At 56.5% G+C, this 56,580-nt stretch carries 52 protein-coding genes and 1 pseudogene (1 of these 53 only partly in view); 25 read left to right on the top strand and 28 right to left on the bottom strand.

Annotation, left to right across the window (positions count from 1 at the left end; genetic code table 11):
• Nucleotides 1-58: 58 nt before the first annotated feature.
• The 6 genes from AAC076_RS08640 (at nucleotide 59) to AAC076_RS08615 (ending at nucleotide 5,176) form a co-directional block, all read left to right on the top strand.
• Entirely contained in the window at nucleotides 59-481 is a 423-nt protein-coding gene (locus AAC076_RS08640; RefSeq protein ID WP_339844486.1) for a DUF1304 family protein, read from the top strand.
• Nucleotides 482-712: 231 nt separating this feature from the next.
• Entirely contained in the window at nucleotides 713-1,390 is a 678-nt protein-coding gene (locus tag AAC076_RS08635) for a glutathione S-transferase family protein (protein ID WP_339844483.1), read from the top strand.
• Nucleotides 1,391-1,395: 5 nt separating this feature from the next.
• Complete coding sequence (locus tag AAC076_RS08630; RefSeq protein WP_339844481.1) at nucleotides 1,396-1,674, top strand: YkgJ family cysteine cluster protein; 279 nt, start codon at nucleotides 1,396-1,398, stop codon at nucleotides 1,672-1,674.
• 218 nt (nucleotides 1,675-1,892) lie between these two features.
• A complete protein-coding gene (locus AAC076_RS08625) occupies nucleotides 1,893-2,294 on the top strand; it encodes a GFA family protein (RefSeq protein WP_339844480.1) in 402 nt (133 codons plus the stop codon).
• A gap of 136 nt (nucleotides 2,295-2,430) precedes the next feature.
• Nucleotides 2,431-3,117 (top strand): nitroreductase, encoded by a 687-nt coding sequence (locus AAC076_RS08620; protein ID WP_339844479.1) that lies wholly within the window; start codon nucleotides 2,431-2,433, stop codon nucleotides 3,115-3,117.
• Nucleotides 3,118-3,289: 172 nt separating this feature from the next.
• Nucleotides 3,290-5,176: an EAL domain-containing protein gene (locus tag AAC076_RS08615; RefSeq protein WP_339844477.1), complete on the top strand. Its 1,887-nt coding sequence runs from the start codon at nucleotides 3,290-3,292 to the stop codon at nucleotides 5,174-5,176.
• Nucleotides 5,177-5,227: 51 nt separating this feature from the next.
• Here AAC076_RS08615 and AAC076_RS08610 read toward each other — a convergent pair whose 3' ends face one another.
• Entirely contained in the window at nucleotides 5,228-6,094 is an 867-nt protein-coding gene (locus AAC076_RS08610; RefSeq protein ID WP_339844475.1) for an MOSC N-terminal beta barrel domain-containing protein, read from the bottom strand.
• Nucleotides 6,095-6,406: 312 nt separating this feature from the next.
• Between AAC076_RS08610 and AAC076_RS08605 the strand changes: the two genes are divergently transcribed.
• Entirely contained in the window at nucleotides 6,407-7,453 is a 1,047-nt protein-coding gene (locus AAC076_RS08605; RefSeq protein WP_339844473.1) for a mechanosensitive ion channel family protein, read from the top strand.
• Nucleotides 7,454-7,461: 8 nt separating this feature from the next.
• On the opposite strand, the gene AAC076_RS08600 is transcribed toward AAC076_RS08605, so the two are convergent.
• The 3 genes and pseudogenes from AAC076_RS08600 to AAC076_RS08590 all read right to left on the bottom strand — a co-directional run.
• Entirely contained in the window at nucleotides 7,462-9,570 is a 2,109-nt protein-coding gene (locus tag AAC076_RS08600) for an EAL domain-containing protein (RefSeq protein ID WP_339844471.1), read from the bottom strand.
• Between the two features lie 170 nt (nucleotides 9,571-9,740).
• The gene (locus AAC076_RS08595) at nucleotides 9,741-11,885 is read right to left on the bottom strand and encodes a molybdopterin oxidoreductase family protein (protein ID WP_339844512.1); all 2,145 of its coding nucleotides are present in this window, start codon (nucleotides 11,883-11,885) and stop codon (nucleotides 9,741-9,743) included.
• Between the two features lie 1,504 nt (nucleotides 11,886-13,389).
• A pseudogene (locus AAC076_RS08590) lies at nucleotides 13,390-13,457 on the bottom strand (4Fe-4S binding protein); the annotation flags it as partial.
• Nucleotides 13,458-13,665: 208 nt separating this feature from the next.
• Here AAC076_RS08590 and AAC076_RS08585 point away from each other — a divergent pair.
• The 3 genes from AAC076_RS08585 (at nucleotide 13,666) to ylqF (ending at nucleotide 16,994) form a co-directional block, all read left to right on the top strand.
• A complete protein-coding gene (locus AAC076_RS08585) occupies nucleotides 13,666-14,685 on the top strand; it encodes an AraC family transcriptional regulator ligand-binding domain-containing protein (protein WP_339844469.1) in 1,020 nt (339 codons plus the stop codon).
• Nucleotides 14,686-14,751: 66 nt separating this feature from the next.
• On the top strand, nucleotides 14,752-15,777 hold the full coding sequence (locus AAC076_RS08580; protein ID WP_339844466.1) for a hypothetical protein: 1,026 nt from the start codon (nucleotides 14,752-14,754) through the stop codon (nucleotides 15,775-15,777).
• Nucleotides 15,778-15,983: 206 nt separating this feature from the next.
• Nucleotides 15,984-16,994: a ribosome biogenesis GTPase YlqF gene (gene ylqF, locus AAC076_RS08575; protein WP_339844464.1), complete on the top strand. Its 1,011-nt coding sequence runs from the start codon at nucleotides 15,984-15,986 to the stop codon at nucleotides 16,992-16,994.
• Between the two features lie 22 nt (nucleotides 16,995-17,016).
• Here ylqF and AAC076_RS08570 read toward each other — a convergent pair whose 3' ends face one another.
• Nucleotides 17,017-17,487 (bottom strand): EVE domain-containing protein, encoded by a 471-nt coding sequence (locus AAC076_RS08570; RefSeq protein ID WP_339844462.1) that lies wholly within the window; start codon nucleotides 17,485-17,487, stop codon nucleotides 17,017-17,019.
• A 100-nt stretch (nucleotides 17,488-17,587) separates the two neighbouring features.
• On the opposite strand from AAC076_RS08570, the gene AAC076_RS08565 reads away from it, so the two are divergent.
• Together AAC076_RS08565 and AAC076_RS08560 are read left to right on the top strand one after the other, a co-directional pair.
• Nucleotides 17,588-18,502, top strand: a complete 915-nt coding sequence (locus AAC076_RS08565) for a DUF1853 family protein (RefSeq protein ID WP_339844460.1) — start codon at nucleotides 17,588-17,590, stop codon at nucleotides 18,500-18,502.
• Nucleotides 18,503-18,530: 28 nt separating this feature from the next.
• Entirely contained in the window at nucleotides 18,531-18,812 is a 282-nt protein-coding gene (locus AAC076_RS08560) for a DUF503 domain-containing protein (protein ID WP_339844458.1), read from the top strand.
• Here the strand turns inward: AAC076_RS08560 and AAC076_RS08555 are convergent.
• Nucleotides 18,809-19,660: an ion transporter gene (locus tag AAC076_RS08555; RefSeq protein WP_339844456.1), complete on the bottom strand. Its 852-nt coding sequence runs from the start codon at nucleotides 19,658-19,660 to the stop codon at nucleotides 18,809-18,811. The genes AAC076_RS08560 and AAC076_RS08555 overlap by 4 nt on opposite strands.
• A 197-nt stretch (nucleotides 19,661-19,857) precedes the next feature.
• On the opposite strand from AAC076_RS08555, the gene AAC076_RS08550 reads away from it, so the two are divergent.
• A complete protein-coding gene (locus AAC076_RS08550; RefSeq protein WP_339844454.1) occupies nucleotides 19,858-21,348 on the top strand; it encodes a YdiU family protein in 1,491 nt (496 codons plus the stop codon).
• Between the two features lie 75 nt (nucleotides 21,349-21,423).
• Here AAC076_RS08550 and gabT read toward each other — a convergent pair whose 3' ends face one another.
• The 3 genes from gabT to AAC076_RS08535 form a co-directional block, all read right to left on the bottom strand.
• A complete protein-coding gene (gene gabT, locus AAC076_RS08545) occupies nucleotides 21,424-22,701 on the bottom strand; it encodes a 4-aminobutyrate--2-oxoglutarate transaminase (protein ID WP_339844452.1) in 1,278 nt (425 codons plus the stop codon).
• A 256-nt stretch (nucleotides 22,702-22,957) separates the two neighbouring features.
• Nucleotides 22,958-23,512, bottom strand: a complete 555-nt coding sequence (locus tag AAC076_RS08540; RefSeq protein ID WP_339844449.1) for a pyridoxamine 5'-phosphate oxidase family protein — start codon at nucleotides 23,510-23,512, stop codon at nucleotides 22,958-22,960.
• 25 nt (nucleotides 23,513-23,537) lie between these two features.
• Nucleotides 23,538-23,996: a M23 family metallopeptidase gene (locus AAC076_RS08535; protein WP_339844447.1), complete on the bottom strand. Its 459-nt coding sequence runs from the start codon at nucleotides 23,994-23,996 to the stop codon at nucleotides 23,538-23,540.
• A gap of 341 nt (nucleotides 23,997-24,337) precedes the next feature.
• Here AAC076_RS08535 and AAC076_RS08530 point away from each other — a divergent pair, with 341 nt between their 5' ends.
• A complete protein-coding gene (locus tag AAC076_RS08530) occupies nucleotides 24,338-24,628 on the top strand; it encodes a hypothetical protein (protein WP_339844444.1) in 291 nt (96 codons plus the stop codon).
• A 63-nt stretch (nucleotides 24,629-24,691) separates the two neighbouring features.
• Here AAC076_RS08530 and AAC076_RS08525 read toward each other — a convergent pair whose 3' ends face one another.
• A complete protein-coding gene (locus tag AAC076_RS08525; RefSeq protein ID WP_339844441.1) occupies nucleotides 24,692-25,345 on the bottom strand; it encodes a DsbA family oxidoreductase in 654 nt (217 codons plus the stop codon).
• 282 nt (nucleotides 25,346-25,627) lie between these two features.
• Here AAC076_RS08525 and AAC076_RS08520 point away from each other — a divergent pair, with 282 nt between their 5' ends.
• On the top strand, nucleotides 25,628-26,143 hold the full coding sequence (locus AAC076_RS08520) for a DNA-deoxyinosine glycosylase (protein WP_339844439.1): 516 nt from the start codon (nucleotides 25,628-25,630) through the stop codon (nucleotides 26,141-26,143).
• Nucleotides 26,144-26,166: 23 nt separating this feature from the next.
• On the opposite strand, the gene AAC076_RS08515 is transcribed toward AAC076_RS08520, so the two are convergent.
• The gene (locus AAC076_RS08515; RefSeq protein WP_339844436.1) at nucleotides 26,167-26,343 is read right to left on the bottom strand and encodes a DUF6435 family protein; all 177 of its coding nucleotides are present in this window, start codon (nucleotides 26,341-26,343) and stop codon (nucleotides 26,167-26,169) included.
• 154 nt (nucleotides 26,344-26,497) lie between these two features.
• On the opposite strand from AAC076_RS08515, the gene AAC076_RS08510 reads away from it, so the two are divergent.
• Both AAC076_RS08510 and AAC076_RS08505 read left to right on the top strand, forming a co-directional pair.
• Entirely contained in the window at nucleotides 26,498-26,857 is a 360-nt protein-coding gene (locus AAC076_RS08510; RefSeq protein WP_339844434.1) for a hypothetical protein, read from the top strand.
• A 133-nt stretch (nucleotides 26,858-26,990) separates the two neighbouring features.
• A complete protein-coding gene (locus AAC076_RS08505; protein WP_339844432.1) occupies nucleotides 26,991-27,404 on the top strand; it encodes a PaaI family thioesterase in 414 nt (137 codons plus the stop codon).
• 17 nt (nucleotides 27,405-27,421) lie between these two features.
• On the opposite strand, the gene AAC076_RS08500 is transcribed toward AAC076_RS08505, so the two are convergent.
• Complete coding sequence (locus AAC076_RS08500; RefSeq protein ID WP_339844429.1) at nucleotides 27,422-28,408, bottom strand: sterol desaturase family protein; 987 nt, start codon at nucleotides 28,406-28,408, stop codon at nucleotides 27,422-27,424.
• Nucleotides 28,409-28,525: 117 nt separating this feature from the next.
• Here AAC076_RS08500 and AAC076_RS08495 point away from each other — a divergent pair, with 117 nt between their 5' ends.
• Entirely contained in the window at nucleotides 28,526-29,536 is a 1,011-nt protein-coding gene (locus tag AAC076_RS08495; protein WP_339844427.1) for an AraC family transcriptional regulator ligand-binding domain-containing protein, read from the top strand.
• A 291-nt stretch (nucleotides 29,537-29,827) separates the two neighbouring features.
• Nucleotides 29,828-31,102 (top strand): MHYT domain-containing protein, encoded by a 1,275-nt coding sequence (locus tag AAC076_RS08490; protein WP_339844424.1) that lies wholly within the window; start codon nucleotides 29,828-29,830, stop codon nucleotides 31,100-31,102.
• On the opposite strand, the gene AAC076_RS08485 is transcribed toward AAC076_RS08490, so the two are convergent.
• Nucleotides 31,078-31,770, bottom strand: a complete 693-nt coding sequence (locus tag AAC076_RS08485) for a pseudouridine synthase (RefSeq protein ID WP_339844422.1) — start codon at nucleotides 31,768-31,770, stop codon at nucleotides 31,078-31,080. The genes AAC076_RS08490 and AAC076_RS08485 overlap by 25 nt on opposite strands.
• Before the next feature lie 66 nt (nucleotides 31,771-31,836).
• On the bottom strand, nucleotides 31,837-32,421 hold the full coding sequence (locus AAC076_RS08480) for a glycine zipper domain-containing protein (protein ID WP_339844420.1): 585 nt from the start codon (nucleotides 32,419-32,421) through the stop codon (nucleotides 31,837-31,839).
• A 542-nt stretch (nucleotides 32,422-32,963) separates the two neighbouring features.
• Between AAC076_RS08480 and thpD the strand changes: the two genes are divergently transcribed.
• Entirely contained in the window at nucleotides 32,964-33,923 is a 960-nt protein-coding gene (gene thpD / locus AAC076_RS08475; protein WP_339844418.1) for an ectoine hydroxylase, read from the top strand.
• Nucleotides 33,924-33,989: 66 nt separating this feature from the next.
• Here thpD and AAC076_RS08470 read toward each other — a convergent pair whose 3' ends face one another.
• On the bottom strand, nucleotides 33,990-35,879 hold the full coding sequence (locus AAC076_RS08470) for an acetyl-CoA hydrolase/transferase C-terminal domain-containing protein (RefSeq protein WP_339844415.1): 1,890 nt from the start codon (nucleotides 35,877-35,879) through the stop codon (nucleotides 33,990-33,992).
• 64 nt (nucleotides 35,880-35,943) lie between these two features.
• Nucleotides 35,944-36,960: a hypothetical protein gene (locus AAC076_RS08465; RefSeq protein WP_339844413.1), complete on the bottom strand. Its 1,017-nt coding sequence runs from the start codon at nucleotides 36,958-36,960 to the stop codon at nucleotides 35,944-35,946.
• A gap of 111 nt (nucleotides 36,961-37,071) precedes the next feature.
• Here AAC076_RS08465 and AAC076_RS08460 point away from each other — a divergent pair, with 111 nt between their 5' ends.
• Together AAC076_RS08460 and AAC076_RS08455 are read left to right on the top strand one after the other, a co-directional pair.
• A complete protein-coding gene (locus AAC076_RS08460) occupies nucleotides 37,072-38,508 on the top strand; it encodes an MFS transporter (protein ID WP_339844411.1) in 1,437 nt (478 codons plus the stop codon).
• A 155-nt stretch (nucleotides 38,509-38,663) separates the two neighbouring features.
• On the top strand, nucleotides 38,664-39,080 hold the full coding sequence (locus AAC076_RS08455; RefSeq protein ID WP_339844409.1) for a DUF2784 domain-containing protein: 417 nt from the start codon (nucleotides 38,664-38,666) through the stop codon (nucleotides 39,078-39,080).
• Nucleotides 39,081-39,097: 17 nt separating this feature from the next.
• Here AAC076_RS08455 and AAC076_RS08450 read toward each other — a convergent pair whose 3' ends face one another.
• From AAC076_RS08450 to dksA, 11 genes are all read right to left on the bottom strand, one after another.
• On the bottom strand, nucleotides 39,098-40,279 hold the full coding sequence (locus AAC076_RS08450) for an acetyl-CoA C-acetyltransferase (protein WP_339844407.1): 1,182 nt from the start codon (nucleotides 40,277-40,279) through the stop codon (nucleotides 39,098-39,100).
• Between the two features lie 73 nt (nucleotides 40,280-40,352).
• On the bottom strand, nucleotides 40,353-42,293 hold the full coding sequence (gene acs / locus AAC076_RS08445; protein WP_339844405.1) for an acetate--CoA ligase: 1,941 nt from the start codon (nucleotides 42,291-42,293) through the stop codon (nucleotides 40,353-40,355).
• Nucleotides 42,294-42,462: 169 nt separating this feature from the next.
• A complete protein-coding gene (panC, locus tag AAC076_RS08440; protein ID WP_339844403.1) occupies nucleotides 42,463-43,314 on the bottom strand; it encodes a pantoate--beta-alanine ligase in 852 nt (283 codons plus the stop codon).
• Nucleotides 43,315-43,319: 5 nt separating this feature from the next.
• Entirely contained in the window at nucleotides 43,320-44,114 is a 795-nt protein-coding gene (panB, locus tag AAC076_RS08435; RefSeq protein ID WP_339844401.1) for a 3-methyl-2-oxobutanoate hydroxymethyltransferase, read from the bottom strand.
• 175 nt (nucleotides 44,115-44,289) lie between these two features.
• Nucleotides 44,290-44,793, bottom strand: coding sequence for a 2-amino-4-hydroxy-6-hydroxymethyldihydropteridine diphosphokinase (gene folK, locus AAC076_RS08430; RefSeq protein ID WP_339844399.1), 504 nt, complete (start codon nucleotides 44,791-44,793; stop codon nucleotides 44,290-44,292).
• Nucleotides 44,790-46,169, bottom strand: coding sequence for a polynucleotide adenylyltransferase PcnB (locus AAC076_RS08425; protein ID WP_339844396.1), 1,380 nt, complete (start codon nucleotides 46,167-46,169; stop codon nucleotides 44,790-44,792). The genes folK and AAC076_RS08425 overlap by 4 nt, the downstream gene beginning before the upstream one ends.
• 824 nt (nucleotides 46,170-46,993) lie before the next feature.
• Nucleotides 46,994-48,430, bottom strand: a complete 1,437-nt coding sequence (locus AAC076_RS08420) for a sigma-54 dependent transcriptional regulator (protein ID WP_339844394.1) — start codon at nucleotides 48,428-48,430, stop codon at nucleotides 46,994-46,996.
• A 35-nt stretch (nucleotides 48,431-48,465) separates the two neighbouring features.
• A complete protein-coding gene (locus AAC076_RS08415) occupies nucleotides 48,466-51,417 on the bottom strand; it encodes an ATP-binding protein (protein ID WP_339844392.1) in 2,952 nt (983 codons plus the stop codon).
• The gene (locus AAC076_RS08410) at nucleotides 51,401-51,577 is read right to left on the bottom strand and encodes a hypothetical protein (RefSeq protein ID WP_150278722.1); all 177 of its coding nucleotides are present in this window, start codon (nucleotides 51,575-51,577) and stop codon (nucleotides 51,401-51,403) included. Before AAC076_RS08410 ends, AAC076_RS08415 begins: the two co-directional genes overlap by 17 nt.
• Before the next feature lie 131 nt (nucleotides 51,578-51,708).
• Nucleotides 51,709-52,605: a tRNA glutamyl-Q(34) synthetase GluQRS gene (gluQRS, locus tag AAC076_RS08405; protein WP_339844389.1), complete on the bottom strand. Its 897-nt coding sequence runs from the start codon at nucleotides 52,603-52,605 to the stop codon at nucleotides 51,709-51,711.
• A gap of 83 nt (nucleotides 52,606-52,688) precedes the next feature.
• Nucleotides 52,689-53,132: an RNA polymerase-binding protein DksA gene (gene dksA, locus AAC076_RS08400; RefSeq protein WP_335607517.1), complete on the bottom strand. Its 444-nt coding sequence runs from the start codon at nucleotides 53,130-53,132 to the stop codon at nucleotides 52,689-52,691.
• A gap of 243 nt (nucleotides 53,133-53,375) precedes the next feature.
• Here dksA and AAC076_RS08395 point away from each other — a divergent pair, with 243 nt between their 5' ends.
• Both AAC076_RS08395 and sfsA read left to right on the top strand, forming a co-directional pair.
• Nucleotides 53,376-54,539 carry a pyridoxal phosphate-dependent aminotransferase gene (locus AAC076_RS08395; protein ID WP_339844385.1) on the top strand — a complete coding sequence of 388 codons (1,164 nt, stop codon included), beginning with the start codon at nucleotides 53,376-53,378 and terminating at the stop codon, nucleotides 54,537-54,539.
• A gap of 14 nt (nucleotides 54,540-54,553) precedes the next feature.
• The gene (sfsA, locus tag AAC076_RS08390) at nucleotides 54,554-55,255 is read left to right on the top strand and encodes a DNA/RNA nuclease SfsA (RefSeq protein WP_339844510.1); all 702 of its coding nucleotides are present in this window, start codon (nucleotides 54,554-54,556) and stop codon (nucleotides 55,253-55,255) included.
• Between the two features lie 23 nt (nucleotides 55,256-55,278).
• Here sfsA and AAC076_RS08385 read toward each other — a convergent pair whose 3' ends face one another.
• Entirely contained in the window at nucleotides 55,279-55,617 is a 339-nt protein-coding gene (locus AAC076_RS08385) for a Rieske 2Fe-2S domain-containing protein (RefSeq protein ID WP_339844384.1), read from the bottom strand.
• Nucleotides 55,618-55,703: 86 nt separating this feature from the next.
• Here AAC076_RS08385 and AAC076_RS08380 point away from each other — a divergent pair, with 86 nt between their 5' ends.
• Nucleotides 55,704-56,580: the 5' portion of an iron ABC transporter permease gene (locus AAC076_RS08380; protein WP_339844508.1), read on the top strand. 161 nt of this gene lie beyond the right edge of the window; only the first 877 of its 1,038 coding nucleotides appear in the window; its start codon is at nucleotides 55,704-55,706; its stop codon lies beyond the right edge, outside the window.

Here is a 56,580-nt window from a genome sequence, read left to right as displayed (position 1 = left end):
TGAAGCTGAGGTTGCGGCTGGGATATTGCCTACGGCGTTATCTGATCAAGAGAACAGAATGTCCAGATTTTTGCGGTTTTTAGTGGTATTCGTGATTTTTTTTCACTTGGTTGCTTTCATAGGGGAGGTATTTCTATGGATGTATCCGTCTGTGCATGAGTTTTCTCTAAAGAGATTGGATGTGCCGGTGGATGTGGGTTTATATGAGCAAGCTCTCATTTTAAAGACGCTATTTGTTAATCAGGGATTTTATAATCTATTCGTTGCGTGCGGCGGCATCTTGGGATTTTGGATGCGAGTAAATGGCTTTAAGCAGAGCGGGGATGTGCTTTTGGCTTATATGTGCTTGTTCGCTGTTGGTGCCGGGGTCGTTTTATTGTTTACAACCAGGGCCTATATACCAGGGGTATTGCAGTCCCTCCCTGCCCTCATTGCCTTGATGTTGATGTACCGAAATTCTTCATCTGAATCCGATGTATAGAATGCTCTGACTCACATTTCGCAGGTCGCCAACCAGCGCATCGTGAAAGTCACCAACGTGCTGACCTAAGGCCAAGACGCCTAAGTACGATCATCACGCGCGGTAACACGAGCCCGGGTAATTCCTGGGCTTTTTTATTGTGTGGGTATTCAAGACTGGGTGGTTGAGACGGTTTGCATTGGATCGCCAAGTACTGGATGCTGAGTTCTGACCTAAACAATGGAAATGGAAATGATCAAACTGCACGGTTTTTCGGCCAGTAATTACTACAATGTTCCAAAGCTCGCCCTTCTGGAAAAAGGCATTGAGTTTGAAGAGGTATTGTCCTACACCGGGGTGGGTCCACAGTATAAACCCGAATATCTCGACAAGAGTCCGCTTGGCAAGGTGCCGGCCCTTGAAACAGCCGAAGGCTACATCAGCGAATCACGTGCGATTTTGGACTATATCGAGAGAGCCTATCCGCAACATCCACTGTTACCCGACACACCCTTCGGTGTTGCTAAAGTGCAGGAGTTGTCGCAGTTCATTGAGCTCTACTTTGAGCTTGTTGCTCGCCGGCTGATTCCGAATCTGTTACTCGGTACCGAGCCTGATCCAGTCGTGTTGAAAGAAGTCGAGAGCAGCTTGAATAAAGCCGTTATAGCGCTGGCAAAGCTGTCGAGCTTTGAACAGTTTGCCTACGGCGACCATTTTACCCTGGCTGATATAGCGGCGATTCTGAACCTGCCGATTGTGCGCAACGTGGGGATAAAGTTTCTGGGCAGAGATCCGCTGTCAGAGGTGCCTGGACTGGATGCCTATTGCGCACGGATGGAGGAGCGTCCTCAGGTCAAGAAGGTTCGCATGGACTCAGCAGCCGATCGGCCAGGTTTCATGCAGCACCTCAAAGCCCTGTATGGTTTTTGATTCCAATGATTGAAGTGACCAATCTGCCTGTCAGTGATGTGACTTGCTCAACCTGCCGGGCGAATTGTTGCCGTTTGGAGGTAATGCTTATTACGGACACAGGGGTGCCGGAAAAGTATGTAGTCTTTGATCAGTGGGGCGGTATGACCTTGGCTCGCTTGGATGACGGATGGTGCGCTGCTTTGGATCGAGACACCATGCTCTGCAGCATTTATGACAAGCGACCCTTAATCTGTCGTGAATTTGAAATGGGTGGTTATGAGTGTCTTGCTGAGCGTGGTTAGCGCTCATGCCCCATGACGACGCCTGGATATTTCCTCCAACGTACTGTTGAACCAGCTTTTGGCTTCTTCTCAGGACTGGGAGACAGTATGTGTTCGATGCAGGATCAACGATCGCCATAATTGATTGATTTACCTGAATGTTCGGCTGTACATTTTTAGCCCGGGTTGAGGGTGCTGCCTTGGTTTGGGTACCCAAGGTTCTACTGAGGAGTTTAGCCATGTCCCATTCAGGACAATGTTTATGCGGTGCAATCCAGTACGTGCTTTCCGGAGCTCCCCATACGGTAGCTCTGTGTCACTGTCGTGATTGCCAGCGGGCTGCGGGTGCGCCGATGGTGGCATGGGCGATGTTTCCGGAGGCTGCTTTGACGGTTACTCTGGGACAGCCGAAGACGATCAACTCATCGGGTTCTGCGATGCGCAGTTTTTGTGGTGATTGCGGTAGTGGCCTGTTCTACCGCAATGAAGAGTTTCTCCCGGGCATCGTGGATGTGCAGACGGCCACCCTGGACAATCCCGACGCCTTGCCCCCTGGCGTGCAAATACAAACCGCCGAACGGATCGGGTGGATGCCGCACATACACGAACTACCCGAGTTCAGCCGATTCCCTGCCGAGTAGTAGCAATATTGCCGAGGCTTGGCACTTGCGCAATAGCGCGCCTGCCTGAGGTTGGATATGCCAAGGTCGGAATTAAGAAGGGTGCTTGCCCTGGAAAAAGCAGCGTACCCCATTCAGTTTTCTTAGGAGATGCAGTTTGAATTACGAAGATGTTGTATTGGGTCGTCGCAGTATTCGCGCCTTCAAACAGGAAGCGGTAGCCCGTGATGTTCTTGAGGATGTGATTGAACTGGCCACACGTGCGCCATCGTCGATGAATACCCAGCCGTGGCACCTGCATGTGCTGACCGGTGAGCCGCTGGATCGTATTCGGGCAGAAAATACCGAGCGGATGCTCAAGGGTGTGCCGCCGTCCAAGGAAAGTCGTGGCGCCGGTGCTTACGAAGGCGAGCATCGGGATCGGCAAGTCGAGATTGCAGTGCAGCTTTTCAAGGCGATGGGGATCGCCCGCGACGACAAGGAAAAACGTCAGGACTGGATCCTTCGTGGCTTCAGGCAGTTCGATGCGCCTGTTTCAATCGTGGTGACGTACGACCGTGTACTGCAGGAGGGAGATATTGCCCAATTCGATTGTGGCGCACTGGTCAACGGTCTGGTCAACGCGGCCTGGTCTCGGGGTCTGGGCTGTGTGGTGAACAGTCAGGGCATCATGCACTCGCCGGTGGTTCGCGAGCATGCGGGTATTCCCGAGGATCAGGTTATTCTGATCTGCGTGGCAATGGGCTATCCGGACGACGCGTTCCCGGCAAATGCCGTAGTATCCAAGCGTCGTACGGTCAGCGAAGTAGCCACCTTTGTGGGTTTTGAGAAGACTGTTGCTTAGACTGGTCAGCAATCGCGGGAAGAGGGGCGGTGATGTGTTTGCATTGCCACCGTCCTGGCATGTCTTCCCCTACCTCAAATCAGTTTGCATGTCGTAAACTATGCAACTGGTTAGCATTCCGATTCACGCGTCCGTATGACGGAGTTGTTACCTCAAGGAAATAGAGGAACCCATGGCTTTAACATCCAAGCAGCCTGCTGAACCCAATGCAGCGACCTTGCCGGCTTCCCCCGGGAAGCGCGCCAATATTCTGATCAGTTCTGTGTGCTTGCTCATGGTATTGCTTGCAGCACGGACGGTTCTCCTGGGCGCATGGCTTGATACCGGCCTGCTTGCTGTCGGGCTGAGCGCCATGCTGGTCTTTCGCCATCTTTACCTTCGCAAGGGTAATTATCAGGCGGTCCCTTTTCTTCTGATTACTCTAACCTTACTGGTCAGTATCTCGCTCTGGTTCAACCAGGGCTTGTTCAGCGGGGCATTGCTCTCATATCCGGTTGTACTGGTGGTGGCGGGCATTGTCGCGACGCGTACCTTGTTCGCCAGTCTGCTGCTTGTCATGCTGGGGACGGTAGCTGCCGTGACCTGGGCCGCCCTGACCGGTCTGCATGACTATCAGGCCGTTCCCCACGGAATAGGTCGTATGGTGGTAGTGAGTAGCTTGCTGCTCATGTGCGCTGCGGTCGTTTGGTGGCTTATCCGCGATCTGGAAGTGACGCGGGTGCACCTGGATGACGAGATGCTGCGAGTACGCAACTCCCAGGCCGATCTTACGCACCTGAGCAAGCACGACGCGCTGACTGATCTACCCAATCGGCTGTTGATGCAAGAACGCTTTGATGAGGCCATTGCGCTGGCCGAAGAGGACGGCACCCGTGTTGCGCTGATGAGCTTCGACCTGGATAACTTCAAGATCATTAACGATTCACTGGGTCATGCAGCCGGCGATGAATTACTGCGGCGTATTGCCGAGCGGCTCAAGGGACTCATCCGCGGTTCTGATACTGTCAGCCGGCAGGGTGGCGATGAATTTCTGGTATTGCTCGGTGATGTGGACACGTCCGAGACGCTGGAGCTGGTAGCGCGACGCTTCCAGGAGCTGGTTGCCCGGCCTCTGGTACTCCACGACATCGAGTTGGTGACCTCCCTGTCGATTGGTATATCGGTGTATCCCGATGATGGAGCTGATTTTGGCACCCTTTTAAAGAAAGCCGAGCTGGCGATGTATCAGGCCAAGGCATCCGGGCGTAATGCTTACTGTCTGTTCAGCGAGGAGATGAGCACCAATACCTACGAGCGGCTGGGTATCGAGCAGGATCTACGTCAGGCATTGAGGCGTGAGGAATTCAAACTGCAATACCAGCCGATTGTCGATCTGCAGAGCAGTGATCGCGTTATCGCTGTGGAAGCTCTTATACGCTGGCATCAACCGGAGCGCGGTCTGGTCGGGCCTACCTTGTTTGTTGGCGTTGCCGAACAAATGGGTCTGATTGTCGAAATCGGTGAATGGGTGCTGCATGAGGCCTGTCACCAGGCGATGGCGTGGCGCGCAGCCGGGATGCCGGATATGGTCATGTCGGTCAATCTTTCTGCGGTCCAGTTGCGCAGGGGTAATCTCGAGGCGGTGGTGCGCGCAGCGCTGAAAAGTTCGGGCTTGCCGCCGCAGTATCTGGAGCTGGAGCTGACCGAATCCATGTTATTACAGGACTCGGATGCGTCGCTGATACTGTTGCAGAACCTCAAGGGCCTGGGAGTGAAGTTATCGATTGATGATTTCGGCACCGGTTATTCGAACTTGTCCTACTTGCAGCGCTTCCAGGTCGATACTCTGAAAATAGATAAATCCTTTGTTCAGAATCTCGGTGAAAACGAACAGCACCGGGCGATTGTGAATGCCATTATCCAGATGGCCCACAGCCTTGATTTGCGAACTATTGCTGAGGGAATAGAGGACATGCCTACGCGACAGCTTCTCGCCGATCTTGGTTGTGATCGAGGTCAGGGGTACCTGTTCGCCAAGCCGCTGACGGCTGAGGATTTTGCTGAACTGGCGGCAGGGTAAACTCAGTCAAAAGGCGTGTCGGGCTTCATGCTGCAAGATGAATGAAGCCGGCTAACTGATCCACACCTCATCTCCCACCTTCAGCAAACTGTCTCCCTCAATTGACCCGTATATGCCGAGATTCTGATCCGCTTTCTGCACGATATTGCGCAGAATAGTCTTGTCACTATGCAGGCTTTCCTGCGCGCGGGTGACGGCGCCACAACGGGGGGCGGTCCCGGTGCAGTGGATGGTGGTGTCGCCCACGTGAATACGTTTACCCAGCCAGGTTTGTTCAACCAGGCCCTCCAGACCAGGCAACGTTTCTATCATGAGGTTGGGCCTGAATCGTTCCACGTTCCAGTCTGCCTTGCTGTTGATTTGCTGCATGTGCCGCAGGCTGGCGCTGGTCAGTATGTGAAAAGGTGAGACAAGGAAAAAAGTACCGGGCAGTGATACAAACTCCTGCATGTCTGGAGGCAGGTTGTCCAGATCAGGTAGCGGTTCGCCGGGTTCGCGCGCAAAGGTGGCTTTCAATTCGTGAAGCCAGGTTGAGGCGTCGGCCTTGTGGCGCTTGTAGAAGGCAGCGTCTTCAGGAAAGGGGCGCAAGGCCTGAAGGGTACTGGCGTGTCCGATGGTGCTGGAAACCTGCTTGTTTACCGATGGGTCATCACTGCCGACAACGGTTCCACCCGGAAAGGTGACATCCACATGGCCACTCAGGTCGCCATGATTATCCAGCCGCTGGCGCGCTCGACACCTCAGCAGGTCCGGTCGAAACTTGCAGCTCTGGATTTCCTGACGCTCCAGATCCTGCACTGCCCAGGTACGATCTCCCAACAGGCCGTTCGCTGAGATATGGCCTTGCTGCAGGATTTCGCCCGCCATGCCCTTGACCGGGTAACGCCAGATTGATTGAACTGTGCCAACTTTCTGCATGGGTCCTCTCCGCGATTCAGCTGTGTCCTGGGCTTATTCTATGGCACGGACTGGCTGACCGACAGGCCACTGAGGCAATTAGTTAGGAGCTTGTTGATCTTGCGCGCGCAGCCTTAAACCTCAGCTCGAAGTCCGCAGATTCCCGTGGACAGTTCGCGCGCGTTTGATTATTCAGACGCATTAAAGTGCGCCGCGAGCTTGGTCTGTACCAGTGGGTACGTTAACGTCTAGGTTGGCGATCCGGAATGTCCGGTCGGTGATGCATGTGCAGTTCGAGCTTGGCGTGCTGGTGGGGGATGGATGCTGGAAGTAATGAACGTTTTGGAAATGCTGTTGAGAACATGGCTTTGGCCCGGAGTTTCAGCCATCTTTGCTGTGCTTGCCACCTTTACGATCTACCGGCTGGCATTGGCAATTTTTCGCCATTTTTCCGAGTCGAGAACGGTACTGAGGCTGTTTCTTGATGCCGCGGCACTGGCCCTGGGCACGGTACTTTGCCTGCTGGCGTTGGCGGGGTCACTGAGGACTGCGCCTGATGACTTGCCTCTGATAGGTGGGATACGGCAGGTCATCACGGTGCTTCTGATTATTGCCGTTACCTGGGCCGCAGTGCGACTGAGTTCGGCTATTGGCGATGTGATAGTCGCGTTAAACCCGGTGCTCGAGGGGCAATGGAAGCGCGCGCGCAGGGTCGAGACGCAAACCCGTTTTCTGGTTCGCGCTCTGAATATCCTCATCGTGATTGTCGGCTTCGGGGCGGCTTTGATGACCTTTGATTCGGTCAAGCACATGGGGGCCAGCTTGCTCGCCTCTGCAGGCGTAGGCGGGCTGATTCTCGGGTTTGCTGCACGGCCAGTACTCAGTAATCTGCTGGCCGGCATGCAAATAGCGCTCACCCAGCCTTTTCGCATTGATGATGTGCTACATGTGCAGGGGGAGTGGTGCTGGGTGGAAGAAGTGACCTCTACCTACGTGGTGTTAAGAGTCTGGGACTTGCGTCGTCTGGTTATTCCCCTGCAGTGGTTTATCGAGAATCCGTTTCAGAACTGGTCAAGAAGCAGTACCGAGCTGCTGGGTAGTGTCTTCATATGGGTGGATTACACAATGCCAGTAGAGCCCCTGCGTCAGGAGTTCAACCGGCTGCTGGCGGAGACAAAACTGTGGGATGGCAAGTTGGCAACGGTACAGGTCACCGACTCCAATGATCAGGCCATGCAGGTTCGCTTTCTGATGAGCGCGGCTAATTCGAGTAACAACTGGGATCTGCGCTGCTTCATACGTGAAGGACTCGTCACTTACATACAAGAATATTATCCCGCGCAGCTGCCGCGCGTCAGAGCACGGCTTATGGAAAGCTGAGGTGTGTCTCAGGCAGTGTCTTTTGCAACCGCGTTGCCATTACGTGGTGGCGGGGCCAGCAGGGTACAGAAGTCCTCACTGGTCACTGCGCGGCTGAAGTAGTAGCCCTGATAGATATGGCAGTCCTGCTGTTGCAGAAATGCCAGTTGCTCGGCGGTTTCTACCCCCTCAGCAATCAGTTCCATATTCAGACTGCGCGCCATGGCGATAATGGCGCGGACGATTTCTGCATCGTTGCTGTCGTGGGTACAGTCGTTGACGAATGACTGATCAATTTTCAGAAGATCAACCGGCAGACGTTTAAGGTAGCTTAGCGAAGAATACCCGGTGCCAAAGTCGTCAATAGCAAAACGGATACCCAGGTCGCGCAATTCGTTCATCTTCTCCACGGTATCGGTAATGTTGTGGATCATGATGCCTTCGGTTATTTCCAGCTTCAGGCACTGGGTAGGGATTTGTTGTTCCTGGATGGCTGCTGCTACCCGAGCTACGAAGTTGGCCTGACGAAATTGCCGCGGGCTGATATTGATACTGAGACTGAACGCGTCTGTGCTGATCAGACCCTGTTTGAGCAGGTCAGCAATAAAAGCGCATGCCTGCAGCAAGACTCCGTGGCCAGCCTCCAGAATCATGCCGCTCTCTTCCAGAACATGCATGAAGGTGGCGGGACTGACCAGGCCTTGCTCGGGGTGCCGCCACCGAATGAGCGCTTCGGCGCCAATGATCTGTTGCGTCCGGGCGTCAACCTGCGGTTGATAGTGCAACTCGAATTCCTGGGCGAGCAGGGCGTTGCGCAGCTCGGTTTCCAGCTGCAGGCGCTGACTGACGACCACCTGCATCTGAGGCTCGAAAAAAGCAATATTGTTGCGTCCGGCTGCCTTGACCCCATAAAGCGCTGTGTCGGCATGCTTGAGCAGATCCTCCGGTGTATTACCATGCTCGGATGATAGTGCGATACCGATACTGCAGCTTAACTGCAACCCGTGACCCTCGATGCGCATGGGGGCAGAAACGGCCTCAAGTAATTCAGCCGCGCTTGTTCTGGCATGCTCGGCAATTTGTTCGGGATCGCCGGAAAGTCCGGTGAGCAAGATGACAAATTCATCGCCGCCCAGCCGTGCAACCGTGTCGGCTTTCCGTACCTTGAGCTGCAGACGCCGACTGACTTCCTGAAGGACGGCATCCCCGCAGCTGTGCCCCAGGGAGTCATTGACGCGCTTGAAGTGGTCCAGATCAAAGAATAGCAAGGCGCAGCCCAGTCCGTGGCGCTCGCCAAGGGCCAGGTGCTGCTGCAACCGGTCCTGAAGGAGCAATCGATTGGGTAAGTCGGTCAGGGCGTCGTGATAGGCCTGGTGTTTAATGCGTGCCTCGATGTTTTTCTGTTCCGTGACGTCTTTAAAACAGGACAAAGTGCAGCGATCTTCGCCAATCAGGATGAAGTTGCTGGAAACTTCGCATTTCAGAACCCGGCCGTCCTTGGCTATAAAGTCGATGGGCTCGTTGCGCAGGCAGCGTTCGCGCAACAGTTTGTTGATGATCGTTGGTCGTTTTTCCGGATAGCGCCAGAGTCCGATATCCGCTGCGGTTTTGCCGATGACATCCTTCGGTTGATAACCGAAGACCTCGGTGAATCGATGGTTGATGTCAGCTATCTTGGCGCTCTTCTTGGCAAAGAGTACGTAGGGTTCAGGCGAGTCTATGAATAGTGCAGAGAACTTGGCTTCACTTTCTTTAAGGACCAGTTCGGCATTACTGCGCTCCGACATGTCGTGGGCAATTGCCAGGCGGCATTTCTGGCCGTCCAGATCTATCTGCTCAACGTAGACCAGGCAGGACTTGGTTAAACCATTCTGGCATTTGAAACGGGCTTCACACTGTTGTAGGCGTCCATTGCGGGTAAAGCGGTCAATGAAGTCGTCACGCTGTTGAACACTGGTCCAAATGGGCAGTTCGGCGGAATGCAGATTGACTATTACCTCGGCATCCCAGCCAAACAGCAGTTCAAAGGCTGAATTTATCGCCAGAACACGGTTGTCTTCAATACGGGTAAGCATGCAGGCAACAGGAAGCCGCTGAAGCAAAACGAGAAAGTTGTCGCCCTCTCCGCGGCCGCTCATCAGAATGTCTGCCAGGGTGGGCAGACAACCAAGCCATGCGTGTTCATCTTCTATCCTTTTTTTGTTATTTGATAAAAGTAGCGTGTTGCCATGCCAGATACAAGTAGGTCGTATATGGGCCGTAATAATGGCGGCTCAGGGCTCAGGGCTCAGGGCTCAGGGCTCAGGGCTCAGGCCGCCACCACCGATACCGGAATCCCGTTAAGCACCGCGTTGCCCGATAACACGTCGACCACCTGATCATCGGTTATATCGTTGACGTTGATGCCCGGGTTGCTCTGTGCGACGCGCAGGCTGACGCCCTCTCGATCGTGACCCCAGCCATGGGGTAAACAGACTACGCCGGGCATGATGTCGTCACTGATTTGTACGCTGACTAGAAGCTCGCCTGTGCGCGACATGATACGTGCCTGTTTGCCGCTGGCCAGACCCAGGCGCTCAGCGTCCGTCGGGTTGATCAGCAGGGCGCAACGGTCATTGCCTTTGACCAGACGCTGGCTGTTGTGCATCCAGGAGTTGTTGGTACGCAGATCACGTCGGCCGATCAGCATGAGCTCGTTGCTCTGGGCTCCGCGCAGCTCTGCCATGGCACGGCCCAGGTCGGCGACCAGTTCGGGCGGCGTGAGGTGCAGTTTTTTGTCCGAGGTAAACAGGTAGCCTGGGAAGGACTCGCGCATCGGTCCGAGATCCAGGCCGTGTGGGTAGCGCTTGAGGACTTCCACGCTTAATGGTTCTTCGCGCTTAACCGGCTGGCCACTGTTGTATTCGTTGAAGCCTTCACCATAAGGGCCGGTCTTCAGGCCGTGATCGAGAATCTGTTCGGGGCTGGGCATTTTGCGCGCCGGCGCTTCTTCCGGATTTTTCAGTGCGGCGATGCGCTCGGCCAGGCCCTGCACAATATCCCAGTCGCAAAGGGCGCCTTCGGCTGGCGCGAATACTGGATCGCTGAAGCGCGCGATATTGCGCACTGCAAGCATATTGAACACGATGTCGTACTGCTCATGTTCCAGTGGGCCGGTGGGCGGCAGGATAATATCGGCATGGCGCGAGGTTTCATTCAGATAGAAGTCGATTGAAACCATGAGCTCGAGCTGGTCCAGCGCCTCGTCCATTTGCCGCCCATTCGGTGTGGACAGCACCGGGTTGCCCGCCACGCAAACAAACCCGCGTACCTGACCTTCGCCAGGGGTGAGCATCTCCTCTGCGATGGTGACGGCTGGAAAGTAGCTATCAAATTCAGGGAGGCCTCGGGCACGGCTCTGGTAGGTATTGAAGCTGCCCATCGGTCGGCTCTGAGCCTTGTTGAAGGCGGGGGTGGTGAACATCATGCCACCGGGGCTATCCAGGTTGCCGGTGAGAATATTCAGTACCAGCATCAGCCAGTGGTTGAGCGCGCCATAGCTCTGGGTAGAAACGCCCATGCGGCCATAGCACACAGCGCATTCTGCGGCGGCAAAGTCTTCGGCAATACGCTTGATCTGGTCGACAGCAATACCGCAACGGGCACTGACCTGCTCAAGCGTGACACCCTCGAACAACGGTGCAAGGGCATCCCAGTTGTCAGCCAGTTCATGCAAGCGTCCAGGTTTGGTCAGGCCTTTGTCGAGCACATGGCGGATCAGGCCAAGCAGGAAGAAAGCATCGGTGCCGGGCTTTATGAACAGGTGCTGGTCTACATAGCGTGCTGACTCTGTACGCCGTGGATCGACCAGAATCACTTTGCCACCGCGTTCACGAATGCGCTCAAGGCGTTTGAGAATATCGCCAGCGGTCATCAGGCTGCCGTTGGAGGCGGCCGGGTTGGCGCCAAGCATAAGCATGTACTGCGTGCGGTCAATGTCCGGAATGGTAAACAGCTGGCTGTGACCGAACATCAGATAGGACACCAACTGATGTGGCATCTGATCCAATGAGGCGGCGGATGAAATATTGCGTGTGCCTATGGCCTTGCGCAATGTACCGGAGGCCATCATCAGCCCCAGGTTGTGCGAGGAGGGGTTACCCCAGTAGCCGGCAATCGAGTCATTGCCATGGCGCTGCTGGATATCCACCAGTTTGGCTGCAACCTTGTCCAGAGCGCTATCCCAGTCAATCGGCAGCCATTCGCCATTGACCTTCTCCAGCGGCGTGCGCAGACGATCCGGGTCGGTATGCAAATCCTGCAAGGCATAACCTTTAGGGCAGATGTGGCCTTCACTGTGGGGGTCATCCGGATCGCCATTGATCGACAGGATCTGCTCGCCCTGGGTCTCGATAACGACGCCACACATGGCTTCACACAGTGTGCAGGCACGGTGATGGGTTTTGACCGGCATTCTGGCCTGCTCTGCCTCATGTGCACGGGCATCGCGAATAACGGCCAGCATTTCCTCGATTTTGACAATCTTGCGCCGGGTTCTGCCCTCAATCCGGCCCCGGGCCTGTTCGTGCTGGTCCAGCAGACGCCAGTCCGCCATGCTGACCGGATTCACATCGCGGGCGTCCAGCAACGTATCAATGGTTCCGCCTGTCAGCTCTGGCAGACTGCTGCCCAGATCGTCCAGCAGGCGCTGAACACTCTCGGTGGCGCACTGACGGTTGCTACCGATCACGCCGCTGGCACCGCGCTTTATCCAGCCAGCCACGTAGTCACGGCTCTCGGCATGGCCGCGGATGCGTCCCTGATCATGTTGCATGACTCCGCGCCCGGTATCAAAGGGCAGCTCATCGATGGCTGAGCCTTGATAGCCAATGGCATGGACGACAAGCGTTGCAGGCATATCCAGGGTCTGTTCGCTTGGTTGAGCAATCAGTTGGCCCTGCTCGTTACGTACCAATTCAGTACGTTGCGCGTGCACGGTACTGACCAGGCCCTGATCGGCGCTGAAGCCAGTCGGGCTGGTATAGAACATAAAACGGATTCGCTTGCCTTCGCCCGCGGGTCTGGCGGCAATGTCGCGCAGTAGGCTGAGGTTCTGGCGTGCCTCGGCAAACTCGGGCTTTTCCAGTTGGCGGGTGGTGGTGTCGTCGAGCTCAAGGTCTGCCGGGTCGACCAGCAACTGTAGGCCTTCAATGGCCATCAATTGCTCCAGTTCCTTGGGAGTGAAGGCAGCTTGTGCCGGGCCGCGTCGGGCGAGCAGCCGCACTTCTTCAATACCGCTTGCGGCCAGCGCTCGCAGTGCATCGTCCGCTATATCAGTTTTAGCTAACTGGTCATTGGGCAATACCAGCAATCGAGCGATATCCAGCGCCACGTTGCCGATACCGATAATCACCGCGGTCGGTCCTGCGAGGGCAGGGGACAACGTTACTTCGTCCGGGTGACCGTTGTACCAGCCAACAAAATTCGACGAGCCGAAAATATTGCCGCTTTCGGCTCCCGGCAAAGACAACGGGCGGCTCTGAGAGCCTCCGGTAGCATAGATGACGCCGTGATAGTGCTGGCGCAGGTCGGCGCTGGTCAGATCGCTACCGATCTGGACGTTGCCGAAAAAGCGAAACTGCGGCGATTCGGCGATGCGTTCGAATCCGGCAGTGACCGATTTGATGCGTGGGTGATCGGGTGCAACACCATAGCGAACCAGACCAAAGGGCGTGGGCAGGCGCTCGAACATATCGATCCGGGCGGCCGGCATCTGTTTCATAAGTGCTTCGGCAGCGTAGAAACCGCTTGGGCCGGAGCCGACAATGGCAAAGCGACCCGGCAGACGAGCCAGTGGGCTGGCAGCGTGGTTGCCCGCCTGGATGCTCTCGCGAATGATCGGATGGGTTTTGGCTCCCTCTGCGTTCAGCGTAATGAAGGATTGCTGATCCTCCGGGACCATGCTGCGCGGAAAAATGGCTCCCTCCGGGCAGGCAGAAACGCAGGCGTTGCAGTCAATGCAGACATCAGGATCGATAAACAGCATCTCGGGCGCTTCCCGGAAGGCCTCTACCGGACAGACGTCGACGCAACTGGTGTGTTTGTTGCCAATACAGCTCTGAGTGACTACGTACGCCATGATCTACTCCACGCAAGGGACTGCAAAACCCGCATATTATGTCGGGACTTGCAGATCCGTATTGGCAGCAAGCGCCTGATTGACATTTTGTGCCAGTATCCCGATAGTGCCAATCATGAGTAAAAACGACTACATACCCTCAGGCTTTATCGAGACGCTGCAAACGTACGTGCGCGAGCGTGATTTGCCTGCGGCGGGCCTGATGGGTGAGCTGAATGCGCAGCTGGAGTCACCCAGCGTGTCCGCGTGGCAGTTCTGCGAGTTGCTGGATGCAGTTTGGCAACTGGACCCGGTGAACGCTCTGGGTGTGCGCCTTGGGCTGTCGGCCCAGCCCAGCCAGTTTGGTGTGGTGGGTTATATGGTGTCGTCCTGCGGTACGCTGGGACAGGCACTGGCTAGATACCACCGCTATCAGGGACTTTTACAGGCCGGACTCACCTCCCGCGCCTGGCTCAAGGACGGTGTGCTGTTTATGCGCTGGACGCAGGCAGTGGCAAACACGCCGCTGGCCAGCGAATTCAGCCTTGCGGTATTTGTCAGCCTTTGCCAGGCATTGATTGGCCGCCCGATCGCGCCGCTGCGTGCCGGTTTGCCTTTTCCCAGGCCTGTCGACTCCGGTGTATACCCGGTGCTTTTAGGGTGCCCGGTCGACTTTGACTGCAACGCGATCGAGCTGGCCCTCCCGGCCCACCTCCTGGCGTTGCCGATTTCCAGCAAAGATCCGTATTTACTTCGTTTGCTCGAGCAGCAGGCTCAGGCATTGCTCAGACAGCAGCCTCGCATCGAAGGCGGGCAGGCGGGGGCATTCTTTAGCCAGGTTCAGGAACAGATTGTCGAGTCGATAAAAAATGGCGACGTCAGCGCTGACGCCGTTGCCCTGGCATTAGGCTGCTCACTCCGAACTTTTTATCGGCAGCTGAGCAGTGCGGGTTATAGCTACCGAGGTTTGCTGGCGCATACCCGCCATACCCTTGCACGGCAGTATTTAGCAGACCCCGCGCTGGCGCAAACGGATGTGGCGCTGCTGCTTGGATATTCTGAGCAAAGCTCGTTTATTCGCGCCTTTCGGAGTTGGACCAGCATGACACCGGGTGAGTATCGCGTCCGTCTGACCCAGGCTTCTGCAACCGGTTGACCCGTAAGCCCGATAACTCTTAACTGATTAGCTATTTGGCTCAGCCTCCCACGCAAAGGACAAATCATGTACACGGACGACGATCTTGACACTGCTATTGGCCAAGGTATTTTCGACGCGGAGTCGGTGACCCGTTTCAAACAGCATATCGCCGGGAAAGCTTCGCCTCGGGCAGTAGATGAGGAAAATTTCCGCCTGATTTCAGGCTTCAACGATATATTTGTGACTATCGCGGCCCTGATTTTGATGATTTCAGCGGCCTGGGTGGTTGGTGGCCTTCACCCAAGCGCTGCCTTTGCAATGCTGGCCGTACTGTCCTGGTTGCTGTCGATATTCTTCATTAGCCACAGGCGTCTGGCTCTGCCCGCCATCCTGTTTCTGATAGCCTTTGTCAGTAGCGTCACCGCGCTGAGCTCCGTTCTCCTGGCCGCGGTATTACCGGAGCATATGGTGCCGCAAATACCCTTGTTGGGTGCATTTGCAGTCGGCACCCTCGCAGCCTGGGTTCACTGGCTCAAATTCAAGGTGCCGATAACGGTTGCGGCAGGCACTGCGAGTCTTATAGCCGGTGTCATTTCAAGCGTGTTGGCCTTCTGGGAATTCGAAGCCTTCGGTACTTCCATTCTGAACCCACTGCTGTTTGTCTGTGGCGTGGCTACCTTTCTACTGGCCATGTGCTGGGATGCCCAGGACCCCACGCGTACCTCACGCAAGTCCGATGTTGCCTTCTGGCTTCACCTGTTGGCGGCGCCCCTTATCGTGCATCCTATCTTCTCCGCTCTGGGTATCCTTGGCGGTGAAAACAGTGTGTTGAGTATCGCGCTGGTGGCTATTTTGTATCTGCTTTTGGGTCTCGTTTCCATTGCGGTGGACCGGCGTGCGCTCATGGTCTCTGCTTTGGTTTACGTGCTCTATGCCTTCAGTGAGTTGCTTGAGGCCTATGGCATGGTCAGCATCAGTCTGGCCGTATCGGGGGTCTTTATCGGCTCCATGCTGTTGCTGCTGTCGGCCTTCTGGCATAAAAGCCGGGAGGTGGTCGTTGGCGTTTTACCCGGCCGCCTTCGCGTTTATCTTCCTGTTTTGGGTGGATAAGAGACGACTCAGTGATGATTATTATGAGTCGGATGCTGCCTTTGACTCTTGAAGGACCTTCTGTTCGCTGACGGGTATGTGTGTCAATACCGTGTTTGACTCACATTGCTCCTGTCCAGATGCCTCCCATTGTAATGGCCGGAAACCGGTAGCAGAGGTGGCGACCTGATAAGATGTCGCATCAGTCAGTCTCAAGGCGTTGCACAATGGCAATTCAGTGGTACCCCGGACACATGCACAAGGCGCAAAAGGCCATCAAGGAGGTTCTGCCCCAGGTAGACCTGCTGATCGAAGTGCTGGACGCGCGCATTCCCTATTCCAGTGAAAATCCGGCCATTGCCCAGCTAAGGGGTGAAAAGCCCTGCATCAAGGTGCTGAGCAAGACCGATCTGGCCGATCCGGAGCTGACCGCCCAGTGGCAGGAGTATCTGGAACGTGAGCGGGGAGTGAAAACCTTTGCCACCACAACAGAACAACCAGGCAGGATCAGGCTGCTGGTTGACCTGTGCCGCAAGATGCTGCCTGAAAAGGATGCCGGAGCTAAAAACATCAACGCGATGATTGTCGGTATTCCCAACGTGGGCAAGTCGACCATTATCAATACACTGGCTGGCCGCATGGTGGCCAAGACCGGTAATGAGCCGGCGGTCACCAAGGACCAACAGCGCATCAATCTGGGCAGTGGTGTCACCCTTCTGGATACGCCGGGCATCCTCTGGCCGAAGATCGAGAATCCTGACAGCAGTTACCGCCTGGCGGCCACAGGCGCGATCAAGAACACGGCGATGGAGTACGACGACGTCAGTTTTTTCCTGGCTGAGTATCTGATCAAGGCCTACCCCGAGCTGATCATGGGGCACTTTCAACTGGAGCGACTGCCGACCAGTGAGTTGGAATTTCTTGAAATGGCCGGCGCCAGGCGCGGGGCATTGCAAACCGGGGGCAGGATTAATCTCCACAAGATTTGCGAGGTGCTGATCAACGAGCTGCGGTCTGGCAAGTTGGGCCGGATAACCCTCGAAACGCCCGCAATGGTTGAACTGGAGAAGCAGGCCATAGCCGAAGCCAAGGCAAAGAAGGAAGCCGAGAACGCCGAGCGCAAGAAGCGTTTCAAGGAAGGTTCACGCAATTCGGATCGGGCTGATCGCAAGGAACAGAAAAATCTGCCCAAGCCGCCCCGTCAGCGTGGCGTAGGAAAACCCAGCAAGAAAAAATAGCGTTCTCTGGCAGCAAGGGCATCTATCTCAGGCTGTTTTTTTCCTGCTGCAAGATGATTTGCCAATGCGCGTCGCTTACCGGCATCACTGACAGACGACTGCCCCGTTTGACCAGTGCCAGGTCCTCGAGGCCGGCAGTGCCTTTGAGCTCATCCAACGGTATCAGGCTATTGAGCTTGCGCTGGAATATCATATCCACTGCCTTCCAGCGGGGCTTTTCCTCGGAACTTTTCACATCGTGATAGGGTGAGCCTGGATCGAACTGGGCGGGGTCCGGGTAAGCGGCGCGAGCGACTTTCACTATACCGGCCACGCCGATGTGCTTGCAGCTGGAGTGATAGATAAACACCTCATCACCTACAGCCATCTCCAGCAGAAAGTTGCGAGCCTGATAATTACGCACGCCGTCCCACGGGATGGGTGTTTCGGGATCACGGGCAAAGTCGTCGATGCCGCATTCCTCAGGTTCCGTTTTGACAAGCCATCTGGCCATGGGTCGGGTTCCAGTGTCGCGTGATGTCGGGAGTGATGGGACAGTCTACTTGAGCGGTTGCAGATGGGGTATCTGCCTGATTTTGCGGTAGTCTACGTGGATGACCACAGATATTTTTTCCACCATCGATCCGACACGCTTTCGCCTTCCGGCGCTCCGTCATCTTGCGTGGATGTGCGGGACTGCGCAGCTGACCGATAGCTCCCTGGCCTTCGATCTGCGTGGGCAGTTGCCGTGCGGCACAATTGAGAGGTTGTTGCGCTGGGAGGCAATGCCGGGCACAGCACCGGCAGCGGTTACCGAACCTGCTCATCCACGTCTTGGTTACTATTTTGAGCGCCTCTACGAGTGTCTGCTGACGGATATTCTGGGTTGGGAGGTGCTGGTGCGTAATCTGCCCGTGCGTAGTCAGCAAAGAACCCTCGGGGAGCTGGATTTTGTAGTGCGCAATCCAGTCACAGGCGCAATCGAACATCACGAGATCGCCATCAAGTTCTATCTTGGCCACACCGTCGGCTCAACGCCGGTTCTCTGGTACGGCCCCAATGCGGTTGATCGGCTGGATCTGAAAACGGCGCGTATGCTCGATCATCAGAGCCAGCGCTCACTTTTACCCGAGAGCGTTGCGGCGTTATACGAACTGGGCATAGAGCGGCCTCTGAGGTCGCGGGTGTTCATGCCGGGCTACCTGTTCTATCCGACGGGAAATGCCTGCGCCACAGCCGTCCCACCGCCCAAGCATGTGCCGAGCGACCACCCGCGGGGTAGCTGGATGTATCTGGATGCACTGGGTAATACAGATGTCTCGTGTTGGGTTCATCTGCGAAAACCCCATTGGCTGGGCCCCTGGATACAGGATGGTGAGCCTGATCCGGCGCAGGCGCAGGCAGCCCTCGAGCAGGTCGCTGTAACCCAGACTCCGAGGTTGTTTGCCAGAATGTCCTGGGACGCAGCGGCAGGTCTTTGGAAGGAAGCAGAGCGTTGCTTTGTTGTGCCCGCACGTTGGCCGGGTTGAATTGGTTTGTTGTCTGACGGGAGCTGACATGCACATAGGTATTCTGACTATTCGGTTTTCTCTGCCGGGCTGCGTTTCGCTCAAGGAAAAACGTCAACGCATGGGCGGGTTGCACGAACGCTTTGGTCGAACGCCATCAATCGCGGTATGTGAGAACGGCGAGCTTGATCGTCACGAGGCCAGTGAATGGTCCTTTGTGGTGGCTGCAACCACTGTGCAAAAGGTGGAGTCGCTTTGCAGCGAGATAGAGGAAAAACTACAGCGCACCGTTGATGGCCGGATTATGGATGTGGCCCGGGAGATTCTCTAGGCTCTGGGTTCAGCGGTCTCCTCATCAAGCCAGGTCCCGCAGAATTTGCAGTAGCGGGCATTTTTTTCATGCTGATGTTTGCCGCATCCAGGGCAGGCTTCATCCGAGTAGCGCTCATTGCGCAGTGTATTTATCACTTCGACCGAGAACACGCCAACGGGCAGGGCAATGATGGAGTAACCGGTCAGCATGATCATGATGGAAATGAATTGGCCCAGCGGGGTCACCGGTGCGATATCACCGTAGCCGACTGTGGTCAGGGTCACTATGCCCCAGTAAATTGCGGTGGGTATGCTGGTGAAGCCTGCCTCGGCGGGCTCGATCAGAAACAGCAACGAGGAGAATATGGTGACCAGCATCATCACGGAAAACACGAACAGGATAATCTGACCGCGGCTGCGCTTGAGTGCATCGACCAGCAGCTTTCCCTCGCCTACCAGGGTCATCATTTCCAGCACGCGGAACAAACGCAGTGTACGAAGCAATCGAATCACCACCAGAGTCTGTGCGCCGGGAATGACCAGGGCTAGCCAGGTGGGTATTACAGCCAGTACATCGATCACTCCGTAGAAGCTCTTCAGGTACAGCCGGGGCTTGTCCAGGCAATAGATCCGCAGTGCTATTTCGAGAGTGAACACCGCGGTGACAGCCCATTCTGCGTAATAGAAAATATCACCGAACCGCCGATGATACGCCTCGACGCTATCGAGCAGTACCACGCCGACGCTCATCAGGATCAGCACGGCCAGACCAATATCGAAACCCTTCCCCAGCGGCGTGTCGGACTCGAAAATGACCTGAAAAAGCCGAGTTTTGAGGCCAGCGCCGCCGGCTCTGAATGGCTGCATGTCGGTAGGTATCTCCAGCTGGCAAGTTGTAGTGAATAAAGTGGCTGCCCAGAGCATAGAAAGTTAATCGGGATTTTGCGACTCGGCTTGTCACTGCCGATCCTTGTCTTCACGATCAGCCGGAACCAGCCAGCGGATTTATTCACTGCCATCACATTCGCGTATCCTGTCGGTTCATATCGTCATCGGAGCAACCAATGACTCAGCTCGACAGCCCCCGTTTCGACAACAGCTACACGGCATTGCCGGAACGCTTCTACGCCAGACAGAAACCGACACCGGTGCAAGCGCCAGAGCTCATCCGCATCAATCGCGCGCTGGCTACACAATTGGGAATTTCCGCCGACTGGCTTACCTCTCCAGAGGGTTTGCAGGTGCTGGCAGGCAATGAGATCGCGCCCGGCTCCATGCCGATTGCTACTGCCTACGCGGGCCACCAGTTTGGAAACTGGAATCCACGCCTGGGGGACGGCCGGGCGGTGCTTCTGGGAGAAGTGGTGGGGGTCGATGGGCAGCGCTATGACATGCAGCTCAAGGGAGCAGGGCGAACACCCTTTGCGCGCGGGGGTGATGGACGGGCACCTCTCGGACCGGTTCTGCGCGAATACATCGTGAGCGAGGCCATGGCTGCGCTGGAGGTGCCGACCTCGCGCAGTCTCGCTGCCGTGACAACCGGTGAGCAGGTCATGCGTGACCGCCCGCAGCCGGGGGGGATTCTAACCCGCATATGCTCCAGTCACATTCGTATTGGCACTTTTCAGTATTTTGCCGGTATGGACGATATCGAGGCAGTGCAGACGCTGGCCGATTACGTAATCAATCGGCATTACCCGGAGGCTGGAGAGTCTGAACGGCCCTATGTAGCTTTATTGCAGGCGGTTATTGGCAGGCAGGCAACGCTTATCGCCCAATGGCAACAACTGGGGTTCATTCACGGGGTGATGAATACCGACAATATGTTGATTTCCGGAGAAACCATTGATTATGGCCCGTGTGCCTTCATGGATGCCTATCACCCGGAAACGGTCTTCAGTTCGATTGACCGGGGAGGGCGCTATGCCTATATCAACCAGCCAGGAATAGGGCAGTGGAATCTCGCGTGGTTGGCCCGTGCACTGTTACCGTTGCTCGACAAGGATGAAGATCTCGCTGTGCAGGCTGCTCAGCAGGCTATCGATGACTACGTGGGGCTTTATCAGGCTACCTACTATGATCTTATGGCCAGGAAACTGGGCATGGCTGCCAGCGACGAAAGCAACACCGCACTGATCGAAGAGCTACTTGAGTTGATGAAAGAGTCCGGTACCGACTACACATTGACGTTCCGTCGGCTATCAGAATTGGCTGGTCCCCAGGGACCGATCGAGGGTGATAGCGTTGCAGATATCTTTGATTTACCGGCGTCCTTTGCGCCATGGCAGGAGAAATGGCAACGGGCTCTGGAGCAACAACCTGCGTCATCTGCAGAGCGTCAAAAGCAGATGCTGGCGCTGAATCCCGCTTACATCGCACGTAATCATCTGGTCGAGGAGGTTATTCGTGCAGCCGAAGACGAGGGTGATCTACAGCCTTTTCATGCGTTGATCGATCGTTTGGCCAGCCCGTTTGACTATCACGCTCAGGATGCGCGCTACGCGATGCCACCCACGCCTGAACAGGTGGTACGTGCGACATTCTGCGGTACCTGATAGGCGATAAATGCAAAGCGTGGAGTTATAAAAAACCGCGGCAATGGCCGCGGTTTTTTTGGCACTGCCGTTACATCAAGGGGTTAGTTCGCCGAGAATTTTCTCGATGATATCCAGACCCTCCTCAAGCACCTCATCCTCGATGGTGACCGGCATCAGGAAGCGAATCGAGTTCGCGTGCATGCCGCACGCGAGCAATATCAGTCCGTTCTCTTTGGCCTTGGCCGTGATTGCAGCTGCCAGATCGGCCCGTGGTGTACGGCTGGCCTTATCGGTCACAAGTTCGAATGCAGCCATGGCACCAAGGTTGCGCGAGTTATCGACAAACTCGAACTTGTCTTGCCACTTGGCGAATCGCGTGGCCAGCTTGTCGCCCAGTCTATTTGCCTTGCCAAGGATGTCTTCGCTTTCAAAGATCTCCATGACGGCCATCACCGCGGCGCAGGATACCGGACTACCAGTGTAGGTACCGCCCAGCGAATTAGGTCCGGAGCTGTCCATGAGTTTGTCTGTACCGACAACTGCCGAGATCGGCATGCCGTCGGCCATGCTCTTGGCCATGGTCATCATGTCCGGCTCGACGCCACTGTGTTCGATGGCGAACATCTTGCCCGTCCGGCCGAAACCGCTTTGTACTTCATCGACGATCATCAGGATGCCGTGCTCATCGCAGATCTCGCGAATCGCCTTGAGAAATTTGGGAGAGGCTGCGTAGAAGCCACCTTCGCCCAGTACCGGCTCAATGAAGATTGCGGCAGTGCTTTCCGGGTCGCTGTCTGTGCGCAATGTCATGCGCAGACCGCGCAGCGCTTCTTCTTCGCTGACGCCGTGGTAGGCAACCGGATAGGGGGCCCGGAAAACGGTGCCAGGCATGGGACCGAAGTCACCCTGGTAGGGCTTTACCTTGCCGTTCATCGCCATGGTCATGAAGGTACGGCCGTGGTATCCACCATCAAAGCAGATAATGTTGGTACGGCCAGTGGCGGCGCGGGCAATCTTGACTGCGTTTTCCAGAGCCTCGGCCCCTGAGTTGGCCAGCATGACTTTACCGTGTCCACGGACTGGGCTGATCTCACTGAGCTTCTGAGCCACCTTGACGTAGCCCTCATAGGGCATAACGGTTTGGCAGGTATGCATCAGCAAATCAAGTTGTGCTTTTACTGCGGCAACGACCTTGGGGTGGCGGTGACCTACGTTCAGAACGCCAATGCCTCCGGCAAAATCGATCATGCGCTTGCCATCTGCATCCCATATTTCGGCATTGGTTGCGTGGGCTGCAAACTGTTCGTTCGGGCTGGCAGCGCCTGCTGCCACGTAACGTTCTTTGAGCGCTTGCAATTCGGCATTGTTCACTATGTCGTCTCCATCGGTTGAAATCATTTCAGCGGGAACGAGGTGGTGCCCTCGAATAAGTGCGTGAGGCAACTTTGTACGCGGGCGAATCCTGGCCTCGTTCCTGTTGTGAAAGCCCTCTGCGGCGAAAATTCAGCCTGGCCGGGCAAATTGATGCTGGTTATAGTGCGGGTGTATCACGGTCTGATGCGCTTGTTTCATACTCTATGATGGACGAACTGGGGCAATAGGACAAAATTTTAGCAGGCCTAAATGCTTACAAAGTGCTTTGCTCGGCAAGAATGTCGGTGCTTTTGCCATCCAGACTGAGCTGATTTTTTTCACGCCAGTACTGCTCTATCCCTTGCTCGCCGTGCTTCTGCGCCCACTTGTTCAAAGTGGTGCGTTCATCCTGGAATTGGTAAAGGGGTACCGCATAACCACATGAGGTGGTTATCAACGAAATCTGCAGTCGAAACACCTGTCGGGCGCCAGGGTGGGGTGGAAACAGTCCTGACAGCGACTCCCACTCCGAGTCTCGCGGGTGGATGACCTCGGCTTCACCATAAAGTCGCAGTATCAGCGGTTGTTTGTCGAAAGAGCAGAACATGATGGTCATCCTGCGGTTTTCCAGGACGTGGGCGGCTGACTCGTTACCGCTTCCAGTCAGATTCAACCAGGCAATTTCAGACGGACTGATAATCCGCAGGCTGTCCATTCCTTTTGGCGAGACATTAACGAACCCCTCGGCGCCGGCCGTACCAACAAAAAAAAGATGTTGAGCACGAATAAACTCCATGAGCTTGTCGTTCAGTTCCGTGAATTGCTCCATCTGATTCTCCTTGTCTGCATGACTGCTACGGTGTCAGGTCGTGGGGTTTGAACAGCGGAAAAGGGTTGACTGGCGTTCCTGTCCACCATTGCTTTTCAGGGCCCAGCTGGAAAGTCGCAAAATGCAGGTGTGGAGTGCTGGCATCGGCGTTGCCCGTGGTACCGACATAACCAATCAGATCGCCACGCTTGATCAATTGCCCCTCACTCAGGTTAGCTGCGTACCGATCCAGATGAGCATAATAGTAGGCCAGTTCACCGGCTGCATCGAACTGGTAGATGGTCAGCCCTCCCGGCACACTGTTGAACAGCTTGATAATGGTGCCGTCGTCGACTGCAACCACTGAAGTGCCTGTAGGTGCCATTATATCGATGGCCTCGTGCAGCCGGTCGCCTCCGCGCGGATCGAGATAACTGTCCCGCAGGTCCCCGACAGCGATGCCGGATACGGGTATCTGTAGAGGGACCGTTTTACGCCCCGGCATTGGCGTTGCTTGCTGCTCCGTAGCATCTGACGCCGTTTGCGCGACGGGCGAGTTCGGCATAGTAAAAACGAATAGGCCTGCAAGGATGATCGCGGCCGATAAAGTGTAAGCGAATATTCTTGGCATAATGACTCATAACTTGCGCAGGCGCTGTTTTAGACGGTTTGAGTATAGATACTGCTGGTCAGGAAAAAGACTCGGTTCGTCCGGATTGTTGCTGTGCGAATTGATGAAACCTTACTCCAAGTGTAGCCTTCTATAAGGCAGCTTGGTTATCAAGAAGACTGGCCAGTTGATTTTCGCAGGATGCGGGTAGAGTTCACCCAATGAGGTCAAAGCAGATGCGCAATCAATCCGTTGCAGCCCACGTGCCAGCTGGCTCGGAAACCAATATACCGGGTCTAGAAACCCTGACAGGCATTGAGCTGCATGTGCCCGCGCCCGTGGATGGGATTGAAGTAGTCGAGTTGCTTGACCGCCAGCAGCGCAAATTGAACGAATTGCGCAGTCACATCGATGATCTGCTCGACGATGGCTGGGTCATAGCGCAGCGCAATCCCTTGACACTCCAGCGCAATGCACGTGTTTGCTATGTGCTCCACGGGATGTTGATCAGCGATCATCTGAACTGAGTTTCAGTGTTACCCGTCAATGTATTCACGTGTTCCCTGAGCGATTCTCCTGGGCAGGTTTCGTCAGGCGTCTGCCCCTCGACTGGCAACCTCTCGAAAGGCGTTCACCAACGTTTCAGGCTCCTGTGCTCCAGAAATCAAGTGTCGCTTGTTGATGATGAAGGCAGGCACGGCTGATACACCAGACTGTTGGTAAAGCGCCTCATCGGCCCGCACGGCCCCATCAAACGCATCAGAATCAAGCACGGCTTTAGCCTCTGCACCATTCAGGCCTATGGACTCTGCGCAACCTATGAGTACCTGGGTATCGGAGATGTTCGCGGCATGGCCAAAATAGGCGTCAAACAAGGCCATTTTCATGTCCGTCTGGCGATTCTGTTCTCCAGCCCACTTCACAAGGCGGTGGGCATCGAAAGTGTTGTGGGTATATCTTTCCTGCATCTTGCTGAAGTTGAGCTCCAGGCCCTGGGCTATTTCCATCATGTTGCGTTGGGCGGCTTCCATTTCTTCTATGCTGCGACCGTACTTGCGGCTCAGAGCCTGCAGGATGGGCTCGCCATCGGAGGCCTTGTCCGGATTAAGCTCGAAGGCGTGCCACTCCACCTCAAATGCCAGCTCGCCCTCCATGCTATTCATCGCCTGCTCCAGCCGGGCGTAACCGATCGCGCACCACGGGCATGCGATGTCGGAAACGATGTCTATGTGCAGGGTTTTCATCAACTACTCCTGTTATGACTTGATCTATTGCTGGTCAGACTACACGCTATCCTATGTTCCAGCCTAGTAGCTGACGGTCTGCAATGGCGTGCGCCTGTATCTCTCACACCTGCATACATGCTGTCCGCAAGAGCTTTTCGGGCGCTGACGTGGGACTCAGGACAATCTGGAGAATTGTATGACCAACAATGTCCCAGTCTGCGGGGCATCTGCTATCCGCCTTCTGTTTATCGGTGTCGAGTTACCCCGAGTCACGTGTTTGAGCCTGAGGTTTCTGGAGCGATGACGCTGGTACACAGTTTCGCTCCGATAGCTGATTCGCGTGCAACCCGCTTGATATTGGGCTCCATGCCGGGCAAGGCGTCACTGGCCGCGAGCCAGTACTACGCGCACCCACAAAATCGTTTCTGGCCAATAATAGAGGCGGTTCTGGGGGTGTCAGCTAGCCTTTCATACGAGGAGCGCTGTTTGGCACTCAGGAGCAGGGGCGTAGCAGTGTGGGATGTACTGAAGATGTGCACGCGCACCAGCAGCCTTGATTCGGACATTGTCGAGTCCTCGATCGTAGCCAATGATTTTGCCGAATTCTTCCTGGCGCATCCTGGCATTGAGCGGATCTATTTCAACGGCGCAAAGGCGCAGTCTGTGTTCCAGCGCCATGTAGTGCCTGCTCTCACCGCGTTTTGGGCAGAGATACCGCAGGTCAGGTTACCGTCGACCAGCCCGGCCAATGCGTCCATTCCTCGGCAAATCAAGCTGGCCCAGTGGCAGCAGCTGAATGGGAACTGTCCTGGGTAAAGGTCAATAGCATTTAAGTAACATCAGCGTCCTGCTTTTTCCAGTGGCTCAAGCTGGCGCCACAGGGCATCCGCTTCCTGGGTCAGCGTTGAGTACGTACGGATATCGCCATTGCGCTGGGCTGTCATCGCTGCCTCCAGTTTTGCGTTGTATTCCTTGCGCAATTTTTTTGCCGGGTCTGATTTGAACAAGCCGAACATGGTATCGGTCCCTCTGGTTGAAGGCGCCTGAAAGGAAATCGGATCGGCGCCGTTGAGCTGATAGCTTAAGGGAACCTCGCGGCAAATAACGCTGGCATGTGTTACAAATTAACTGTGCGCGTATCTACGCGTGCTCCCTTCTGAGGATGGAAATATGTACACGCGTAGCCTTCTTGCAGTCGTTTTGCTGGGAGTTGCAGGTTGCACCCAAGCGGGACTCACAAGCCTAGACGGAGAGGTCGGGATATACCTGGATTCGGGTTCGACCCAATGCCAGGACGATGGCTTGAGTCTTGAAGAGATGCGCCAGTTACTGATTGACGTCGAGATCCCCTTCTCGGATGCCAGCTGCGGTACGGATGGCAACATCTACACGGCAATGTGTGGCTCGCCGGACGGCAGTATCGGTATGTTCCAGATCGCCCCGGAGCATCTGCAGCAGGCGCGCGCATTGGGTTTCGAAGCCTTGGCCAAGGTGCCCAGCGCCTCACGAGTCGATTGCGCGCAAAGGTGACCCGGCTAAAGCGAATCATTGTTGCGCTATAGCAGCCAGCCTGACGGCTTGATCTGCCAGTAGGGTGGCCAGACCTGGCGCGTGCGGCGGACTCTGTGCATGCTGTCGTCCGGGATCAAGGACGGAGTAACGCATGACCAGCAAGCCGACTACCGAAGAGCTCAATGCATTTTTCCGCAGTGAATTCCCCCAGGCGAAAGTATCGGTTGAAGCGCTGGGTGATGGTTCAGCCACGGTTAGACACAGCGTGGGTGTTGCTGAACTCCGACCCGGCGGGACAGTCGCCGGGCCAGTGATGATGGCGACTGCCGACGTCGCCCTCTATGCCGCAATCCTCGGCAGCATCGGCATCGTTCCGCTGGCTGTGACCACTAATTTGAACATCAATTTCCTGCGCAAGCCTGCTGCGGGGAGGGATATCCTGGGTGTATGTACCTTGCTCAAGGTAGGCAGGACCTTGGCGATCGGCGAGGTTTCACTCTACTCAGATGGCTCCGATGAGCCGGTCGCCCATGCCACGGGAACCTACGCGATTCCCCGCAGCTGATAGCGAGTGGGGCAGATTCAGTCCGGATGTGACTGTCTTGTAGGCGAAGATGGCTCTTGTTTGGCCGATGCGGGCTTATCGGTACTCCCGTCACGCTCCCAATCTGGGGGCATCCAAAGGTGCTTCAGCCGCTGGATCAGGGGACCGCTGCGGGCCATGTCCCGGAACATATCCCGGTACTCATGCAGCCAGCTCATCAACAGCCCGTTACCGCCAATGGGTCGGGTGATGCCGTATTCAATCGGCTGGTCCGCTCGCTCTATGGCGAAGGTGCCGAACAGCCGGTCGAAGATGATAAACACACCAGCGTAGTTGGTATCGATATAAGCAGGGTTGCGTCCGTGGTGAACCCGATGATGGTTGGGCGTGTTGAACAGGTATTCGACGGCCGGATGCAGTCGGCCGACCAGAGTAGTGTGAATAAAAAATTGGTAGACCAGCGACAGGGCGTAACACACCCCGATCCAGACCGGATTGAACCCCAGCATCGCCAGGGGTACGTAGAACAGCCAGCCGCCGTTGAAGATGTTGGTGGCATTCTGGCGCATCGCGGTGGAGAAGTTCATGCGTTCGGAGGAGTGGTGCGTCACATGCGCTGCCCATAACCATCGCACCCTGTGGGATGAGCGGTGCATCCAGTAAAAGCAGAAGTCGGTCAGCACCCAGAGCAGCAAAGCGGTCAGGGGCGTCAGGGAGATGTCCCAGAGCCGATGGTGATAGGCCAGCGCATAGACGGGGAAGGCGATCAGTCCGGCGAACAGCAGTTCGGTGGTCTGATAGCCCGCGCCGAGCATGAAGTTGCGCACCGATTCCTTGCCATCCACCAGTCTAGGGTCATGGCGGATCTTGAAATATTCCCAGGCAAATACGCCGATGAAGACCGGTGTTGCCAGCATGAAGACCAACTGACGCTCATCCATGGCCAGCCAGTTCGGCATGATATTGATCAGACTAGCCAGACCACTATCGAGATACACGCTGTTGAAGGCGGAAGCCCAGTTCATGGGGGTATCCATCTGAGAGTGAGAGTTGACTTGTAGTCTGCTACGCCTGCGGCTGTAAAAATTGACTTTTTATGCCATGATTTTGACTCAGTACGCCAAACAGGATGCAAATTGATCATGACTCCGTTGCGCGTTACCGGGGCCTGGGTCCAACTGCTGGCGGACTGGCTGGATCATCAGCGACTACCCGCGCCGGGCGTGCGGGCGCTGCTCGGCAGTCGGCGGCCGGCGGATACAGTGCCTATAACTCTTTGGACAGAGTTACTCGAGCAGGCATTGCAAATGCGGCCCGAGCTTACAGCGCCGGCATTGGCTGTAGGTGCCCTGGTCGAGCCGCGTCATCTTGGGGTGCTGGGCTATTTGATTCTGTCTAGTTCTACTCTGGGCGAGGCCATGCAAGCCTATAGCCGCTATGAGCGTCTGTTCTACGGTGCCGATCTGGCAAGCGTTGAGGTAGAAAGCTCAAATGTTCGCTTGTGCTGGCCGGCCTCAGCTTCCACGGGAAAACTCGCCGATACGGTTGCCATTGCAGCCTTGGTAGCCTTTCAACGTCGCTTGCTGGGTAACCTCTTTGTTCTTGAATCTGTCAGCTTTGCCTTTGCGCCGCCTGATCAACCGCAGGAACGGCAGGCTTACGATGCGTTTTTCGCCTGTGAGGTGCACTTTTCAGCGGCTGAAACGGCGGTTGTTTTACCCCTTGAAAGTCTCGCTAGGCCCCTGCCCGGCAGCGACCCTGATCTACGCGCTTTGCTGGATGGTCAGGCTCAGGCCTTGCTGCGCGCAGCACCAGATACGGGTGAGATAGACCGTGCGGTACAACAGGCACTGATTCGCTGCCTGCCAGAGGGGCGGGTAACCCTGGCGCGCATCGCCGTTCAGTTGCATCTGTCTGTTCGCAGCTTGCAGCGTCGCCTGGCTGAAAGGGAAATCTGCTGGCGGCAATTGCTCGACCAGACCCGTGAGCAGTTGGCCAGCGAGTATTTGGCCGATGCATCATTGAGTGCCACGGATATAGCCTTTCTGCTGGGCTTTTCGGAGCAAAGTGCGTTCAACAGAGCCTTTCGACGCTGGACCGGCAGCAGCCCCGAACGCTATCGGAGGCGACTTGCTTCTGTACAGGAAATGTAAGGAGTTGTTAGGGCGTAGTAAAGTTTCCAGGGGTTGTAAATTGGCCTTTCAGGGATAAAGCGGCAGCTTGAAAATCCATTGAAGCCCTTTAATTTGAGTGTTTTGAGCAATTATCAGAGCGCTGTTCCAGCTGTATCCGGAGCCAAAAAGCATTTCAATAGTAAGATTATTGACGTCAAATAGTTATACAAAAGGTAAGCATAGTAATAAATATGTACAGGCTTATGGTACAAAAGCGTTCGATTTCGGATGGGCCAATCGCAAACCCCCATCTACCAAGGAGCTTTTCCCATGAACGGTCATTACGATCCAGGTCTTGTTTTGTTGTCTTACCTGGTCGCCATTCTGGCGTCCTACAGTGCGCTTCATTTTGGCTCTCAGTTGTCTTCGTCCAGCCGCGCGAAAGGTAGATTCTGGTTGGCGCTGGGGGCTTTGACGATGGGCACCGGTGTCTGGACCATGCATTTCGTTGGTATGCGCGCGCACATCACGCCTGTGGAGATGACCTACGATCTGGGTATCACTGTGCTTTCATGGCTGGCTGCGGTCCTCGCTTCAGCTATCGCCCTGTTCATCATCAGCCTGCAAAGCGTTCGAGTACTGCATGTGGTTGTCAGCAGCCTGGTCATGGGTGGTGGTATATCGACAATGCACTATGCAGGCATGGCTGCGATCAACCTGACGCCGGCGCCCACTTACGACATGCTTCTGTTGGTATTGTCGGTTGTGATTGCCATAGCAGCATCGGCAGCAGCGATGGTCATCTGCCGCGCATTAAAAGGGGCAACCGGTCGCAATGCCACGAAGTTGCAGGGTGGTGCCTCGTTGGTTATGGGGGCGGCGATTTGTGGCATGCACTATACCGGTATGATGGCGGTGCGCTTTCCCGCCGATGCCATGCCACATCCGGGGAATCAATTGTCGGGCGGATGGTTAGGCCTACCACTGGCCCTGACGATCAGTGTGTTAATTGCCTTGGCGGTGATGTCTGCAATCGCGGATATGCGCCTGCGTAAACTGGAGCAGAAACAAGCCCTCGAGCAGGAAGAGAAGCTGAAGCAAATGGCCTTCTTTGATACGGCCACCGGGCTGCCTAACCGCGCAGCTTTTGATAAGGAGGTCTTTGACCTGATCATCCGCTGTGAGGGTGGCAAGGCAACATTTGGCCTGGTATTTCTGTCCATCTCCAACTTTCGCTCGATAGAAAAGCAATTGGGTGAGACGTCGCTCCACAGTCTTGCCCGAGGACTGAAGCAGCTTGTTGGGAATAATGTTTTTATCGCGCGTTATGCCTCTGGCGGATTCATGTTGCTGCTGGATCAACAGCAGTTGTCCGCCAGCGGTACGCTGATCAAGCGCCTTCAGCAACTACCGCAGACACTCGCTAACAGTGCGGTTGATATTCAGTGGCGAGCGGGCTCAAGTCGCTTCCCGACTGATGCCAGCTCGAGTCGCATGCTGATCAAGATAGCCATGCAAACCACGGACATGAGTAGTTTTGTGCAGATGCGCACGGGCAATGATGCAGGTATCTTCACTGCTCAGACCGAAGCTACTTCAGCCTGAGTCAGCGAGCGATACTCCCCTGCCTCGAGAATGGGGTCCAGTAAAATGGACCCCATGCTCACTCTGTGTAATGCCGTTACGCGATTGCCTACAGCGTGGAACATGCGTTTGATCTGATGATAGCGTCCCTCATAAATCGTGACCTGCGCTTCACATCTGTCCAGCCTTTGCAGTTGGGCGGGTGAGGTTGTCAGCCCTTCGAAAGCGAAGTGAATACCTTCTGCAAAGCGTGCTGCGTCTTCATCACGAATGGGTTCTGCGGTCCTTACATGATAAACCTTGGGCGTCTTGATTTGCGGCTCAGTCACACGCCGTGACCAAAGCCCATCATTGGTCAACAACAATAGACCGGAGCTGCTACGGTCGAGACGCCCGCCTATGTGTACCTGCTCGCATAACTCAGGCTCAAGTAAATCAAGCACAGTTGGGTGGGTGTGATCAGATGTGGCGCTCAGGTATCCCACCGGCTTATGCAGCATCAGATACAGGGATGCATAACCGTTGCGCAGAGGCTGTTCGTCGATGCTTACTGCGGCGAAGCGATCCACCGTTGCCTGGGTATCGCGCACTATGTGACCGTTAACCTGTACACGGCCGGATGCGATCAGCTGACGTGCTGACCTGTGGCTATATTGTGGGTAGTTGCTGATAAGGCGATCGAGTCTCATGCGAGCATTATACGGTTACCCCCGCATTCTGACTCGTCTTCGCGAGTTACTCTCGAACCCTGTTTTTCAGGGCTGATCCTCTGGCAACAACTTGACGGCCTCACGGGGATCAAAATCAACCCATTCGCCATCGGTAAGTTCGCCCTGGGCTTCTTCGAGCCCGGCAGCTTGATGTTTGCGCAGGACGTTAATGGCCACGCTGCGATTATCAGCCGTTACCTTGACCGCAACATGCACGCCTGATTCGCGCTCAGTCAGCTGTTCCTCTTTGAGCGGAGTCTCGTCCGCCATTTCATCAACTTCGGATTCCTTGTCAGTCTCTTTCATGGCGCCGACAAGTGATCCTGTGTAGGCACCAATGCCGCCACCCACTACTGCGCCAACCGGACCCACCACTGGCGCTGCAGCCAGGCCAATGGCTGCTCCTGCGGCTGCCCCTACACCTCCGCCCAGGACGGCGCCCCGACCGGACTTTTCTGCTCCCGGTGAGGCCGGTTCGTCTCCGCCTATGGGGTACATATCATGCTGGCCGTGCGGGTTGACGTAGAAAAGCGAAATCTGTTCCGGCGCGAAGCCGGTATCCTGCAAGGAAGCGGATACCTTTTCGGCAGCCTCCTGTGTCTCGAAACGTCCTGCGATGATTGTACTCATGGGTTCTCCTTTCACCTTCACGGGTGCTTTCCTGGAAAGCCAGCCTTGCACACCGTTCTGTGCAGCTCATCTGATGTGGACTGCACGTTTGTATTAAATATAGACGATTAAAATCGTGAAACGGTTCCCTCAGGTTATCGGTGGTCTTGTCGGTGAGCAGCAAAGACCTTGCGAGGGCAGGGTCGACGTCTTTGATATGCCTATGCCAGAGGGTTCGAGCGAGCACGGAGAACGGGTGCGCAGATCACGGAAGGAAAATGGTAAAAACTTTTTTCAGTTTCTTCAGTCGCATGCCGTACGGCACGGTTCAGTTGAATACACCCATGTCGTTCTGGCCGGCGAAGCTTCTTACGTACTTGGCTTCTGCAGTCTGGTCAGCTCAAGCGGATGACAGGACTACCCAGTTTCTTGACGGGTAAAAGAGCGAGATGTTGTCACCATGTAGCTGATATGCAGAATGTGCAGGGAATCTCCAGAGGGCCGGCCCAGATCCGTGCCATGACAATGATAGATAACCTTAGGAGGTTACCCGCGTGAACAGCATGACCAAACCACTAGATTTATACCCCTCCCGCCTGAAAGAAGCCCAGCCGATGGTGCCCCGTCGTGACCCGGTAGTGCACTCACGTAACCAGCACCGCTGGCACGGCCCCCTGGATGAGGTTGCCTTGTCGCGTTATGAACGCGATGGGTTCCTCTGGTTTGAAGGCTTCTTTTCCGAAGAAAGCATGCAGCCTTTCTTCCAGGAGTTGAAGGATATGGCCGCTGACCCGGAATTGATGAAATCCGAACAGGTCATATCTGATCCTGCCAGCGGTGCCATTCGCTCGGTATTCGGCATGCACGAGTTGTCTGAAAAATTCAGCAGACTAACGCGTGATCCGCGACTGTTGGGCATGGTGCGTCAGTTGCTCGGTAGCGAGGTCTATATTCACCAGTCGCGTATCAACGACAAGTTCGGTTTTCAGGGTAGCGGCTTCGACTGGCATTCCGATTTCGAGACCTGGCACGCTGAAGACGGTATGCCACGCATGCGAGCGGTTTCTGCGTCATTGATGCTGACCGATAACAACGAGTTCAATGGGCCGCTGATGATTATTCCAGGCTCGCACCATCACTTTGTTCCCTGTGTGGGTGAAACTGCGGATGACAACTGGCAGAACTCACTGAAATCCCAGAAAACCGGTGTGCCAAGCCAGGAAGTACTGGCCCAGCTCGCTGATCGTGGTGGGATCCAGTCACCCAAGGGTCCGGCAGGTTCGTTACTGTTGTTCGAATCCAATGTGCTTCATGCATCCAACGGCAATATGTCCCCTTGGCCGCGTTCCAATCTTTTCTTCGTTTACAACAGCCTGGAGAACACGCTGAAGGAGCCCTATGCTGCACCGCGACCTCGTCCGGAGTTTCTGGGTGCTCGCAGCAATACCGATCCGCTCGCAATCTACGACGAGTATCCGGAGCTGGCTGGACAGGGTGCCACGCCGTTGCAGCGTTATGGCTAGCAGGTACAGCCGCGACCGTATTGGTTCGATACATGCTCGGATCTTCAGGCGGTCGCGCCGCCCGTTTTAACCACCGACCGAAGTCTGGTCAGCTTCCAGCGTACCCAGCAGAAGCGCTCGATAAACTCTTTCTTTGAGGCCATAGGGGCGGTCAAGTCGCATACGCTCAAGGCATGCTTGTGCGATTGGCCCCGGCTTGCACTTCAGGCCTCGGATAATCAGGGGCAGCAAAGCCGAAATGTTGCCTGCCAGTGGTGAAAGCTTGGACAAGGCTATGGCTAAATGCTCCTCTTGTTCGGAAAGACCGCTGCCCAAGGGAAAGCTGGGCAGGTCACCGGCCTTTTTGGCGAATCGCAATGCCTGCTCGACTCGCTCTGGCGTATTGTTGCGAGAGGCGGCTTTGATTTGGTAATCGGCAGGCAGCTTCCCGGCTTTCTGGGCCTGTTGGAGCAGTTGTGGTTGGAACGCCGAGTCGGTTATTTCCAGCAGGGCACCGATGACCTGTGCATCAGTCTTGCCCCGCAGATCTGCCGCGCCATATTCGGTGACGACAATGTCGCGCAGATGACGCGGTATGGTGGTGTGCGGGTATTCCCACACAATATTCGACTGCCGCTTGCCCTTACGGGTGCGCGTACTGGGCAGCGTGATGATTGAACGAGCGTCCGCGAGTGCAAACGCCTGGGCGATGAAGTTGTACTGGCCACCCACGCCGCTGACAACCTGATAATCCGCGAGTCCATCAGATACCACTGCGCCACTCAGCGTCACCATCATCGCACTGTTGACGAATCGCGCTGCAGTGCGTGCCTTGCGTTTTCCCTGTTCGTCGCCGTAGAGCTCATTGGTAAAGGACACAGGCATCATCGCAATCTTGTTGCGTGTTTCGGCGGGCATGGAAATCAACCGCTGATAAAAGGTCGGGCTACCTACAAAAAAGCCGGCATGCACTACGGCGCCGTCCACCTCGCGGGTCATGATGCCCGCGGTAATCAGCTCGAGAAAACCCTCTACCAGCATCTCGGTCACGCCGTACAAACCTTTGTTGAACGGCTGTCTGCGTTCTTTGCTATGAGCAGATCTATCCTGATCGAGCTGGTCGAGTAGCTCGCCGAAGAGCGCGCTATTGCAGTGGCGCAGTATCAGGCTATGGGTAATGGCGTCGCCGATGGAACCGATGCCGATCTGCAAACTGCCCCCATCTTCGATCAGGTTGCCCACCTCCAGCCCAATGGCGTAATCGGTGAGCGACGCCGGTTTATTGGGCGGCATGAACAACCCGAATTCACTCTCGGGAGCCTGCAGGATCATATCGAAATCGCTGGCCGGCCGATCAGCAGCGCCTCCCATGTAGGGGAGTGAGGAGTTGATCTGTCCGACGCTGAGTATGGATAGATCACCGGTCCGGCGAAGGTCGAGCAGGTCCGCACTGATATCCGGATTAGAGCTGAGGCTAAAACGATTTCCGGTTTGCTCGGGGTCAGAGCTCTGGGGGGTGACGAGCTGCAGAATCAGGTTGACCCCGGAGTTGATCAGCTCGTCCAGTGCGTGCGTATAGTTGATCGAAGCATAGTATTGCTGCGCCATGGGTACGCCCAACCACTGGCCGGATTGGAAGAAAAAGTCCTTGAAGCTGACATTGTCCGGCAGTTCGCCGGAGCGCACGGCCTGGGCGTATTCGAGTGCCGGGTAATCGTCGAAAAGGCGGGCGGACACCGGTTCCAGAAAACGTTTTTCCAGTTCGCTTCCCGCTCGCGGCCTCTCCAGTGTCAGTGCTGTAAGAATGCTCAGGGATATAGTCGGGTCTGCGCAGGCGCGGCGGTAAAGTGCATTGATCAGGTGGTTGGCCTTGCCCAGGCCCAGGGGTAGACCGAGAACGATGCGGGTGCCCAGCCGCTCCAGAATGGCGTCAACCAGTGCGTCGCAGTCGTCGAAATAGCGGGGGGTATCGGACATCGATCTTCTCACAGCCAGCGAAGCGTTCAGTATAGCGGCGTTGGTGCGAGTTACGAGCTGGGGCTCAGCGAATGAAGTTGACGTAATGCCGGTGAGGGTTGGGCCCGCGCCAAATAAAACCCTCGAAGTAATAGTGCAGAAAAGACACGGTCAGGATAGCGATACTGATAACCGGATAGTGTTGATGGCTGGTCAGTACAAAGGCTATGGCTATAGAGAGGGTGGGTAATAGCAACAGGGGAGGCACGCTGGCAAACCCTGTGAGCCGGTAGAGGATGTTGACCGGCCCTTGCCGATTGCGATTGCGGTCGTGGGTGATGTAGACCGTGTAAGCGGTAAGGTCGTGAATAACCCTCGGGATCAGAATGACGAAAAGTGTATAACCAATATGGTTGATCAACAGTGCGGACAGGATCAGCGCCACATTGCTCCACAGATACCAGACGCCGATGCGGTGACGCGAGGTGGGTGCCAGTCGCCAGGCAAGGATGAGCTGCGCGGCACACAGCAGCGCCGCAACCCAGGTAAACAACTGGTAGATGTCCACAACGAGGCCGCCCACGCTGAAGGCCATATTGGATAGGTAATGCTGACCATACACGTTGATGTAGATCGCAAAGCCGGCAAGAATCGAGGTCCATTTCCAATATCGGAAGGTCCGGCTCGGTGCTACGCCCATCATCATGAGGGTCAGCCCGAGCTGTTGAGCCAATACATGGTAGATGGTGTAAAACGCCAACAACACGAACAACAAATTATAACTGATAGGCTGCGGCCCAAAATGGCCCGCGCTGGTAATGCCCGCGAATATCACCAGGGGCCAGAACAGCGTGCGCCGGTAAAAACTGAGGTATTCGCGGTCTGCCATGGTCAGCAAACTGGCGATGATGTGCGGCAGTCCGAAGATCACTGTCCAGAATGGCCACTGCTCGGGTCTGTCAGGAAGATACTGGTGAATGGCCTGCCCGTCGAGCAACACAATATCCAGAAAAATGGCCAGCAGGCACACAGGTATCAGCGCATATAGCCCTAATAGCCAACGGCAGTCGATACTGTGTGCTGGTTGCTCTGATGTGGCCATGTTGTTATATGATCCTGGTCGACCGACGGGCAGTTGAGCACAAAGTTTGACAGGCGGGCACCACCCGAATGGGCGGTTTGGCACTCACTATCCAATAACAAGAAGAAACCTATGCACCAACGCACAGTTCTGCCGGCCAGAACGAAGTTCGCCTATGGTATCGGCCAGGTTGCCGAGACAATCAAGGGCACAGGATTCGATATATTCCTGTTTTTCTATTTCACCCAGGTACTGGGCCTGTCGGGCACGCTTGCTGGTGTTGCCGTTATGATCGCATTGGTTTTCGATGCCGTAACCGATCCCCTGGCCGGTTACGTCTCGGACCACTGGCGCTCACGTTATGGCCGGCGGCACCCGTTTATGGTAGTAGCAGCGCTGCCGCTTGCAGCCGCCTGGTTCGCATTGTTCATGCCCCCCGAATCCCTGTCGCAGATGGGTCTGTTCTTCTGGCTGACGGGATTTGCAATTCTTGTACGCGGCGCCATGACGCTCTACTACGTGCCTTATCTGGCGCTTGGCGCAGAGCTGACCAGCGACTACCAGGAGCGCACGTCAGTGGCGGCTTGGCGGGGTGTCTGTGGGGTGCTGGCCGCGGCCCTGGTGGCGGTCGCTGGGCTGTCGCTATTTTTTCCGGACAGTGCCGAATTTGAAAATGGCATGCTGAATCCGCAGGGCTATCCCAAAGTGGCGCTGGCGGGCTCGATCATCATGGCACTGGCCATTCTGTTCTCGGCCTGGGGTACACGGGATCGCATTGCATCCTTGCCGCAGGCATCGACGAGTCTGGCACGAACACCGGTACGCGAGGATATTGCTGCTGCCTGGAGCAATACCTCATTTCGTTCGCTTTTCCTGGGCACCATGCTGGTGGCGATATCAATCGGTATCGTGCAAACCCTGAACATGCACCTCAACGTCTACTTCTGGCAGCTGTCGAGCTCCTCGATTGCCTTTCTGGCGGTGGGTGTGCTGGTTGGCTGGCCTGTCGGGATCATGCTTGCGGCACCGCTGCATAAACGCTTCGATAAAAAACGCACGATCATCGCTGCGGCTCTGATTGGGCCGGTAGCGGGCAACATTGCAGTGGTCTCCCGTCTGGCCGGGGTTTTCCCGGAACAGGGGAGCGTACTTTTTGTACCCCTGATATTTTGCGTACTGTTTGCATCAGGAGTAGCGGCTGGCCTGGCAATGATCTCAGGGGCATCAATGATGGCCGACGTAACCCAGGAACATCAATTCCGTACTGGTCGCAGTCAGGAGGGATTTCTGTTCAGCGCTGTCGCCTTTACCGGAAAGCTGGCGGCCGCGGTAGGCTATCTGGTCGCCGGTGTGGGTCTGGATCTGATTGCGTTTCCGGTTCAGGCTGAGCCCAGTCAGGTCAGCCTGGCAGAGGTGACGCGGTTGGCATTGCTGAATCTTTCAGCCTGCCTGTTCGGCTTTGCATCGGTATGCGCCTACTTCTTCTATAACATCGACAGGGCAAGGCAGGAACATACAGCGCGCTCCATTGCCGCGCGCGATGCCGTTTCCTCCCAGGTAGCTCCTTAGGAGCGCGCCTCGTGATGAGGCTTATGGGTGGAGTCAATAACTGCGAAATCTGGAGGGGTTATGCATTGCAACGTCATTCTGGCCGCTCAAATGGCCGTTTCTGTTTGGATCTGGAATTGACTGTATGCGGGCATTGTTAACCGGGGGGGGGAAGGGTGAGCCTTACTGATTCACTGCCCTACCAGATGCTGGCCAATATGGTGCTCGCGCTCCATGTCGGGCTGGTGTTGTTTGTCGTGCTGGGTTTGCTGCTGGTCGTGGTGGGTAATCTGCGTGGCTGGCGCTGGGTGAACAACCTGTGGTTCCGGCTGGCGCATCTGGCCACCATACTCGTGGTGGTCGCCGAGGCCTGGTTGGGCGTGGTCTGCCCGTTGACCTCTCTGGAAATGTGGCTGCGTCGTCAGGGCGGCGCCAGCAGCTACGCTGGCGGCTTTATCGAATACTGGCTGCAAACAATACTGTACTTCGACTTGCCGCCCTGGGTATTCATACTGGCCTACAGTCTTTTTGGCGCCCTGGTGCTGGCCTGTTGCTGGCTTTTTCCACCACGTTTGAAGCGCAACAGGCCTTAATCTGCAGCAATAACCCCTCAGTCGCGTTCGAGTGCCAGCGCAACGCCCTGGCCACCGCCGATACAGAGGGTTGCCAATCCTTTCTTGGCGTCACGGCGCATCATCTCGTGCAACAGGGTTACCAGCACTCGGCAGCCAGAGGCGCCGATCGGGTGGCCCAGGGCGATTGCGCCACCGTTGACGTTGACCTTTTCGGCATCCCACTTGAGCTCGCGTCCGACCGCCAGTGCCTGGGCGGCAAAGGCTTCGTTGGCTTCAATCAGATCCAGATCGGCAATCTGCCAATCGGCTTTTTGCAGGCAACGCTGGGTGGCCGATACCGGGCCGATACCCATGATGGCTGGATCCACGCCGGCGTTGGCGTAGGCGGCAATGCGTGCCAGCACCGGGAGACCCAGTTCCTTGGCCTTGGTTGCGCTCATCAGCAGCACGGCGGCGGCTCCGTCGTTCAGACCTGAAGCGTTCCCGGCGGTGACGCTGCCATCCTTTTGGAAGGCAGGACGCAGTCTGGCCAGGGATTCGGCGGTGGTGCTTGAACGGGGTTGCTCGTCCCGATTTATCTGTACGGGCTCGCCCTTGCGCTGGGGCACGCTTACCGGGGTGATTTCGGTATCGAAGCGGCCTGCTTCCTGGGCTGCGACTGCTTTTTGCTGCGAGCTGGCGGCAAAGGCATCCTGCTCTTCACGGCTGATCTGGTACTTGTTTACCAGGTTCTCGGCGGTGATACCCATGTGGTAATCGTTGAAGGCATCCCAAAGACCGTCATGGATCATGCTATCAATAAGTTTGCCGTGGCCCATGCGCAGGCCGGTTCGTGAGCCTGGCATCAGATGGGGCGAAAGGCTCATGGATTCCTGACCGCCGGCGATGATGACGTCGGCGTCTCCGCAGCGGATGGCCTGTGCGCCAAGATGCAGAGCCTTGAGGCCGGAGCCACAGACCTTGTTGAGGTTGAGTGCGGGAACACTGAAGGGCAGACCGCCATGGATGGCTGCCTGGCGAGCCGGGTTCTGTCCGCAGCCTGCGGTGAGCACCTGGCCCAGAATGACTTCATCGACAATTGCTGGATCAATAGCGGTTTGTTCCAGCAAGGCGCGGATGACTGTTGCCCCCAGTTCATGGGCGGGGATGTTGGCAAACTGGCCGCCAAAGCTGCCGATGGCAGTGCGGGTGGCGGCGACAATCACGACATCTTGCATGAACGATTCCTCTATGCGAATGCTTTAAAGGGCACAAGCATAGAGGGCTCGTCAGGTCAGGACAAGATGTGTCTCATCCGCGATTCAATCGATGCTCGATCAACTCTTCAACTACCGCTGGATCGGCTAGCGTTGAAGTATCGCCCAGGGTATCAAGCTCATCGCAGGCGATCTTGCGCAGAATGCGGCGCATGATCTTGCCTGAGCGGGTCTTCGGCAAGCCGGGGGTCCACTGGATGAAGTCGGGCTTGGCGAATGATCCGACCTGCTCGGCAACAAATGCCTTGAGCTCCTTGATCAGTTCGTCACTGGGGGTAATGCCGCGCATGGGCATGACGTAGGCATAGATGCATTGGCCCTTGATGTCATGGGGGCAACCGACTACAGCCGCTTCAGCAACCGAGTCATGCAGCACCAGGGCGCTCTCCACTTCGGCGGTGCCAATGCGGTGACCGGACACGTTGAGCACGTCGTCCACGCGGCCGGTAATCCAGTAATAACCGTCTTCGTCACGACGGGCACCGTCACCGGTGAAATACACACCCTTGTAGGTGCTGAAGTAGGTATCGACCAGACGTTGGTGATCGCCATAAACGGTGCGGATCTGGCTAGGCCACGACCGCTTGATTACCAGGTTGCCGCTCGCAGCGCCCTCCAGCTCGTTGCCCTCGGGGTCGTACAGGGCTGGCTCGACACCGAAGAAGGGGCGGGTGGCCGAACCGGGCTTGAGATCTGTCGCACCTGGCAGTGGGGTGATCATGATTGCGCCGGTTTCTGTCTGCCACCAGGTGTCCACTATCGGGCAGCGCATTTCGCCGACCACGTGGTAGTACCATTCCCAGGCTTCCGGGTTGATCGGCTCGCCGACGCTGCCAAGCAGGCGCAGGCTTTCCCGTGAGGTACCGGTAACCAGTTCGTTACCCTGGGCCATTAGCGCACGGATCGCGGTGGGCGCGGTATAGAAAATGTTGACCTTGTGCTTGTCGACGATCTGCCAGCAGCGCGACGCATCGGGGTAGGTCGGTACGCCCTCGAACATCAATGTGGTCGCACCATTGCACAGGGGACCATAGACGATGTAGCTGTGGCCGGTGATCCAGCCCACGTCTGCGGTGCACCAGTACACCTCACCCTCGTGGTAGTCGAAGACGTAGTGGTGAGTCATTGCCGAACCAAGCAGGTAGCCGCCCGTAGTGTGCAGCACGCCCTTGGGTTTACCGGTGGAGCCGGAGGTATAGAGAATGAACAGCGGATCCTCGCTGTCCATTGATTCGGCCTCGCAGTCAGTGCTGACTGCGGCGCAAGCCTCGTGGTACCAGACGTCGCGGTTCTCATGCCAGCCGATGTCACCGCCGGTGCGCTTGATGGTAACTACGGTATGCACGCCGGGGCATTCCTGCAGCGCCTTGTCCACATTCTGTTTCAGTGGGACATTTTTACCGCCACGCACGCCCTGGTCTGCGGTGATCACGGCCTGGCAGTCGGAATCGTTGATGCGGTCGCGCAGGGCATCCGGCGAAAAGCCTCCGAAAACCACCGAATGCACTGCGCCGATGCGCGCACAGGCGAGCATGGCATAGGCCGCCTCGGGGATCATCGGCATGTAAAGGCAGACACGTTCGCCTTTTTTCACACCGCGGGCACGCAGGACGTTGGCCAGGCGGCAGACATGTTCGTGCAACTCACGGTAGCTGATATTCAGGGAGTCGGAAGGGTCGTCCCCTTCCCAGATGATCGCTGTCTGATCCCCCCGGGTAGCCAGGTGCCGATCAATGCAGTTGGTGCTGACGTTGAGCTTGCCATCAATGAACCAGGCGGCCTCGCCGTTGTTCATGTCGCTCTCGTGCACCGTGCTCCAGGGCTTGTCCCAGGTCAGAAAACGCTCAGCCTGTTCGGCCCAGAACTGGTCCGGCTGCTCGATCGACTGCTTGTACAGCCGTTTGTAGCCGGCTTCATCGATGTGCGTATTCGAGCGGGCAGCGTCGGATACCTTATGGTTTTCGATCTTGTACATGACTCGGGTCCTCTTGTTATTTTTGCGGCACAGCCGGAAGCATTCTTGCTTCAAGCGTCGGCCATTACCGCAGTCAATTCAACCCTTCTTTGGTCTGATACCAGGCCGTCATGCAGGGTGCGACAGCCGCTTGTCGGGGCGGCTGCGAGAGGGGGGCAAGGGGGGGATGTCAGCTTTGTTGAAACAGCAGGTTGTCTATAAGCCGTGTTTTACCCAGATAGGCCGCGGCCAGAATGACCATGTCCCGGGTTTGAGTGTCGACGGGTTCAAGCGTGACCGCATCACGCAGGTCGAGATAGTCGGCGCGCAAGCCGGCGTCTGCAAGACGCTGGCGTGCGCTCTCAATGAGCTGTGGATAGTCCCGTTCACCAGCCTGTATCGCCGTCGCAGTGTCCTGCAGGGTCTGAAACAGGACAGGGGCTACCTGGCGCTCTTCGGGGCTTAGATATCCGTTACGTGACGATAATGCCAGGCCGTCATCGGCGCGGACCGTCGGCTCCCCCATGACCTGTACGGGCAGGCAAAGGTCGTGGGCCATTTTGCGGATGACAGCCAGTTGCTGAAAATCCTTCTGACCGAATACCGCCAGATCGGGTTGAACAATATTGAGCAGTTTGCATACAACTGTGGCAACACCTTCAAAATGTCCAGGGCGGCTGGCGCCGCACAAGCCCTCGGAGACGACAGGGACACTGATACGGGTATGACCTGTCATGCCTTCGGGATACATTTCTTTCACGTTGGGGGCAAATATCAGATCTGCCCCGGCGTCCAGCAGCTTGCGTTGATCTTCTTCCAGGGTGCGTGGATAGCTGTCCAGATCCTCACCCGCCCCGAACTGCAATGGATTGACAAAGATACTGACGACGACGAAGTCAGTCCGCTGCCGCGCCTTGTCAACCAGGGTGACATGACCGGCATGCAGGTTGCCCATGGTGGGTACCAGACCAATACGCTTGCCATCCAGGCGAGCACGGTTAAGTGCTGCGCGCAGCTGGGCAATGGTATGCAGAGTGTTCATCAGTGTTAAAACTCGTGTTCGGCGGCAGGGAATTCGACGTTCTTTACCGCATCGACATAGGCGCGCAAAGCGGATGGCACATCCTGCTGATCAAGCATGAAGTTCTTCACGAAACGTGGCTGACGGTGACCGCGTGTCAGTCCGAGCATGTCATGTACGACCAATACCTGGCCGTCGGTGCCGCTGCCGGCGCCAATCCCTATCACCGGCACGGAAACAGCTGCGGTTATCGCGTTGGCCAGCGTGCTGGGTACGCATTCGAGCACCAGCATACTGGCGCCTGCTGCTTCGAGGGCCTTGGCGTCGTTCAGGATGGCCTGTGCTTGTTCGTCGGCGCGCCCCTGGACCTTGTAGCCACCAAGCAGGTTCACAGCCTGTGGGGTCAGCCCCAGATGCGCGCATACCGGGACCCCGTTCTGCACCAGCGCCTCGATGATCGGTGCCAGCCAGCCAGCACCTTCAAGCTTGACCATGTGGGCGCCTGCTTGCATCAGTTGAGCGCTGTTGGTCAGTGCCTGGTCCACATTGGGATAAGACATGAAAGGCAGATCCGCCATGATCAGTGCGCTACTGTTGCCCCGTTTTACTGCCTGGGTGTGGTAGGCCATGTCGGCGACGGTGACGGGTAACGTACTGTCGTTCCCCTGCAATACCATCCCCAATGAGTCGCCGACCAGGATCACTTCCACTCCGGCTTCGTTAACCAGTTGGGAGAAGGTGGCGTCATAGGCAGTAAGGCAGGTGATCTTTTCACCAGTCTGCTTGAGCTTGCTCAGCGTTGTCAGAGTTACATTAGGCATGGCTGATTCCATTGGTTCGGCCTCGGCGAGGCGTCGGGCGTTTGGGCTTGGGCCGGATTGTGTCACAGCCTGGGCTCTGTTTGTTCAGGATCCTGACACCATGAATGGCAGTATAGTCCTGAAGCATAGGCGCATGGTGGAGCGCTCTCGGGTGTCTGTTTTCGGGACACATCTTTTACCCTTGTGCGGGCATATCGGCAAGGGCTTCTATGCCGACTGGGGCGCATTTTTTCAAGAGGTGCTGCAAAGGCGTCCCGTCGGGCATGATCAGGTCGGGCTCGAGCTCGGCCAGTGGGTACAGCACAAAGGGACGGGCATGCATATGGTAATGCGGCACACGTAAACGCTCAGTATCTATCTGCTGGCTGGCATACAGAAGAATGTCCAGATCCAGCGAGCGCGGCCCCCAGCGCTCTGCTTTGCGTTGGCGACCCTGGTGCTGCTCTATCTGTTGCAGTTGGTCCAGTAGCGGCAGGGGTTCCAGGCTGGTCTCGATCAGCGCGACGGCGTTGAGATAGTCAGGCTGGTCCTGAGGGCCCATAGGCTTACTCCGGTATAGCCGTGAGCAGCTAAGCAACCGGGTTCCCGGAAGACCGTCCAGCGCCTCGCAGGCGAGCCTCAATTGCATTGCCGGCTCAGACTGGTTGCTGCCAAGTCCGACATAGCAACGCACGCTCATGAGTCGGTCGAAGTCCTGGGTTTACGTTTCTTGCGGCTGCGCGAGCGCTTTGGGCTGGTGCCCTTTTCGTCAAGCTCACTGATCATTTTGCGGCGCTGGTCCGCTGAGGCTTCCTGATAAAGTGTCCACCAATGGCCGAGGCCGTCGGTCTTTTCACCGGCTGTTTCACGCAGCAACAGGAAGTCGTAGGCAGCTCGAAAACGAGGATGCTCGAGTAGTTGATCGGCCCGGCGTCCGCTTCGGCGTTCCAGGCGGGGCTGCATATCCCAGATCTCGCGAAGTGGGACACTGAAGCGCTTGGGAATGGCAATGTGCTGGCATTGCTCGGTCAATAGATCCTGAGCTGCCTGTTGCTGTGCCGGTATGATCGGTATGCCTTGGGCTTCCAGAGCCCGGATGCGTGGCGCCAGAGCGGGCCATAGCAGAGCAGCGAAAAGAAACGCTGGTGTGACGGGCCGGCCCTCGCGAATGCGATCATCGGTGTTGCGCAAGGCCTGGCGGATCAGGGCGAGACAGTATTCCGGGTTAGCCTCGATTGCTTCTTCGGTATCCGGAAACAGAGGCTCGAATAGGTAATAGTAGTGCAGGAGGTCAAAGGTTTTTTCACCTTGCCCGCTCATCAACAGTTTCAGTGATTCATCAAACAGCCGTGCCGGCGGGATATCGAACAGCAGATCGGTCATGTCGGGTATCGGTGCAGCACTGTGCTGCTCAATCTCGAAGTCCAGTTTGGCGGCAAAGCGCACGGCGCGCAGCATGCGGACCGGATCTTCCTGGTACCGTTGCTCGGGATCACCGATCAGCCGTATCAATCCATTGCGAATATCATGCATGCCGTTGGCATAGTCATGGATGTAGCCAGTGCTGACATCGTAGTACAAGGCATTGATGGTGAAGTCGCGTCGCTGGGCGTCCTGTTCGAAGTTGCCATACACGTTGTCCCGCAGCAGGCGGCCGGACTCACTCTGGCGAGACTTGTCGTCGCTCTGGGGGTCCCCGGCGTCATCCTCCGCATGGCTGGCGCGGAAAGTGGCCACCTCGATGATTTCGCGACCGAAGTGTACGTGTACCAGCTTGAATCGCCTGCCGATGAGTCGCGCATTGCGGAACGTGGCCCTTACCTGCTCAGGTGTAGCGCTGGTAGCTACATCGTAATCCTTGGGCGACATGTTAAGCAGGGAGTCGCGGACGCAACCGCCGACGACAAATGCCTGGTAACCCGCCTGTTGCAGCCGTTCCACGACATTGACCGCGTTCTTGCTCAGCCGTTCTCGCCGCAGGTTATGTTGACTGGCGGGAATGACCGACGGCGTAGTGCGCCTGTGGGCCTGGCGGCCAAAGGGCGTTGGCAGTTTCTTCAACAGCTTGCGAATCATAGGTTCAGGCTTTCCACCGGCATTTTTCAACCCGGTTTCAGGGGGCTGTAGTTGCATGAATGTCAGGGATGACGGACAGTTGAGCGGAACGCCGGAATACGTGCGTAGATAAGCTCGGGTCAGCACATGGCCTGACTTGAATTGAGCATTCTAGCCTGAATGGTTCTGAAATTAAATTAAGTGCGGAAATTGGGGTAATAACTGAAGGGGGGGAAGCAGATAAACTCAAGGGGAGTATTCACTCCCCCCAATGGTTTTATTATTCTTGTTTTTATAACAGCAATTTTTCTTCTTAGGCAGAAGCGGCAATGCCGCTATTGTGGTTACCCATCCCGGGTTGCCTAAAACAAACGGATTGCTTTGGAAGCTTATGTCTAAACACGAGGCCCATCATTGGCTCTGGATCGTCATGTTGCTCAGGCAACTTTTATTGTTCTATCCAGACGGACATCCTGTCCGCACGGTAAGTACACATTCTCCAAAAAAATCAGTTTGCTGCGACTCTCACATCTTGTTTTTATTGTGCGTGTAGCCAGATCTTATTCTTATTATGTTTTTTGGTTTTTATTGTTGTTGTGCCAGATATAAAGCATTCGCCGTGCCAACTTTGGTAAATCCATATAAAACAGAGACTTGGGTATTTTTGGTGTTTTTGCTTGAGGCTGATGTGGTGGGTGGCGTTACCTATCAACCCGAACAAGTGTTACGTCTGAACCTGTCGCGGGTAACACTTGTCTGGGTTGGATGTGGGTAACAGGTAACACTTTGATACGCGCCGGGAAAATCTCTAGCTTGAGCCTTCCCCGGGGTTTGTCAGGAGGGAGTCAGGAGCTGGCGGTTTTTTTGCGAGGAATACCGAGTCGTTGCCGTCTTTCCCACAGGCACTTGCGGCTGATTCCCAGCTTGTTGGCCAGTTCGGTTTCGGTCATGCGATCCTGATGTTCGAGAACGAAATGCTGGAAATAGTCTTCCAGCGACAGATCCTCAGTAGGCTCACTGCTGACGCTCTGTTCATGGTTCATGGTTTCCAGAGCACTGGCGGCCTGAGTCGCACGCTCGTGCTCGACATCCAGTTCGATACCCAGCAGTTCGGTAGAGATTTCATCCTCGTCGCACAATATCGCTGCCCGTTCCACCGCATTTTCCAGCTCTCGGACGTTGCCACGCCAGGTATGCAGGCTGATGGCATGTTTGGCTTCTGAGCTGAAATGCAGGCCACTCTGGTTCATGTTTTGCGCGGCACGCGCGAGCAGGGCTTCGGCAATCAACATGATGTCCTCGCCCCTTTCACGCAGGGGCGGGAGCCTGAGTTCGATCACGTTGAGGCGATAATACAAGTCTTCGCGAAAAAGTCCCTGCCGCGCCAGTGTCTTGAGATCCCGGTGGGTCGCTGCGACCAGACGCACATCTACCTTGTGCGATGTCACCGACCCGACCCGGCGGATCTCTCCTTCCTGGAGCACCCGCAGCAGGCGCGCCTGCGCTTCGAGGGGCAGCTCACCGATTTCGTCGAGAAACAATGTGCCACCGTCGGCGGCTTCGACCAGGCCGGTACGCCCGGCTGTAGCCCCGGTGAAAGACCCTTTTTCGTGACCGAACAGCTCGGACTCGATCAGGGTTTCGGGAATTGCGGCGCAGTTGACGGAAATCATCGGCGCTTTGGCTCGCCGCGAGTGTTCGTGTAGCGCCTTGGCAACCAGCTCTTTGCCGGTGCCCGATTCACCCTGAATAAGGACGGTGGAGTCTGTTGGTGCGACCTTGCCGATACGTTTGAACAGGAGCTGCATCGATGGGCTTGAACCAATAATACCCATGGTGGAGTTCTTGGTTTTGGCTGGCTGCTGTGCGGAGGAGGAGCTGGTGATCTCAGCACCTGCAGAAGGCTCTGCATGAGTCGGATGACGTCGCTGCTGGCTGTCCTTGATGATACGAGCAACAGTCTGCAGCATTTCCTCGTGGTCAAACGGCTTGGCAATGTAGTCCACCGCGCCGAGCTTCATCGAGTCGACAGCCGAACGCAGGCTGGCATAGCTGGTCATGATCAGTACGGGCGTATCAGGCGCGCGACGAATCATCTCAGTGCCGGGTTCCCCCGGCAGGCGCAGGTCGCTGATGACCAGGTCAAATGTACCCAGGTCAAACTGATTGACCGCGTCGGCAACTGACCCGGCTTCGCTTACCTTGTACTGATGCCGTTCTAGCAGGCGTCGTAACGCCGAACGGATAATTGCCTCATCTTCTACAACCAAGATATGTGACATAGGTTCCTCGTGCTCGATGCCATGCCTAATAGGATTCAGGTGTTGGCACCGTTGCTCAAAACGCTGTAGCGGGGCAGGGTGATAGTAAACCGCGTGCCGCGCTGGAGTATGGGATCTGCCGGACTGTCTATGGTTATCTGTCCATAGTGCTCTTCGATAATCGAGTAGACCAGTGCCAATCCGAGCCCTGTTCCTGTCCCTGGTTGCTTGGTGGTGAAAAATGGCTCGAACAGCCGATCCATGATCGCCTTGTCTATACCGCTGCCCTGATCCTCGACATGCAGCAGGACCTGATGCTCGTTCTGCTGGGTTGAAATGGTGATGGTGTCAGCATCGTTACTGGCGTCCCGGGCGTTGCCTAGCAGGTTTATCAGGACCTGGACAAGGCGTTGGCTGTCACCAGCGACCACGTGATCGGGGTCGCATAGGTTAACATAAATTACTTCGGGGCCCTGTCGATTGAGTGACAACAGATGAATGGCCTCGTTGGTGCAGCTCGCCAGATCGACCTCTTCGTTGCTGTTGTTATGCCGACTGCCAACGTGGGCAAAGTTGACCAGAGACTGGACTATGCGGGAAATGCGCCGGGTCTGCTCCATGACCTGATCGGCCATTTCCCGAGCCTCGGGCTGGTCCGATTCTTCACGCAGATTCTGCGCCAGACAGGCAATGCCGGTGACCGGATTGCCGATCTCGTGGGCAACTCCTGCAGCCAGACGACCAATGGATGCAAGGCGCTCGGAGTGCATCAGCTCATCCTCGAGCATCTGATTTTCGGTCTGATCCTCGATCAACAATACCAGTCCGCTACTGACTACGTTGCCGGGTTCATCAATGGCGGCCTTGTGCAGGCTAAGCCACTGGGTTTGTCCCCTGACGACCAGTTTCTGCTTGTGCAAGTGCGCTGACTGATCGCTGACGAAGCGTCCAAGCAGTTCGTTCCAGGGTTCGTCGATGTTGTCCAGACGCGATCCCACAACACTTTCCGCGCTGATACCGGTCAGCGCCTGCATGGCGCGGTTCCACATCAATACTTCATTATCCTTTGCCAGCGAACAGACACCCATGGGAAGGTCCTGCAGGGTCTGTCGATGGTAACGACGCAGGGCGTCCAGCTCGGCAGCCAGGCCGGTAAGGCGCGAGTGATAATCCTCGAGGCGATTTTCGATGAAGTGAATGTCCTCGGTGATGTAGCCCTCACGGGCCAGCTTGAAGGGCAGGAAGGTGCTGATGATTTCCTGCGCGACGCTGGGGCCCATCAGTCCCGACAGGTTGGCTTCGAGTCGGTCGCGCAGACGACGCAGGGCATAGGGGCGACGCTCGTCGAAGGGTAGCTGCAGATCACGCAGTGCCTGTTCTACCTCCTGCTGGGCGGTCTTGTTCCCGAGTGGCTTGGCCAGTTGCTGGGCAAATTCCTGGGGCGAGTCGGCTATCAACTCCCTGCGCTGCGGACGACTGACGTTGTCCACCGAACAGGCTTCTGCGGCACTCTGCTCTTCGCTCGAACGCTGGGTGAACAGCGATATGCTGGTGAAAGCAAAAATGTTGGCTGCCAGTGATGCTATTGCTGCCAGATGCCAGGTATCAGCATTGAAGCTCAGCGTCTGGCCGAGAATCTGCAGCCCGGTTACTTCGGTAACAAGGGGCAGTAACAGGGTGATTGCCCACACCAGCATGCCGGCAATAAGTCCGCCGATGAAGCCTCGGCGGTTGGCCTGCTGCCAGTACAGAACCGATAGCGCGCCGGGCAGGAACTGTACTGTGGCAACGAAGGAGGCAATACCCAGGTTGGCCAGATCCTGTTCCGCTCCGAGCAGGCGATAGAAGCCATAGCTGGCCATGATGATGGCTGCGATCAGAGTGCGACGGGTCCAGAGCAGCCAGCGATAGATATTGTTTTCGGCACTGGGCTGATAAACCGGTAACACCAGATGGTTGAGCACCATGCCCGAGAGGGCCAGGGTGACCACGATGATCAAGCCGCTGGCGGCGGAGAGTCCGCCGATGAAGGCGAGCAGCGTCAGCCAGTCTGCCCCGGCTGCTACGCCCAGCCCGAGAGTGAAGTATTCCGGATTGGTCGGAATACCCAGGTGCAGTCCGGCCCATAGTATGGGTGGCACGGCAAGACTGATCAGTAACAGGAACAGGGGAAGTCCCCAGCTTGCCGTTGCCATTGCCCGGGGGTTGAGGTTTTCGGTGAAGGCCATGTGGTACATGTGCGGCATGACTATGGCCGCGGCAAAAAACACCAACAGGAGCGTGCGCCATGGACCTTCCTGCAGTGGCGAATGCAACGTTTGTAGTGCCTGCTGATTGTATTCCAGCCAGGACTCAAGGCCGGCTGGGCCGCCAAAAACGCCATAGAGTGCGTAGAGTCCCACTGCGCCAATGGCGACCAGTTTGACCAGGGATTCGAAAGCAATTGCCATCACCAGGCCTTCATGCTTTTCCCGGGTGGAAATATGGCGCGCCCCGAATAGAATCGCGAACAGGGTAATCAGTACACAGAACCCCAGGGCGACGGCATTCTGTCCGGTTTCCTGGGTGAGAATCTGTACTGAGTCGGCGACCGCCTGAATCTGCAGCGCAAGCAATGGGAGAACCCCGATCAGCATGCACAGTGTTGTGAGTGTGCCGGCAAGGGTGCTGCGAAAGCGGAAAGCAAAAAGGTCTGCCAGGGATGACAGCTGGTAGGTACGGGTAATACGCAGGATCGGGCCCAGCAATACCGGTGCCAGAAGGAAGGCGCCGCATACGCCCAGATAATAGGTAAGAAACCCGTAGCCGTATTCATAGGCCAGCCCCACCGTGCCGTAGAAGGCCCAGGCACTGGCGTACACACCCAATGACAAGGTGTATACAGCCGGATGCTGCAATAGGGCGCGCGGCAGCATGCCCTTTTCGGTTACCCAGGCCACGCCAAAGAGCGTGAGAAGATAGAGAATGCTGACCAGCAGCAGGTGACTCAGGTCAAAGCTCATCGGCATCTTTTGGACTCTGCAGAACAATGCCGGCAATGATCAGAATCAACCAGAGCATATAGGGGCGATACCAGGCGCCCTGTGGCTCGATCCACCAATCCATGATGGCGGGCGAGAACAGGTATATGCCGATCACCAGCAACAGTACCAGGCGGTAGATATACATGGGCGTCCATAGATCGACGACAGTGAGCTGTCGGGGGGTTGCCTGCGCGCCATTAGCGGCGGGTCGAATAATGCAACAGGGTAATCAGGCCGGACCTGCTTGCCAAGCTCCACGATACTCAGTGATGACCCTTATACGGGCTCATCCATTACTATTTCGCGCGTGGCTGGCAGATCGCCAGGTTGCCAGTGCTCGATTGCCCAGGCAATGATCTCCGAGATCGGGCCGCCCTGGAGATGAGCAGGCGGTTGTTGCTGGAGCGCTACTAGTGCCGAGTAGAGGCTGACGGATGCCTGAGCGGCTTCGATTGGGGCAGAATCCAGGCGCTTGCTGAGCTTGTGTCCGCGCCGCGCCATCAGCAGGGGAATGTGCAGGTATTCAGGGGCTCTAGCCTCGAGTAATTGGTATAGCCATAGTTGCCTGGGCGTTGAATCGAGCAAATCGGCGCCGCGGACTATCTGGGTAACACCCTGGTCTATATCGTCCATGACCACGGCGAGCTGGTAGGCAACCACACCATCGCGTCGCCGGATCACAAAGTCGCCTACTTCGCTTTCCAGTCGTTGACTGATCTTGCCCTGCAGGCGGTCTGTGAAAGCGATCGGATCATCCGTTACCCGCAGGCGCACAGCATGGTCTCGGGCCCAGGGCAGACCGCGTTCGCGGCAGATACCAGGATACACGCCGCCATAGGCCGACAGATCGGTCCGAGAGCAATCGCAATAATATGCCAGTCCCTGATTGATCCAGCTCTGGATCTGCTGTTGGTAACGTTCTGTTTGCTGGCTCTGGATGAGCACCTCGCCATCCCAGATCAGGCCGTGGGCCTTGAGGGTCTGTAATATGTGCTCGGCGGCGCCGGCTTTGTTGCGGGGGCCATCGAGATCCTCCATGCGCACCAACCAATGGCCGCGCTGGTGGCGTGCATCAAGATAGCTGGCCAGGGCTGTTACCAGAGAGCCGAAATGCAGGTGACCGCTGGGAGTTGGGGCAAAGCGACCGAGATAGGGGGATTGCGGGGTGGTCATGACAGACAGCCTGTTTCAGCAGGCAAAAAAATACTGCCAACCCTGGCACCAATGACGGGCAGGGTTGGATTGCAAGCGGCTGGTCAGCTGCCTACCTGCTTTTCCTTGATTTCCGCCAGCGTCTTGCAGTCGATGCAAAGCGTGGCCGTTGGCCGCGCTTCAAGACGACGAATACCAATCTCGACGCCGCATGAATCACAGAAGCCGTAATCATCGTCTTCGATGCGCTGCAAGGTCTGATCGATCTTGCGGATCAGTTTGCGCTCGCGGTCACGAGCTCGCAGCTCGAGGCTGAACTCCTCTTCCTGGCTGGCGCGATCAGCTGGATCCGGGAAGTTGGCGGCCTCATCCTGCATGTGATGCACGGTGCGGTCGACTTCTTCCATCAGCTCGCGTTTCCAGCCGTTGAGAATGGCGGCGAAATGCTCGAGCTGCTGCTCGCTCATGTACTCTTCGCCCTTCTTTTCCTTATAGGGTGCAAACCCGCGGATCAACATTGAACTTTTTTCTTTGGCATTGCTGGGCATGAGGACCCCTCACTTTTTTCTCGATCTTTCAGTGCCAGGCCCACGTCGCTGATGGCCTGAGGGTGCAGCCAGTGGCATGCAAGCGGGCAAAACTACCAGAACCTGATCAACCGCGCTACTGTTTGCCGTCAGATGGTTGGTCCACTTGATGCAAGTCAGTGTAAACAGGCTGCTTGGCCGGGTCTTGACGGGTATCATCTGCGGTTTCGACTTCGGTGGCGATCACTAAATCAGGGAGCATGCATGCGCAGGCAGGGGTGGGCAAAGCGGACGCAGGATATTCAGGCGTTTCATGTCATGAGTGTGCTGGCGCGCGCCAAGACGCTGCAAGCGCAGGGGCGCGACGTGATCCACATGGAGATTGGAGAGCCCGATTTTGCGACCCCTGCCCCGATTGTTCGCGCCGGGCAGGCAGCCCTGGGCAATGGCCATACCGGCTACACCCCGGCATTGGGTTTGCCTGCGCTACGCGAGGCGATCGCAGCTTCTTATGCGCAACGCTATGGTGTGCATGTGGAGCCCAGCAGGGTCGTGGTCACACCGGGCGGCTCGGCGGCCCTGTTGCTGATAGCGGCGCTTCTGGTTGATCCGGGGCAGAGTGTGGTCATGGCTGACCCATCCTATCCCTGCAATCGCAACTTTTTACGCCTGCTAGGTGCACAGGCGAAGATGATACCCACCGGGCCGCAGAGCGATTACCAACTGACCCCCGAGTTGATCGAGCAGCATTGGGATGAGAGTTGCTCTACCGTGCTGGCGGCTTCTCCGGCCAATCCCACCGGCACCTTGCTGAGCAAGCCCCAGTTGCTTGCCATGGCTGATACTGTCAGGCGGCTGGGTGGGCATCTGGTGGTCGACGAGATCTACCATGGTCTGACCTATGATTGTGAAGCAGCCTCGGTGCTTGAAGTGGCGCCAGACGCATTCGTACTCAACAGTTTTTCCAAGTACTTCGGCATGACGGGTTGGCGCCTGGGCTGGTTGATTGCGCCCGAGGCGGCCATTCCCGAGCTGGAAAAACTGGCCCAGAATCTGTACATCTGTGCTCCCCACATGGCCCAGTGGGCTGCGCTCGCGGCATTTGAAGAGGAGACGCTGGCAATCTGCGAGGCGCGACGCGAGGCTTTCAAGGCGCGCCGTGACTTTCTCTTGCCAGCGCTGCGTGATCTCGGTTTCGGGATACCGACGACCCCGCAGGGGGCCTTCTACCTATACGCAGACATCAGCAAGCATTCCGCTGACAGCAGCGCTTTATGTCAGCGCCTGCTTGAAAGCGAATACCTGGCGATCACACCGGGACTGGATTTCGGTGATTACCGCCGAAATGAACATGTGCGTTTCGCCTACACCGCCTCATTGGATCGGCTAGGCCAGGCTGTCGAACGTTTGGAGCGGAGCCTCAGATAATGTCCTCCAGGTTGATTCCATTCTCGCCCCCCCTTCAGGGGGGCATTCTGCTCAAGCGATATAAGCGCTTCCTTGCTGACGTGCGATTGGACGATGGACGGGAAATGACCGTGCATTGCCCCAATACAGGGTCGATGAAAGGCTGCGCCGAGCCCGGTAGCCGCGTATGGGTGCGGCTGGAACAGAAGGCCGGGCGCAAGCTGCCGGGTAGCTGGGAGCTGGTCGAAACACCACTTGGTGGTCTGGCGTGTATTCACAGCGCACGGGCCAACAAGGTGGTGGCGGCCGCGTTGTCGCAAAAGTTGATTGCACCGCTTGCCGGCTACACCATGGTTCGACCTGAGGTCAGGTTGGCAGGGGGAGAAAGCCGCTTTGATTTCTTGCTCAGTGAACCTGGCGAATGCGTGGTGGAGGTCAAGAGCGTCACCATGGCGGTGGGAGAGGGCGGTGGAGCTTTTCCGGACGCAGTCAGTCTGCGCGGGCAGAAACACCTGCGCGAACTGACGACCCTCGCCGCCAGCGGAAAGCGCGCCTGCCTGTTGTTCTGCGTCATGCACTCAGGCATTGAGCGGGTGAGGCCCGCCGATGAAATAGACGCTGAATACGGGCGGCTGCTGCGCCAGGCCGTCGCGCAGGGCGTAGAGGTTATCGCTTGGTCGGTATTGCCCTCGCCCGAGGGCCTGCAAGTGGCAGGGCAACTGCCGGTGGAGCTATGAGCCTGCAAGCCAGGTATGCGCGCTCAGTCGAGCCAGATCTGGCCGTTGCTGATATGGCAGCGGCGCGGTTGCAGATACGCTCCCGTGCAGGGCCCCGCAACACACTCTCCGCTTTCAGGCAGGAAAAGTGCGCCGTGACTGGCACACTGGATCAGTCTGCCGGAGCTGTCCAGGAACTGATTCGGAACCCATTCAAGCGGTATGGCGCGGTGGGGGCAGCGGTTGAGGTAAACGAAGGCTCGGTCCCCCTGGCGTATCACCATCAACATTTCGCCGTTGTGTTCCACGCCCAGGCTACCGGGGTCAGCCAGTTGATCAAGGCGGCACAGGGGCGTGGGCAGAAAGTTTTCAGTGTTGGTCATGGGCTTATTATCTCTGCCAGCACCTGTCGCCGCCAGTCTTGCAGAATAATGCGGCGCCGCGAAATCTCGGGGAGACGCCGATGATTATGCAGTCGCGGTTGCGACCAGCCGTTCTCATGATGCTTTTCGTTCTGCTGCTGCTGGCCATCATGTTATCGCTCGGCCTGGGGGCGGTCACCATCGCGCCGCTGGATACCCTCGCTGCGTTGGGAAACATGCTGGGGCTTAACCAGTCACCCGGCGAAGCACAAATCATTATCGAGCAGATTCGCTTGCCGCGGACATTGATGGGGCTGCTTGTCGGTATCACGCTGGCGCTGACCGGTGCCGTGATGCAGGGACTTTTTCGCAACCCGCTGGCTGACCCCAGCCTCATAGGTGTTTCCAGTGGTGCGGCGCTCGGCGCGGCTACCGTCATTGTGTTTGGCGGCTGGCTTTTTTCCGCCATGCCTGATGCTTTGCTGCCCTATGCGACCGTCATCGGCGCTTTTGGCGGTGGGGTCGTCACCACGCTTCTGGTGTATCGATTAGGTCAGACGGCGCAAGGCACTTCGGTCGCCAGCATGTTGCTGGCTGGTATTGCGATTGCCGCGATCAGCGGCGCGCTGATTGGTTTGCTGGGCTATCTGGCCGATGATCGCATGCTGCGTACATTAACCTTCTGGAACATGGGTAGTCTGGGCTCGGCAAGTTATCCACGGGTTATTGCCCTTGCGTTGTGTTGCGCGCTGATCTGCTGGCGATTGCCACGTCAGGCTCGCGCTCTTAATGCTTTATTGCTCGGCGAGTCGGAAGCGCGGCATCTTGGCGTAGACGTCGAGCGGGTCAAGCGTGAGCTGATCCTGCTTACTGCGCTAGGGGTCGGCGCCTGCGTGGCAGTGGCCGGTCTGATCGGTTTTGTGGGCCTGGTCGTACCGCACCTGATTCGATTGATGCTGGGGGTTGATCACCGCATGGTACTCC

It is taken from the genome of uncultured Halopseudomonas sp., assembly GCF_963977355.1.
Lineage (GTDB): Bacteria > Pseudomonadota > Gammaproteobacteria > Pseudomonadales > Pseudomonadaceae > Halopseudomonas.
Note: the sequence above shows the minus strand (reverse complement) of the source record. Positions and strands in the feature narration are given on the sequence as shown.

What these genes read in the sequence shown, in the direction of transcription:
- AAC076_RS08640 (WP_339844486.1), top strand. Translation starts at nt 59, where the DNA reads ATGTCCAGATTTTTGCGGTTTTTAGTGGTATTCGTGATTTTTTTTCAC.
- AAC076_RS08635 (WP_339844483.1), top strand. Translation starts at nt 713, where the DNA reads ATGATCAAACTGCACGGTTTTTCGGCCAGTAATTACTACAATGTTCCA.
- AAC076_RS08630 (WP_339844481.1), top strand. Translation starts at nt 1,396, where the DNA reads ATGATTGAAGTGACCAATCTGCCTGTCAGTGATGTGACTTGCTCAACC.
- AAC076_RS08625 (WP_339844480.1), top strand. Translation starts at nt 1,893, where the DNA reads ATGTCCCATTCAGGACAATGTTTATGCGGTGCAATCCAGTACGTGCTT.
- AAC076_RS08615 (WP_339844477.1), top strand. Translation starts at nt 3,290, where the DNA reads ATGGCTTTAACATCCAAGCAGCCTGCTGAACCCAATGCAGCGACCTTG.
- AAC076_RS08610 (WP_339844475.1), bottom strand. Translation starts at nt 6,094, where the DNA reads ATGCAGAAAGTTGGCACAGTTCAATCAATCTGGCGTTACCCGGTCAAG.
- AAC076_RS08605 (WP_339844473.1), top strand. Translation starts at nt 6,407, where the DNA reads ATGAACGTTTTGGAAATGCTGTTGAGAACATGGCTTTGGCCCGGAGTT.
- AAC076_RS08600 (WP_339844471.1), bottom strand. Translation starts at nt 9,570, where the DNA reads ATGAGCGGCCGCGGAGAGGGCGACAACTTTCTCGTTTTGCTTCAGCGG.
- AAC076_RS08595 (WP_339844512.1), bottom strand. Translation starts at nt 11,885, where the DNA reads ATGCCGGTCAAAACCCATCACCGTGCCTGCACACTGTGTGAAGCCATG.
- AAC076_RS08585 (WP_339844469.1), top strand. Translation starts at nt 13,666, where the DNA reads ATGAGTAAAAACGACTACATACCCTCAGGCTTTATCGAGACGCTGCAA.
- AAC076_RS08580 (WP_339844466.1), top strand. Translation starts at nt 14,752, where the DNA reads ATGTACACGGACGACGATCTTGACACTGCTATTGGCCAAGGTATTTTC.
- ylqF (WP_339844464.1), top strand. Translation starts at nt 15,984, where the DNA reads ATGGCAATTCAGTGGTACCCCGGACACATGCACAAGGCGCAAAAGGCC.
- AAC076_RS08570 (WP_339844462.1), bottom strand. Translation starts at nt 17,487, where the DNA reads ATGGCCAGATGGCTTGTCAAAACGGAACCTGAGGAATGCGGCATCGAC.
- AAC076_RS08565 (WP_339844460.1), top strand. Translation starts at nt 17,588, where the DNA reads ATGACCACAGATATTTTTTCCACCATCGATCCGACACGCTTTCGCCTT.
- AAC076_RS08560 (WP_339844458.1), top strand. Translation starts at nt 18,531, where the DNA reads ATGCACATAGGTATTCTGACTATTCGGTTTTCTCTGCCGGGCTGCGTT.
- AAC076_RS08555 (WP_339844456.1), bottom strand. Translation starts at nt 19,660, where the DNA reads ATGCAGCCATTCAGAGCCGGCGGCGCTGGCCTCAAAACTCGGCTTTTT.
- AAC076_RS08550 (WP_339844454.1), top strand. Translation starts at nt 19,858, where the DNA reads ATGACTCAGCTCGACAGCCCCCGTTTCGACAACAGCTACACGGCATTG.
- AAC076_RS08540 (WP_339844449.1), bottom strand. Translation starts at nt 23,512, where the DNA reads ATGGAGCAATTCACGGAACTGAACGACAAGCTCATGGAGTTTATTCGT.
- AAC076_RS08535 (WP_339844447.1), bottom strand. Translation starts at nt 23,996, where the DNA reads ATGCCGGGGCGTAAAACGGTCCCTCTACAGATACCCGTATCCGGCATC.
- AAC076_RS08530 (WP_339844444.1), top strand. Translation starts at nt 24,338, where the DNA reads ATGCGCAATCAATCCGTTGCAGCCCACGTGCCAGCTGGCTCGGAAACC.
- AAC076_RS08525 (WP_339844441.1), bottom strand. Translation starts at nt 25,345, where the DNA reads ATGAAAACCCTGCACATAGACATCGTTTCCGACATCGCATGCCCGTGG.
- AAC076_RS08520 (WP_339844439.1), top strand. Translation starts at nt 25,628, where the DNA reads ATGACGCTGGTACACAGTTTCGCTCCGATAGCTGATTCGCGTGCAACC.
- AAC076_RS08515 (WP_339844436.1), bottom strand. Translation starts at nt 26,343, where the DNA reads ATGTTCGGCTTGTTCAAATCAGACCCGGCAAAAAAATTGCGCAAGGAA.
- AAC076_RS08510 (WP_339844434.1), top strand. Translation starts at nt 26,498, where the DNA reads ATGTACACGCGTAGCCTTCTTGCAGTCGTTTTGCTGGGAGTTGCAGGT.
- AAC076_RS08505 (WP_339844432.1), top strand. Translation starts at nt 26,991, where the DNA reads ATGACCAGCAAGCCGACTACCGAAGAGCTCAATGCATTTTTCCGCAGT.
- AAC076_RS08500 (WP_339844429.1), bottom strand. Translation starts at nt 28,408, where the DNA reads ATGAACTGGGCTTCCGCCTTCAACAGCGTGTATCTCGATAGTGGTCTG.
- AAC076_RS08495 (WP_339844427.1), top strand. Translation starts at nt 28,526, where the DNA reads ATGACTCCGTTGCGCGTTACCGGGGCCTGGGTCCAACTGCTGGCGGAC.
- AAC076_RS08490 (WP_339844424.1), top strand. Translation starts at nt 29,828, where the DNA reads ATGAACGGTCATTACGATCCAGGTCTTGTTTTGTTGTCTTACCTGGTC.
- AAC076_RS08485 (WP_339844422.1), bottom strand. Translation starts at nt 31,770, where the DNA reads ATGAGACTCGATCGCCTTATCAGCAACTACCCACAATATAGCCACAGG.
- AAC076_RS08480 (WP_339844420.1), bottom strand. Translation starts at nt 32,421, where the DNA reads ATGAGTACAATCATCGCAGGACGTTTCGAGACACAGGAGGCTGCCGAA.
- thpD (WP_339844418.1), top strand. Translation starts at nt 32,964, where the DNA reads ATGACCAAACCACTAGATTTATACCCCTCCCGCCTGAAAGAAGCCCAG.
- AAC076_RS08470 (WP_339844415.1), bottom strand. Translation starts at nt 35,879, where the DNA reads ATGTCCGATACCCCCCGCTATTTCGACGACTGCGACGCACTGGTTGAC.
- AAC076_RS08465 (WP_339844413.1), bottom strand. Translation starts at nt 36,960, where the DNA reads ATGGCCACATCAGAGCAACCAGCACACAGTATCGACTGCCGTTGGCTA.
- AAC076_RS08460 (WP_339844411.1), top strand. Translation starts at nt 37,072, where the DNA reads ATGCACCAACGCACAGTTCTGCCGGCCAGAACGAAGTTCGCCTATGGT.
- AAC076_RS08450 (WP_339844407.1), bottom strand. Translation starts at nt 40,279, where the DNA reads ATGCAAGATGTCGTGATTGTCGCCGCCACCCGCACTGCCATCGGCAGC.
- acs (WP_339844405.1), bottom strand. Translation starts at nt 42,293, where the DNA reads ATGTACAAGATCGAAAACCATAAGGTATCCGACGCTGCCCGCTCGAAT.
- panC (WP_339844403.1), bottom strand. Translation starts at nt 43,314, where the DNA reads ATGAACACTCTGCATACCATTGCCCAGCTGCGCGCAGCACTTAACCGT.
- panB (WP_339844401.1), bottom strand. Translation starts at nt 44,114, where the DNA reads ATGCCTAATGTAACTCTGACAACGCTGAGCAAGCTCAAGCAGACTGGT.
- folK (WP_339844399.1), bottom strand. Translation starts at nt 44,793, where the DNA reads ATGAGCGTGCGTTGCTATGTCGGACTTGGCAGCAACCAGTCTGAGCCG.
- AAC076_RS08425 (WP_339844396.1), bottom strand. Translation starts at nt 46,169, where the DNA reads ATGATTCGCAAGCTGTTGAAGAAACTGCCAACGCCCTTTGGCCGCCAG.
- AAC076_RS08420 (WP_339844394.1), bottom strand. Translation starts at nt 48,430, where the DNA reads ATGTCACATATCTTGGTTGTAGAAGATGAGGCAATTATCCGTTCGGCG.
- AAC076_RS08415 (WP_339844392.1), bottom strand. Translation starts at nt 51,417, where the DNA reads ATGCCGATGAGCTTTGACCTGAGTCACCTGCTGCTGGTCAGCATTCTC.
- AAC076_RS08410 (WP_150278722.1), bottom strand. Translation starts at nt 51,577, where the DNA reads ATGTATATCTACCGCCTGGTACTGTTGCTGGTGATCGGCATATACCTG.
- gluQRS (WP_339844389.1), bottom strand. Translation starts at nt 52,605, where the DNA reads ATGACCACCCCGCAATCCCCCTATCTCGGTCGCTTTGCCCCAACTCCC.
- dksA (WP_335607517.1), bottom strand. Translation starts at nt 53,132, where the DNA reads ATGCCCAGCAATGCCAAAGAAAAAAGTTCAATGTTGATCCGCGGGTTT.
- AAC076_RS08395 (WP_339844385.1), top strand. Translation starts at nt 53,376, where the DNA reads ATGCGCAGGCAGGGGTGGGCAAAGCGGACGCAGGATATTCAGGCGTTT.
- AAC076_RS08385 (WP_339844384.1), bottom strand. Translation starts at nt 55,617, where the DNA reads ATGACCAACACTGAAAACTTTCTGCCCACGCCCCTGTGCCGCCTTGAT.